We start from the raw sequence: 57,671 nt of genomic DNA, 5'->3' as shown, positions 1-57,671 counted from the left end.
CCTGAACTCCCCGCTGGTGATTGGCGTGGGCGAAGGCGAGATGTTCTTGGGCTCCGATGTATCCGGCTTTATTGATTACACCAAGCAAGCAGTGGAAATGGACAACGGCCAGATCGTGACCATCACCGCCGAGGGCTACGACATTGTCACCTTCGATGGCGAGCCTGCGCAGGGCAAGGAATTCACCATCGAGTGGGATGCCGCCGCCGCCAAGAAGGATGGCTTTAACTCCTTCATGGAAAAAGAGATCCACGATCAGCCTGCGGCCATTCGCGATACGCTCATGGGGCGTTTTGACGAAAACGGCAAACTCACCCTCGATGAGCTGCACATTGATGAATCGATTTTGCGCAGCGTGGACAAGATCATCGTGATTGCCTGCGGCACCGCGGCCTACGCAGGCCAGGTGGCGCGCTACGCCATCGAGCACTGGTGCCGTATCCCCACCGAAGTGGAGCTGGCGCACGAATTCCGTTATCGCGACCCGATCGTGAATGAGAAAACCCTGGTGGTGGCTTTATCGCAATCAGGTGAAACGATGGACACTCTTATGGCCGTGCGCCATGCCCGCGAACAGGGCGCGAAGGTGATCGCCATCTGCAATACCTATGGCTCCTCCATCCCGCGCGAAGCCGATGCCTGCCTCTATACCCACGCAGGCCCGGAAATCTCGGTGGCCTCCACCAAGGCATTCTTGGCGCAGATCACGGCCACCTACCTGCTGGGGCTGTACCTGGCGCAATTGCGCGGCAATATGTTTGCCGATGAAATCCACAGCGTGATCGCTGAGCTGCAGAAGATTCCCGAAAAGGTCCAGACCGTCATCGACAATAAAGTGCAGGTAGAGCAGCTTTCCCGCGATATGGTGGATGCCAAGTCCGTGCTCTTCCTTGGTCGCCACGTTGGCTTCCCCGTCGCCCTTGAGGGCGCGCTGAAGCTGAAGGAGATCGCCTACCTGCACGCTGAGGGCTTTGCCGCAGGCGAGCTCAAGCACGGCCCCATCGCCCTGATCGAGGAAGGCCAGCCCGTCTTCGTGATCGTGCCCTCCCCGCGTGGCCGCGACTCACTGCATGCCAAGGTGGTGTCCAACATCCAGGAGATCCGTGCCCGCGGTGCCATCACCATCGTGATTGCCGAGGAAGGCGACGACGCCGTGGAGCAGTTTGCTAATCACATCATCCGCATCCCGCAGTCGCCCACGCTCATGCAGCCGCTGCTGGCAACCGTGCCCCTGCAGGTGTTCGCCTGTGGCGTGGCTACCGAGAAAGGCTACGACGTGGATCAGCCACGCAACCTGGCGAAGTCTGTGACCGTGGAGTAAGAACACCTAAGCTGCACAAAGCCTCCCCGAATCTGCTCGGATCAGGGAGGCTTCCTATTGCCGCTAGTACTTATACCGACTCAGTAGCGCCCTGCCACTGATTAATGCCGCGATCAGTCGCCCACTGATCGATCTTGTTCAGCTCCTCCTCGCTAAACGGCGCCGCATCCAGGGCTGCGATATTTTGGTGCAGTTGTTCCACCGAAGACGCACCGATGAGCGCCGAGGTCACCTCCGGGCGACGCAGCACCCAAGCAATCGCCATTTGCGCCAAGGTCTGGCCACGTTGCTCGGCAATGCTGTGCAGCTCGCGAATAGCCTTCAGCGTGTCTTCGTTGAGGAAGTCCTCGCTCATTTTGTGCTCGCCCAAACGAGAATGCTCAGGCACACCGTCGAGGTATCGGTTGCTAAGCAGGCCTTGGGCCAAGGCAGAAAAGGCGATCACGCCCATGCCTTCTTCGGCGCAGGTTTCCAAGAGTGAATCTTCAATCCAGCGGTTAAACATGGAGTAGCTGGGCTGGTGAATCGTCAGCGGGGTGCCCAGCTCACGGGCGATCTTCTGGGCGCGCCTTGTCAGCTCGGGGGAGTAGGAGCTAACGCCCACATAGAGCGCGCGGCCGGAACGCACCAGGAAGTCCAGGGCCGATATCGTTTCTTCAATCGGTGTTTCCGGGTCCGGGCGGTGGTGGTAGAAGATATCCACATAATCCAAGCCCATTCGCTTGAGCGAAGCATCGCAGCTTCCCACAATGTATTTGCGCGAACCACCAAAACCATAGGGCCCATCCTGCATGCGCCAACCGGCTTTGGAGCTAATCAAAAGCTCCTCGCGGTGAGGCTTGAAGTCTTGGGCGAAGATCCGCCCAAAGTTTTCCTCGGCAGAGCCAGGTGGCGGGCCGTAGTTGTTGGCTAGGTCAAAGTGCGTGACGCCTGCATCAAAAGCAGCACGAAGGATCTCGCGCTGTGTGTTCAGGGGGCGGTCGTTGCCAAAGTTATGCCACAGGCCCAGGGTGATCTCGGGTAGTTTCAGGCCCGTTTGGCCGCTGCGCCGAAACTTCGCGTTTTCATAGCGATCTTCGGCGGCTTTGTACACATCTGGATAGGTCATGTGCGCCAGCCTAGGCGCGAAGGTGGTGATCTACCACCATGCTCATCTAGGGGTAAAAGCCTGCGCTAATTGCCCCTCCGTTGTGCATTTGCACCACCTTCTTCAAGTCGAAGATATACGGTTTTGTCTATGGCAAGACGCTTCCACAACGAACGAGTCAATTTCGAAGCCCAAAATGACTTACCCGCATTTGATGATGCACTGGGCTACCTCAATCAGGCCAAGGGTTTGGCGCAGTTCATCCAAACCTGCCCCACACCAATGACCTTGGCTATTCAAGGTGGGTGGGGAAGCGGAAAATCGACCATGCTGAATCTGATTAGCAATCAGCTTGCCCAGGATACAGTCAAGATTGTCACGATCGAGACGTGGAAATTTGCCCACTTGGTCGATGCCTCGGATATTCCCGCGGCCTTCGTTGCCGAGGTGTACTCCAACCTTTTGGATAAGAAGTCTTCGCTTGAGCTAAAAAATAAAGCCAAAGAAATGGTTCGAGCGATCATGCCTTCGGCGCGCAAAGCAGCAGGCATTGTCGGCTCAATGCTTGGTGGGGCCGTCGGAAGCGGTGCTGCGGATTCCGTGTTCACGCTGTTCGAAGGCATCGCCAACGCCAATCGGGGTGCCAGCGAGGATGCTTTTGACGAGGCGGCGTCGCTGCGCGCAGTGTTTGATGAAACGCTTGAAGCAGCCTTGGGCAAAGATGCTTCTCGCCGCCTCGTGGTCTTTGTGGATGACCTCGACAGGCTCCCTCCCGAGCGGGCGGTGCAGATCATGGAAGCACTCAAGCTTTTCCTTGAAACCAAGCGCTGCGTCTACGTTTTGGCCATTGATTTCGAGGTGGTGCAAAAAGGCGTGAGCGTGATTTATCAGGATTCCATGACAGAGGAGAAGGCCCGGCTCTTCTTCGACAAAATCATTCAGGTGCCCTTCAATGTGCCCTCACCGGGTGAGGCCATCAGGAACCTGCTCAGCGAGATGCTCAAGCGTGATCCGAAGGAGCCAGAGCAGGATCATCAAGACCTCGTTTCCGCATGCACTTGGGTTTCGATGGTGTTGCTCGATTCCAACCCCCGCGCCATTAAGAGGGTGATGAATGCGCTGAGCTTGCTTGAGTTGATCAGCATGCATGCTTCCGAGGGCAAGCCCGAGACCCTTGGGGCCTATCGGAAATACGCACTGTACTGGATGCTCGCTGTGCAGATTGCAGACTATCGCCTAGCCGATGCCTTGGTTGCAGACTTACTCAGCGCCCACTCACAGCTAGAGAAGCTCTTAAGGGAAGGTGCGGGTGAACACACCGAACATGCAGAAGCTTCCTCGGATAGCGAGAACCAGCAGGAACTCAACCTGTGGCACCGCAGGCTCGGCGGAAGCAACGTCAGCCCTTTCCAGGTCGGATCGAAGTTGGAAATGGATTCGATGGGCTTAAGCTCCGATGCTTGGGAGGAAAGCCTAAAAGTGCTCAAGCAAGTGGCTCGGATGGTCAGAGCCACCTCCCTTGAAAGCGGCGCTACATCCAAGCCAAAGCCCGATGGGGCGGAAAGCTTTGAAGATCTGCAAGCGCGCCTGCGCGATTACTTCGGCAAAAACGAAGATGAGGTTTGCTACCGAACCATCGATCACCTCAAAGACGCCTTCGAGCAAAACCCAGCACTGCAACGCTATTTCCAGCCGATCGTTTCCTCTGATCGATTCAAGTTGCAGTTCACCCCACGAGCCATTGAGCGGCTGCGCGACGTCGACCGCGAGGCATTCGGCAAACTCAACGTCTTTGATCTTCGCTATACCCCACGTGGCAAACTGACCACCTACTTCAATCATCCAACGCTCAAGCGGCGCGCATTTTTTGAATCGAAGCAGCGCAAGCAACGCAATAATGCCGAGCTTCACACCGAGCTTAAGGGCCTGTTTGACAAGGATATGCAGGAGCGCTTTGACGAGCTCAAAAGCTTTGAAGGGTTGGAGGCCCAAGAGTTCGAAGGTGACATCGCTGACGAAATCAAGGTCATCGCTACCAAAAACGCCAGCATCGGAACGGACTTCCAACTTGAAACCATCGCCCAGGCCGAAGATGCCACCTTAGATGCGCAATTCGACTTCATCATCGGATACTTGGACTATCTGATCCGCTTCATCCACAACCTCGATCCGGAGTTCTCGGAACACCTTGGCCAAGAAGCAGGTGCCGTGTACTAATACCGCGCCGGGCGATGTTGGGCTGGGCCTAAAGCCAGGTGGTGGGGTAGAAGCAAAGCTCAAAGCCCTCGTCGTTTGCCACGCCCGCTACGATGTGAGCTATGGTCAAAGGACTGATTCCGCAAAGCGACATCCAAGCGATTCGTGAGCGCACCCCGATCGAGGAGATCGTGGGCGAATACGTGGAATTAAAGCCCGCCGGTGCCGATTCTCTGAAGGGCTTAAGTCCATTTAAAGACGAGAAGACGCCCTCGTTTCATGTGCGCCCAGCGCACGGCTACTACCACTGCTTTTCTACGGATAAAGGCGGTGATGTGTTCAACTTTCTCATGGAAATGGAGCACCTCACCTTCCCCGAGGCCGTGGAGGCGTGCGCGGAAAAGATCGGCTACCGCATCAATTACCAAGGTGGTTCCACCGGGGCGCGCCGCGAGGAACCAGGTACGCGCAAGAGGCTTATCGACGCAAACCGCGCCGCCCACAAGTTCTACCGAGAACAACTCGAAACCCCGGAGGCGAAAACCGCCCGCGACTTCCTGCTCAAGCGTGGTTTTTCCAAGGATCACATTTATACCTTCGAATGCGGTTATGCCCCGGATGGTTGGGACACGATGACCAAGCATTTGCTTCGTCAAGGGTTCAGCGTCAAGGAGCTAGAGGCGGCAGGTCTTTCCACGATCGGCAGGCGTGGCCCCATCGATCGTTTCCACCGCCGCTTGCTGTGGCCCATCAAGAATGTCTCCGGTGACGTGATCGGTTTCGGTGCGCGCAAGCTCTTCGACGATGACAATTTGGGCAAGTACATGAATACGCCCGAAACACTGCTGTATAAGAAGTCCAAGGTGCTGTTTGGGCTCGACCAAGCAAAGAAGGCCATCGCCACCAGCCATCAGGCCGTGGTGGTGGAGGGCTACACAGACGTCATGGCGATGCACGCCGCCGGGGTGAAAACGGCCGTGGCGTCGTGTGGCACGGCGTTCGGTGAGGAACACCTGCAGGTGCTGCGACGCTACTTGTTGGACGACTCCTACTTTGTTGGCTCCCTGGTGTACACCTTCGACGGCGATGAGGCCGGGCAGAAGGCGGCCATGCGAGCTTTCGAGGGCGGGCAGGAATTCACCGGCCAGTCTTACGTGGCCGTGGCACCCGAGGGCATGGATCCATGCGATCTGCGCCTGGAAAAAGGGGACGCTGCAGTGCGTGATCTGGTTGCGCGGCGGATCCCCATGTACGAATTCATCATCCAGGCGCTCATCGATGGCTTCGACCTCGACACCGCCGAGGGACGCGTGCAAGCGCTCAACCGTGCGGTTCCCGTGGTGGCAGGGATTCGCGACCAGGCCCTCAAATCCGAGTACGCCCGCAGGCTTGCCGGTTGGGTGGGCTGGCCGGACCCCTCTGAGGTGATGCAGAAGGTTCGCCAAGAAGAGCGACGCCCCAAAAAGCAGCAGCGTCCCAGGGCCAAACGCTTTGATACAACCGACGCTCCCGCGCGCTCGGAGTCCATGCTCGTGCTACCCAACCGCCGCGATCCACGTTTGTGGCCGCAGCGCGAAGCACTCAAAATTGCCTTGCAAGAACCGCAGATCGCCAGCGATTACTTCGACGGAATTCCTGAAGATGCGTTTGACAACGAGGCTTACGCTGCGGTGAACCAGGCCATCGCCAAGGCCGGCGGCGCCGCCGGCCAGCAGCCGGGCCCAACGTGGATCGGCAATGTGAATGATCAGATGCACGACATCATCGGCAAAGCACTCATTTCTGAACTGGCCGTTGAACCGCTTGAAGCGAGCACGGAAGAGTTGAATGAGCACGTCGATCGCACGCTCACCCGACTCCATGAGCAGCTCGTGGGCAATCAGATCGCGGTGCTGAAAAGCCAGTTGCAGCGCATGCGCCCTTCAGAAAAACCAGAGGAGTATCGCAGCATGTTTGCGGATCTGGTGGCGTTGGAGGAAGCGCGCCGGGAGCTCATCGACAGGGTGTTCCGCTAGGGCGGACACTAGGGAGGGGCGGGGGCGTCGAAAAGCGGGAAGCCGCCCACTAGAAAGGGCGGCGTGCGGGGTGGAATTCTACTGCTCGAAAGTTACGGGGATCTCGGCGAGGGGGAAGTAGCCATTTTCCTCGTCGGAGAACACCTTGACTACGCAATCGCGACTGGTGCAGTCCACGTTTTCGCCGGTCTCGGCAACCTTCAGGGGGACCACGGCGGTGCCGGAGGGGGAAATTTCAACGTCGGCGCCGTTCTTGACGTGGGGCTGCACGGCGCGGTCGCCCTTCTCGCCGGTGCAGGCGGGCTGCTGGCCGTCGGGGATGTTCTCGGAAGCGCAGATGGCGGTGTAGTAGCCCTGAGTGGGATTCAGTCCTGCGAGGTCAACGGTGATTTCCTCGCCCTTCTTCAAGCCGTTGAGCTTGGTGGCCTTCAGTGTCACGGAAGAGACCAGGGTGGTGGGCTCGGAGGAGGTGGATTCCTCGGAAGACTGGGTCTTGGTCAGCTTCACCTCGGAGGCGGTCTCAACCTTGAGGTCGGAATCATTCTCGTGAGGAGGGGTGCAGGCGGCAAGGCCAACGCCGGCGATGATCGCGGTGGCTGCGACGGCGGAACGCTTGGGAAGGCGCATAAGGCTTCAGTACCTTTCGGTTAAAAATCGCTAGGGATACATTGATCTAGTTTACGTCATGAACGATGTGCTCAAGGCACAACTGCACCCTTTGAATGACCCGATACGGGCACGATGGCGGGGGTTAATCGTGGTCGGGTTCGAGGATTTGGGAGCCGTCCTCGGTGCGCACATTCTTGACTTCTTTCATGCGCGGTTGCGGGTCGAGCTTGTTGGCGATGGTCTTGCGAGTCATGCTCACAGCCTTCTTGGTTACGGGCGAATTCACCGCCGCATTGGTGGCCTTCTTGATTTGCTCGTAGCGCTTGCGGCCGGCCTTGGTGCCAAACACATAGCCTGCGGTGGCGCCGACGACGAATTGAATCATGAGCTCTCCTCACTTGCACGTTGTTGCCCACACGATACCCAAACCCCGCCACCGTATGCACTTTCTTGCAAAAGCCAAGCTTTTCGACGCCCACGTCCCCGCACCTTCCGATTATTGAGAGGGGCTGGAACCTTCGAAGTTCGGTGTTGCCTCGGGGTCAGCGCGACAATGAAGCCCCCATCCGCTGTGACGTTGCACGCGGAAGGGGGCTGAATTCACATGTGGGGCCAGCGGGGCTCGAACCCGCGACCAGCGGATTATGAGTCCGCGGCTCTAACCGACTGAGCTATAGCCCCACAGGGCATTATAGGGTGGGATGCCCAGATTAAAGAATCCGTGAAAAATGTATTGTTGAGCAGCGGATTTGCCAGAAAAAGGTTGCAGCTATATAGTTCTATTCCGTTGCGCAAGCACATTCCGCCATAGCTCAGTTGGCAGAGCATTCGACTGTTAATCGAAGGGTCACTGGTTCGAGCCCAGTTGGCGGAGCAACTTCAACCCGATCCTCGCAAGAGGGTCGGGTTTCGCTTGTTTGCAGAGGCCAAGAATTGCATCTCGCTTATATGTAGCCGATCATCCCGGCTACACTTTGAAGCCATGAGTCTGAACGCGCGAAATGACAACGCGCACGCACCGATAGCGCTCGAAGGTGTCAACGACCTTATCGGCAACACCCCTCTACTACGATGCGAGCGCCTGGAGGCGCTCATGCCGGGGGCACGCCTGTGGGCAAAACTGGAACACTTCAACCCCGGAGGTTCAGCGAAGGATCGCACTGCTTTTGCGCTGGTCGAAGAGGCAATCGCCCAAGGCGTGATCGAGGAAGACGCGCCGGTGACGCTGGTCGAGTCGAGCTCCGGCAACCTCGGCATGGCGCTGGCCAGGCAGGCGCAGCTTCGCGGCTGGACGTTCCACTGCGTGGTGGATCAGCGCACCAACGCGGCCACGGTGGCGTCGATGCGCGCGCTTGGGGCGCGCATCGAGTTCGTCGAAAAGCCTGATCCGAAAACGGGCGATTGGCTCGTGGCGCGCAGAAAGCGCGTGGCCGATTTGCTCGACGCCATTCCTGGCGCGATCAACCTGGATCAGTATTCCAATCAGGCGGCGTTTCGGGCACACCAGCGGACGATGGAGGAGATCCTGCAGCAACTCGGTGGCGCGCCGGATTATTTCTTTGCGGCCATGAGCACAACCGGCACTATCGGTGGTTGCATCCGTCAATTGGACGCGTTGGGCGCAACAACACGCACGATTGGCGTGGATGCTGAAGGTTCGGTGCTCTTCGGCGGCGCCCGGGCCACTCGATTGCTCCCCGGCTACGGTGCGGGGGTGGAGCCGGAGCTCGCCAAGCATGTGAACCCAACGAAGGTGGAGCGCGTCCGCGACCTCGATGCGGTGATTGGCGCGCGGATCCTCGCCCGCACCGAGGGCGTGATTCCCGGCGCTTCCGGTGGGGCAGTGGTGGCTGCGGTGTTGCGCGAGGAGTTGCCCGCCGGCTGCGACGCTGTGTTTTTGCTTCACGACGCCGGCGGGAACTACATGGACACCATCTACAACGACGCTTGGGTGGCGGAGCACTTGCATGCTGACGCCGAGACGCTGGAGCAAAAGATTCAGGAGGCTTTGCAATGAAATTGGCCATCATCGGCGGCGGTCCACGCGCGCTATTCGCTGTAGAGGAACTGGTGAGCGCCACCGAGAAGCTCAACGGCCAGGCCCGAATCGATGTCACCGTATTCGAGCCCGAGACCCCGGGTGCTGGCTGGGTGTATCGCCAAGACCAACCCGCGTGTTGGCGGCTCAACGCGCCCGCCGCGATGGTGCGCACCTCGCTGGGCAGCGCTCAGGAGTTCCTGGGCAGCGCTGAGCCGTTCCCGCCTCGCCGCGAAGTGGGCCGATTTCTCGCCGCATCATGGGATGCGTTGGTCGCCGAGCTGCCCGAGCACCTCAGCGTGCAGGTGGAGTCCACGCGAGTAGCAGAACTGGCGCGAAGCGGCGATCAATGGGTGATCAACGGCCAATGTTTTGAAGAGGTGCTGCTCGCCACTGGGCATCAGCACGCTTGGGCGGGACAGCTTGACGCCAACCATCCCTATTTCGACGGCCTCGACGCTGTGGCACCGGGCGCCGAGATCTCGGTGCGTGGGGCAGCGCTGACGTTCATTGACGTGTGCCTCGCGTTAAGCGAGGGGCGCGGCGGGCGCTTTGAAGGCGAGGGACTGCTGCGTTACGTCGCTGGCGGCGAGGAGCCTGCCCGCATTCAACCTGTGAGCCGTTCCGGACGCTTCATGGAGGTCAAGCCCAATCCTGGTGCTGCGCTCGCCGGGGTGGTTTTGGACAATGCGGAGGAATTTGAGGCGCGGATCGCGTGGGCTCAAGATGTAGAGGATCTGCGTCGCGTTCTCATCGACGCCGCCCGATCACTTCTGCACACAGCAGAAGAGCAGACACTGCGCGCGGTGCTCGACGGCACCGACTTCTCTGGCGATGCCACCGCTGAGCTACGCACCTCCTGTGAGGTGGCGCTTGGTCTGCGCGAACCCGGGGCGCCCTGGGCCCTGGGGCACGCCTGGCGCACCCTGTACCAGGCGTTGATCCGGCGTGTGAGCTACGGGGCACCCATCCCCGGTTTTGCAGACCTGGCTCGCACGATGGAGCGCGTGGCGTTTGGGCCGCCTCCCGTGACCGCCACACGCCTGCTGGCGCTCATTGACGCAGGCATCGTCGCCGCGCCAATTCCTGAAGAGGCGAAGGGCGCGGACGTGGACGCGGTAATCGCCCCGGCAGGCGTGCTGCCCGGCAGCCTGGCGGCGCATTGCATCGAGCACGGCTGGCTCGGACGCCTGAAGGACGGTCGCCTTGACCTAGGACGCGCCGGGCAGTCGATGGAGCAACCAACTTTGGCGGTGATTGGCCGTGATGCTGAGGGCATGGTCTTAGGCCATGACACGCTGAATCGTGAGCTGCATCCGGAGCTTCGCAACTGGGCCAACGCCGTGGTGGCGCGGGCTTTTGATCGCAAGATGACAGCCACCGTGCCGCTTGAAGCGCGCCTTGAGCCGTGGATGCTCCAGCTCGCCGCCGATCCGCAGCGTTGCGCTGAGATCGTAGACACCTTTGGTTCGCCCACCAATGTGGTGCAGCCGGGTGTGCTCGATCGCAATGCCCAGGGATTGATCCGCGCGGGCCAGCAGCGCGGGGTGGAGGTGCGCGTCTTTTTTGCGCGCAAGGCGAATAAGGCGCTCGGTTTTGTGGACGCCGCACGCGATCATGGGCATGGCATCGATGTAGCCAGCGAGCGCGAGCTGCAGCAGGTGCTGGATCGTGGGGTGCCAGGTGAGCGCATCATCCTCTCGGCCGCGATCAAGCCGGATCGGCTGTTGCGCCTCGCTATCGCGAATAGCGTCTGTATTTCTGCGGATTCGCGTGCTGAGGCGCGCCGCATCGAACACCTTGCGCAGGGGCAGCCGGTGCGCATCGCGCCGCGTATCGCCCCGGACCCGAGCGTGCTCCCCGCTACCCGCTTCGGGGAATTGGCCTCGCAGTGGGTCGAAGAGATCGAGCGTGGTTTTGCGCCCAATGTGCATTTCGCCGGTGTGCATGTGCATTTGCATGGGTATGCGGAGCGGGATCGTCGAAAAGCGTTGGCGTTTGCATTCCAGGTGATCGACGCCGCGCCCGGGCAGCCGGAATTTATCGACATCGGCGGCGGCATCCCCATGAGCTACCTGGAGCGCCCCGAGCAGTGGCGCGTTTTCCACGAGCGCCTGCGCACCCCCGATTTCACCTGGAAAGGCGACCCGCTGGCGAATGTCTATCCCTTTTTCCAGCGCCCGGTGCGCGGGGAGTGGCTCGCCCAGCTTTTCGACGCCCCCGTGCCCGGCTTCGGGCGCACCAGCGATGAGTTCCGCGCCCGCAACCTACGCCTTCACGCCGAACCTGGCCGAAGTCTGCTCGACGGCGGAGGCATGATCCTGGCGCGCGTGGCGTTTGTGAAGCAGCGCAGCGACGGCCTGCCGCTTGTGGGGTTGGAAATGAACCGCACCCAATGCCGAACCACCAGCGACGATATCCTCCTGGACCCGCTGCTCGTCCCCGCTGCCGAAGGGCCCCGCGAGCACGAGGGGATCGAGGCATTCCTCGTGGGGGCCTACTGCATTGAAGATGAGGTCATCATTCGCCGCGCCATGCGTTTCCCGAAGGGGGTGGTGCCGGGCGACGTCATCGCGATCCCGAACACGGCAGGCTACTTCATGCACATACTGGAAAGCGCTTCGCACCAAATCCCGCTGGCAAAAAACGTGGTGTTTGAGCCGCGCACGGCCGCGGTGCACCTCGATGCCATCGACGAAGATTGAGTGCATTAGGGTGGGCTAAATGCACAATGTTGATCCCCACGTGCTCACGATGTACCAGACGCTCGACCTCATCGGCGTGGTGCTCAATGGCATCATCGGTGGCACCATTGCCCGCCAGCGTGACTATGACCTCGTGGGGTTCATCTTCCTCGCCCTCTTTTCTGCCCTCGGCGGAGGCATGCTTCGCGACGTCCTCATGCAGCGTGGCACCGCAGCCGCCATCGCGAACTCCAACTATTTGCTGCTCGCCATCGTCGGCGCGCTCCTGGCGCTCATCTTCCACTTTGAGGGCAGACGATGGGAACTGTTTAAAGTGCACGGCGACGCAGTGATCCTCGGCGTGTGGGCCGTAACGGGCGCGGTGAAAGCCATGACCTTTTCCATGCCGCTGACCTCAGCGGTGCTGCTCGGCGTGCTCACAGCCGTAGGCGGTGGCATGATCCGCGATGTGGTGACCGGTCAGGTGCCGGGCATCTTCGGGGGCGGGCCGCTCTACGCCGTACCAGCGCTCGTGTCCGCCGTGACGATGGTGGGCTTCGCCCAATACGACCTCTACACCCTCGGAATGATCGTGGCGGCGAGCATGGGGGCTGCGTTGGCAATTGTCGCGTATTGGAAGCAGTGGATCTTATTCCGCCCTTCAGAAATTTCAAAGATTTCTATGACACCCAAGCAGCTCAATGCGCTGATTCGGCGATCGGAGCGCAAGGGATTCCGCAAGGGGCGCGAAGATTCCTAGGATGAAGGGCATGAGTCTGCTTGCCCCATTTGTCGATTTCCCTGCCCCCAACGTCGCCGCTGCGCTCATCGCGGGGGATCGGAGCGAGACGCTTGGTGATACAAAGCGAGTGTTCGAGCTCGCCAGTGTGACCAAGCTACTTGCCGCCTATGGCTTCTTGATCGCCTGTGAGGAGGAAGTCTTTGAGCTTGATACGCCCTGCGGCCCTGCGACGGTGCGGCACTTGCTGGCACATGCCTCCGGTGTGGGCTTCAAGGAAGGCGATGCCACCAAGGAGCCCGAACAGCGCCGCATCTATTCCTCTTACGGTTTTGAATTGCTTGCCAGCGAGCTGGAGCGACTCAGTGGCATCCGTTTCGCGGACTATTTCCACGAGGCGGTGTGCGAGCCGCTGGGCATGAAAGATACTGAACTTTGGGGTTCGCCTGGCCACGAGGCACGCTCGACCGTGGATGACCTCGCAGCGTTTGCCCGTGAGCTCTTGGATCCAACCCTGTTGCACCCTGACACCTTGGCTGAGGCTTTCAGCGTCCAGTTCCCCGATTTGGACGGCGTAGTGCCGGGCTATGGAATGCAGAAGCCTTGCCCTTGGGGTTTGGGCTTTGAGATCAAAGGAGAGAAGCAGCCGCACTGGACTGGCGAGAACATGCCAGCGAGCACCGTGGGGCACTTCGGGCAATCGGGTACGTTCTTGTGGCTGGTGCCAGAGCAGGGTGTGGCGACGGTGATGCTCAGCGATAAGCCCTTCGGCGCTTGGGCAAAGCCGCTTTGGGCGGAGACCAACGCCGCGCTATGGCGTGAACTCTAGGCTTCGAGTTCTACTCGAACTTGAGCGAATGGGGGTGTGAAGTGTGTGTTGAGGGTTGTTGTTGTGGTTGGAGGTGCGTGAGAATCGTCGTGCACATCCAAGGTGCACGAGTGATCGTTGGGGAAGGCGAACTCTCGTCTTCTCGCCACGCAAGCACATATCACCACCGCGCTCACGTGGCGAGCCGAGCAACCTTTGGAGCAAACAGCAACCGTGCCCAACACCCAACAACAGGTCGCCATCCTGCACATCGACGACCTGCCAACTTATCTGCGCGCGGACGTCGAAAAGCAACTCGATGCCACGCTCAAAAGCGAACCCATGGCCGCGCTACCCGGCACCGATCCGCTCGACATCACCTGGTGCACCCGCTGGGAACGCGCAGGTCACCGGCTCGTGCGCTGCCGACAACCCCTCAACGGCCTTGAAGGGGAGTTCGCCGCGCTCGAAGCAGGCCTACGCACCATCGGCGCCACCTTCACCCTGGAACGCGTGCGCACCTAGGCGTAGGCGCCGTCGCCGAAGGGATCCAGAATGGTCTCCGCCAAATCCGCCACCGAATCGACCACACGCGTCGGCCTAAACGGATACTTTGCTATCTCCCGCTCATCAGAGATGCCCGAACGCACCAACACCGTGCGCATGCCAGCCTCCAAACCGCAGCGCACATCAGTATCCATGCGGTCGCCAATCATCACCGTCTGTTCCGAATGCGCCCCAATCGTATTCAGAGCCGAACGCATCATCACCGGATTCGGCTTGCCCACGTAATACGGCTTCTGGCCCGTCGCCGCCGTGATCAGCGCCGCCACCGAACCCGTCGCCGGGAGGACACCCTGCGGGGCGGGGCCGGTGACGTCCGGGTTCGTCCCAATGAACCTCGCCCCTTCAAGAATTAAATTGATTGCAGTGGTGATCGCCTCGAAGGAATAGGTGCGCGTTTCGCCCAACACCACAAAATCAGGGTTCGAATCCGTGAGCACCCAGCCCTCACGATGCAGCTCAGTGGTCAAACCGGGCTCGCCCACCACATACGCGGTGCCTTGCTTGCCCTGCTTCGTTAGAAAGTCCACCGTCGCCTTCGCCGACGTCCAAATCCGCTCCGGGGGAATATCCAAACCCGTGCGATGCAGCCGCGCCGACAAGTCGCGTTGGGTGTGGATCGAGTTGTTCGTCAGCACCATGAAATTGATGTCATGATCCTTCAGCCCCTTCAGGAATTTGTCGGCGCCCGGAATCATCTCGCCCTCTTTGATGAGGACACCATCCATGTCGGTCAGATAAGAAATCACTGCTGCTCCTTTAGCTTTTCGACGTCCACCGTCACCATCTCCAACGTCTCCCACGCCAGCGCCTGCTCCGCAGACGCCCGCACACCGAACTCCTGCTCCAGACGAACCACCAACGCAATCAGCCCGAGCGAATCCACGCCCAAGTCTGAAAGTCGCGCCTCGGCGGCGGCATCGGGGGCGTCGACAAGCTTGGCTATGCGCTGCAACGTGCTGGGATCGCCGGAATCCTCCTGCGACTGCGTAAGTGCGGCGAGTTGTTCTTGAAGGGAGGACAATGGATAACCTTTCTGGCCAAATACAGCTCAAAGGATACGCACGACTAGTATTTTTGGCATGTTCACGGCCTCCTCGAAGATCTCCAAGCGACGCAAGCAAGCGCTGCAAAGCGCGCAACGCAACCCAATCCGCCGCAACAACTTCTTCAAGGAACACCGCACCATCGACGGCGTGCACTACTACCTCGACGGGCCAGAAGACGCCGACGTCACCATCGTCTACATCCACGGCTTCACCCTCGCCGCCAAATCTTGGCACCTCCAAGTCGCCCACATCGGCGACCGCGCCCGCCACGTCCTCATCGACCTCCGAGGACACGGCGAAACCGGCGAATACCCCATCGAAGACTGCACCATCGACGGCGCCGCCGACGACGTCGCCCTTGTTTACAATCACCTCGGCATCAACGGCGACACCGTCGTCATCGGGCACAGCCTCGGCGGCATGGTCGCCCTCAACCTCCTCCGCCGCTTCAAGAAAATTCGGCACAACACCCGGGCCTGCATCCTCGTCGCCACCGCCGTTGAATCCTTCGCCAGCCAAGGATTCCCCCAAGTCCTCGCGCTACCCATCGTCGACAATATTCGAAACGCCGTCGAACTCGCCCCCAAACAAGTCCAACAATTCCGCGAAGACATCGCCGCACTCATCGCCCCCACCCTCGCCACCACCGTCTTCGTCCACCCCACCCCCGACAGCATCATCAACTTCCACGCCCACATGATCAACGACACCCCACTCAACACCCTCGTGGGATTCCTCGACGATCTCCAACAACACAACGAAACCTGCGCCCAACACCCACTTCAAGACATCCCCGGCGCAGTAATCGTGGGGGAGAAGGATCTCGTGACGCCGCTGAGCCAAGCGCAGCGCATCATCGACATGTGGCCCTCTTCCTCCCTTCAGGAAATTCCCGACGCCGGGCATATGATCATCCTTGAGCAGCCGTGGGTGATCAACAAGGCGCTCGATCATGCCCTCAACCTCGTCGAGCACCCAGATACGTCGGCTTGGTAGCGTCGGCAAGCTTTAGCGAAATAAAATCCTGCCTGTGGAAACCCGGCGCACTTGCGTCACTCCACCCACAGCATCCACAGCCCGAGATTGGCAGGCTTCCGTCGCCCACCGCCGCGGCCTAGCCTGCGAAGCATGAATCTCGAAAGCGCGCTTCGCTACCTCGCCACCGCTGGCATGCCGCTAGTGGATCTCGTCTACGAGCGCGTCAACAACCGCGAATCGCGCAAAAACATCGGCCAGGACTACGGGTTGCCCGCGCGCCGCATCGGCCAAATCCACCGCGTCGCCCGCGACCTCTTCGAAGGCGAAGGCGAGCAATTAGCTAATCGACGCCACTGTGCCCAAATCGCCCGCGACGCCCGGATGAGCATCGACACGCTCATCACCATGAACAAAACCGTCAACCGCGTCAACGACCACGCCGCCCGTGAACCACTGCGCCGCGAACTTTTCGAGTACGCCGTCAGCAAATCCTTCGAAGAAGTCGAAGCCCACGCCAAACTCCGCCTTCAAGAAATTAACGAACGCCACCCCCGAACCGCACACGACCAACGGTGGCTGCGGATCTCTGGCAATCCGGACACCAACGGCATGCGCTTCATGCTCGCCCGGCTCACCGATTCCGACGCAATGGCCCTCGCAAACGCCCTCGATCAGACCGCCCGAGAATTCCAGAAGGGGGATCCGAAGTTGTCGCGCCAACAAGCGATGGCGGACGCATTGGTTGCCCGGGTGTTGGGAGGAACGGGGGCGTCGAAAAGTAAAGTGTTTCGGGAGCCGGTGCTGCTGGTGCCTTCGGATGGGTGCACCTACATGGGCAACGGGCTGCTGGCCACCAGTGACGGTGCGATCGTGCCCGCGCGCGAACACATGGATTCGCTGCTCTCCGAGTTCGGCTACGCCACCATGTGGGCCCCAGATCTTGAAGGGAAGATGCAGCACGTCGACCTCTGGCGCACCCGTCGCACAGCCAACGACAAACAACGCATGATGATGGTCATCGACCAACTCATCTGCGCCGACCCCGAATGCACCCACACCGCCATTACCAGCGAAGCACACCACATCGAAGCGTGGAAAAACGGTGGGCACACCAACGTCGACAACATGGTCATCGCCTGCCGACCCCACCACGCCCGCAACGACGACGACCGCGAACTCCAACGCTACGGGCACCTCACCCGCGACCCCGTCACCGGCCAGGCCTGCCGTCAGCTTGTCGACGAACACCGCAGCCGCCGATACCACCAATTTCCCCTCGCCCAATACAACGGCCGAAACTGGGTCCTCAACCACGAGCTTCACACCAACAACCTCTACAAACCCGAAGAACCACCACCCGACTAAGCGACCTACAAAACGCGAACAGCCCGCCCGGAACACATCCGAGCGGGCCAGAAGCGCAGGGCTAAGCCTTGGTTGGGTCAGTGAGGTTGAACTTCGCAGCCGCCTGCTCAGCGACCTCGCGATCAATCTCCCCTTCAAGAACCAGAGCGTTCAGCGCTGCCACCGTCACCGACTCGGCGTCAATGTTGAAGTAACGACGAGCCGCCGGGCGAGTATCGGAGAAACCGAAGCCATCCGCACCCAAGGAGGTGTAGTGGCCAGGCACAAACCGACGAATCTGCTCCTGAAGATCCGTAGCGAAGTCCGAAACTGCAATGTATGGGCCGGAGGCCTGCCTGAGCTGCTTCGTAGCAAACGCCTCTTCAGGAGATTCGCCGTGACGCAGAGCCTCGTGCTCCTTTTCGCGGCCTTCGCGAGCCAGCTCGACCCAAGAGGTGACCGAGAAGATGTTGGCATCGACGTCGAATTCTGCCAGTAGCTCCTTAGCCTTGAGCGCCTGCTGCATTCCGATGCCCGAAGCCAGAAGGGAAACTTCGTGTTTGCGGTTGCCCTCAGCCTTTTCATAGAGGTAGATACCCTTGTGGAGGCCGTCAACATCGAGGTTTTCCGGCTCGGCGGGCTGGTGCACGGGCTCGTTGTAGATAGTGAGGTAGTACATCACGTTCTCACCACGGTCGGGACCGTACATGCGGTCGATGCCCTCGTGGATGAGGTGCGCCAGCTCGTAGGCAAAAGCGGGATCGTACGAAACCACAGCGGGGTTCGTAGAAGCCAGGATTTGTGAGTGCCCATCCATGTGCTGAAGACCTTCACCAGTCAGGGTGGTGCGGCCGGCGGTAGCGCCGAGGATGAAGCCTCGAGTCATTTGGTCGCCTGCAGCCCAGAAGGAGTCACCGGTGCGCTGGAAACCGAACATCGAATAGAAGATGTACAGGGGAATCATCGCCTCGCCGTGCGTGGCGTACGACGTGCCAGCAGCAATGAAGGAAGCCGTCGAGCCTGCCTCGTTGATACCTTCATGCAGGATTTGGCCATCCTTGGACTCGCGGTAGGACAACATGAGGTCATGATCCACCGGCACGTAGTTCTGGCCGTGCGGGTTATAGATACCCATGGTGGGGAACCAGGAATCCATACCGAAGGTACGAGCTTCGTCCGGGATGATCGGCACGATTCGCTTGCCGAGCTCCTTGTCGCGCATCAATTCCTTGAAGGTGCGGACGACGGCCATCGTCGTAGCTACCTGCTGCTTGCCAGAGCCTTTGCGGATACTGCGTAGCTTATCCAATGGCGGTACTTCAAGAGGCTTGTAGGTGGTGCGTCGCTCCGGTAGGTATCCGCCGAGATCCTTGCGCTTTTCCTGAAGGTACTTGATTTCGGGGGAGTCCTTGCCGGGGTGGTAGTACGGCGGCAGGTAGGGGTTTTCTTCCAGCTGCTCGTCGGTGATCGGCACGCCCTGCTTGTCCCTGAAGAGCTTCAGGTCGTCTAGGGTGAGCTTCTTCATCTGGTGGGTGGCGTTGCGACCTTCGAAGTTGTGGCCGAGTCCGTAGCCTTTGATGGTGTGGGCGAGGATGACGGTTGGTCGATCCTTGGTTTCGAGGGCGCGTTGGTATGCGGCGTAGATCTTGCGGTAGTCGTGGCCGCCGCGGCGTAGGTTCCAGATTTCCTCGTCGGTCATGTCTTCGACGAGTTTTGCGGTGCGTGGGTCGCGGCCGAAGAAGTGTTCGCGGACGTAGGCGCCGTCGTTGGCTTTGAAGGTTTGGAAGTCGCCGTCCTTGGTGTTGTTCATCAGGTCGACGAGGGCGCCTTCTTTGTCTGCTTCAAAGAGCTTGTCCCATTCGCGTCCCCAGATGACCTTGATGACGGACCAGCCGGCGCCGCGGAAGAAGGATTCGAGTTCCTGGATGATCTTGGTGTTGCCGCGGACGGGGCCGTCGAGACGCTGCAGGTTGCAGTTGATGACGAAGGTTAGGTTGTCCAGATTGTTCAGCGCAGCCATCTGGATGAGGCCACGAGATTCTGGTTCGTCCATCTCGCCGTCGCCGAGGAACGCCCAGACGTGCTGGTCGGAGGTGTCCTTGATTCCACGGTTATGCAGGTAGCGGTTGAAGCGTGCCTGGTAGATGGCATCCATGGGGCCAAGGCCCATCGACACGGTGGGGAATTCCCAGAACTCGGGCATGCCCTTCGGGTGCGGGTAGGAGGGAAGGCCGCCTTGTTCGCGGGAGACTTCCTGGCGGAACCCGTCGAGGTCATCTTCAGAAAGTCGGCCTTCCATGAAGGCGCGGGCGTACATGCCTGGGGAGGCGTGGCCCTGGAAGAAGACTTGGTCGCCGCCGCCTGGGTGATCTTTTCCTCTGAAGAAGTGGTTGAAGCCAACTTCGTACAGCGGGGCGGCGCCGGCATAGGTGGAGATGTGCCCGCCGACGCCAATTTCGGGACGCTGTGCGCGGTGCACCATGATCGCGGCGTTCCAGCGGATCCAGCGGCGGTAGCGCTTTTCAATTTCCTCGTCGCCGGGGAAGTCCGGTTCCATCGTGGTGGGAATGGTGTTGACGTAGTCGGTGGAGGTCAATGCCGGCAAGGCAACGCGCTTCGCGGATGCGCGTTCGAGGAGGCGCAGCATGAGGAAGCGAGCGCGGTCGCCGTTGGACTCTTCAAGTAGTCCATCGAGGGATTCGAGCCACTCGCGGGTTTCTTCAGGGTCTGAGTCGTTCAGGTACGAGGCGACTCCGTCGCGAATGAGGGCAAAGTTCGTGTCCTCTGTGTGCTTTTCCTTGTTCGGATCAGCCATTCCACACCTCCGTTGAGATTTTTCTTGAAGGGCGGCGACGGTGTTGGCCGTCGACGCGCATTTGCCACAAGAATACGTTGCTGAATGAACTTCGTGTTTCCTGAAGGGGCGGTTTTGGGAAGATTCTTGCGAGAAAGACGGTAAAAACCCGCCTGACCATGTATTGTTCTTTAGCGATGAACGTCAATGATTCCAAGGAGACAAATTTTGGGGCAGATGTTGCCCTGCTGCTCGGCCTTCGTGAGGGGCTGACGGTTCAAGAAATGGGTTGGGATGAGGACGCGGACTCGTCGATAAGCGAAGCGATAGAGGATGCGATCGATGCCGAACTTCTTGAAGAGGACACTGATGAGGTGTGCGACATGGTGTTGCTGTGGTGGCGCGCTGAAGATGGGGACCTCGGTGATGGGCTTGTCGACGCCCAACGTTCCCTCGCTGACAACGGCCGCATCTGGTTGCTGACGCCCGGCACGGGTAAGCCTGGTGCGCTGGAGCCCGGTGAAATTTCTGAAGCGGCGCAGCAGACTGGTTTTGTGCAGACGAAGGCTGAGCGCCTGGGTGATTGGCAGGGATCGTGCCTGGTACAGGCCGGTGTGAAGCAGTAGTTTTGCGTTTCGGGTTTTTTGGGCTACGCTTTTCCAAGTCGCCGCAGTGATGCGGATGGCGATTGCGCCTTTAGCTCAGCTGGGAGAGCAGCTGGTTTACACCCAGCAGGTCGGCGGTTCGAGCCCGTCAGGGCGCACATGTCGGATTGGCAGTCGGTTGGAAACACAGTATTCCGCCGGCTGCTTTTTTCGTGCGCGAATGTGTTGCCGGGTGTGGCGTTGGATCGTGCTGTGGGGGACCCTGGTGGCGCGTGGCATCCGGTGGCGGTGTTCGGGAGGTATGCGGGCGCGCTGGAGCAGCGTTTATGGGCTGATGACCGTGCGCGCGGGGCGGTGTTCTGTGCGTTGAGTGTCGCGCCGCCGGTGGCTGCTTCGTGGTGGGTGTGGCGTCGTTTTCCGCACTTGAGCAATGCGGCTGCTTTGGCGGTGGCGTTGGGCGGCACCACGTTGGAGCGCACGGGCGTGAAAGTGGCCCACGACCTTGAGCGCGGTGATGTGGAGGCGGCTCGCGCTTGGGTGCCGTGGTTGTGCTCTCGCGATCCGCACAGCCTTGACGCCGATGGCATTGCCCGCGCCACCGTCGAATCGCTTGCCGAAAACGTCTCAGATGCCGCCGTCGCCTCTCTCTTCTGGTCCGCGTTCGGCGCACCGTGGGTGGTGCTGCATCGCTGCGCCAACACGCTGGACGCCATGGTTGGCTACCGCAACGAGCGCTACCGCAACTTCGGGTGGGCTTGCGCCAAGCTTGACGACGCCCTCGCCTTCATCCCCGCCCGCCTTTGCGCAGCCCTGTTCGTGGCCGCCAGTTTTCCTGAAGGGAGGGGGCGTGAGGCGATCCGCGCGTGGCGTGAAGACGCTTCCGCGCACCCAAGCCCAAACGCCGGCCCGGTGGAGGCGACGGCTGCGGCGGCGCTCGGTGTCTGCCTGGGTGGCGCCACTCGCTATGCCCACGGCGTGGAGCAGCGTCCGGTGCTTGGTCGGGGGCGTGCACCTCGGGCGGGTGATGTGCGGGCGGCAGTGCGGTTGATTCGTCGGACGCAGTGGTGTGCGGTTGGGGTGAGCGTCGCGCTGGGCGCACTTGTGGCACGATCGGGTGCATGAAGGCTGTTGGATATACGCAGAACTTACCTATTTCGAGCGCTGAGGCTTTGGTGGCGGGGGACGTCAAAAAGCCTGATTGTGGGCCCAGGGATGTTTTGATCCGGGTTGAGGCCGTTGGGGTGAATCCGATCGACACGAAGCAGCGTTTGAATGCTGATCCGGGCGATTTCCGGGTGCTTGGTTACGACGCCGCTGGTGTGGTGGAGGCCGTGGGGGAGGAGGTGACCAGGTTTTCGCCGGGCGACGCGGCGATGGCGATTGGCACTCTTGCGCGGCAGGGCACGAACGCCGAATTCTTCGCCATCGACGAGCGCATGGCCGCCCCGATTGCCGTTAATAATTTTGCGCAGGCCGCGGCGCTGCCCTTGACGTTCGTGACGGCGTGGGAAAGCCTTTTTGAAAGGCTTGGGCTTGGCGAGGACTCCCGCGGCACCCTGCTGATGGTGGGCGCCACCGGCGGCGTGGGCGTGGCAGCGTTGCAACTACTCGCAGCAAAATGCCCGCAAGTGCACGTGGTGGCGACGGCTTCCGACGATCGTCGCGCGGCGCTCGTCCGCGAGCTCGGCGCCGCAACCGTGGTCAATCACCGCGAGGACTGGGTTTCGGCTCTGCTTGAGGAATTTCCTGAAGGGGTGGATTGGGTATTCACGGCTCACTCCGTCGGCCAAGAGCACGCCCTGGCGGCGGTATGCAAGCCTTTCGCGCACATTGTCGGCATTGACGTCGGCCCGGATTCGATCGCCCCGCTGAAAGCAAAATCCCTGACGTGGCATTGGGAATCGATGTTCACCAAATCGCTTTTCGACGCTCACCTCTCCACCCAAGGCGCCATCCTCGACGAGGTGGCGCGCCTGTGGACAGATGGGACGATCCGCCCCATCATCGCCGAGGAGCTCAGCCCCATCTGCGTGGATACGCTGCGCGTGGGCCACGAACGCATGGAAGCCGGCCACGAACTCGGCAAGATTGTCGTGACCGGCTGGAAGTAGCAAACGCAGCTAGAAATTATCGCGGCGTGCATCAAAGCCGCGGTTTTGGCCCGAAGTGGGGTGCTTCGTGCCGTAGCGGGATCTGCTCGGCGCCGCTTGTGGTGCCGGGGTCTCGGGGGCGTCTGTGGTGGGGTCGGACATTTCCGATTCTTCTTCGCGCACGCGGCGGCGTTCCCTTACTTCAGAAAAAATGAAGTAGCCCAAGCCAAGTGGTGCCATGAGGCCGAAGGCTATCCACTGGAATCCGTAGGAGAGGTGGTTGCCCCGGTCTTGTTTTGGAATTGGGATGGGCGTGAGGGCGCCGGGCTCGTCGCTTGAGATCTGCAGGTAGTCCTCACCCAATTGGGTACCGGTGAGTTCGCCTACTTGCTGCGTGTTGATCCCGTACACCTGCTGGTAACCATCGGCTTGCATTGGAGCCTTGTCTGGCTTTTTCTCATTGCTGCGGGCGTGCGCCACCAGCGTCACTTTTCCTGAAGGGGCGGTGGGGATGTTGGGAGCCTCCCCGGCGGCGGTCGCCTCGAAGCCCCGGTTGATAAGTACGACTGGTCCGCCATCGATGTGGAAGGGCACGAGGGATTGGTAGGAGGGGCCGGATTCGACGGGGCGCATGCGTAGGAGCACTTCTTTTTGGGGCAGGTATTGCCCGGTGATGCGGACGCGTTGCCATTCGCGGTCGCCTTTGATGGCGCCGTGTTCGTCGAAGACTTCCGTGTAGTTACTCGGGTCTTGGGCAAAGGCTTTGTCGACGTGTTCGTTTTGCACCACGATGGCGTGGTCTTTGCCGAGTTGCCAGGGCGAGAGCACGGTGAACGCTAGGTAGGAGAAGGCGATGACGAGCAGGGTGGTGATGACCCATCCTGGTGTGAGAAAGACTTTCCACCCGCTGCGTTTGCTCTTAGTGCTCACGCAGGTGCTCCTTGATCCATTGGATGATGCCTGGGGTGGCGTCGAGGATTTGGTCGCGGGCGGTGGCGAAGTCTTTGGCGTCGCCGTAGTAGGGGTCTTCTACGTCTTCGGTGTCGGCTTGGGGGTCGAAGCTGCGTAGGAGGCGGATGCGTTCCGGGTCGTAGCCGAGTTTCAGCAGGGCCTGTTGGTGCCCGCGGTCGAGGGCGATGAGGAGGTCTGCGTGTTCGGCTTCTTCGCCGATTTGGGCGGCTTTGTGGGCGCTGCCGTCGAAGCCTTTGTGGCGAAGTGCGCTGAGAGCGCGTCGGTCGGCGCCCTGGCCTATGTGCCATCCCCCGGTTCCACAGGAGCTCACGTGCACTTGCTGGCCGAGCCCTTCGCGTTCAACGGCGTCCCGCAGGATCACTTCGCCCATGGGGGAGCGGCAGATGTTGCCGGTGCAGACGAACACTACCCCGAGCGATTTATTTGAAGAAGGCATGAATTTTTTCCTCCAAGGTCGATATGTCGCCAGCGTAGTCGTAGGCGGCGTTCCATTCTGCTTCCTCACCATGTCCCCATTGCACGAGGATGGTGGGGATATCGAATTCGGCTGCGCCTTCGGTGTCGTGGGAGCGGTCGCCGATCATGAGCGCTCGTTGCTGTGTGGGATCGATGTTGAGGGTGCGCAGGACGTGGTCGATCACGGCTGCCTTGCCTTGGCGCCCAGCATCGACGTCGGCTCCGCCGATGAAGTCGAAGGCGTCGCCAACGCCGAGGTGTTCGAGGGTTTGCGCCGCGAGGTCCTGGTTTTTACTGGTGGCGGTGCACAAAGTAAACCCTTCCTCGCGCAGCGTCCGTAGCAGCTCGGGCCACCCCTCGAAGAGGGCGGCGTTGTGCCAGCCGTGCCGGCGATAGTGTTTCCGAAAAGCTTGAAGGCCGTGTTTGGCGTCTTCGGGCGGTAGGCCGAGGTCGATCAGGGTGTCGTAGATCTGCGGCCCGGGTACTTTGCGCAGGCGTTCTTCGCTTGGGATTGGGTAGCCGATGGTTTCCAGGGCATGGATGAAGCTGGCCCGGATTCCTGGATAGGAGTTGACGATGGTTCCGTCGACGTCGATAAGCAAAACAGACACGCCCACTAGTGTCCCATTGTTGCCTAGGGCAGCTACACTCAGCCCAGTGTTTGATCCTCGAATCCACGGAGACCTGGACGCCAAAGGTGCGCGCCTCGATTTTGCCGTCAATGTGGCCGATGAGACGCCGCGGTGGCTGCAGAAGGCGATTGTGCAGGCGGTGGGACGGCTGCGGGACTATCCCGATGCGGAGGAGGTTTCGCAGGTAGAGGCGCAGATCGCCGAGTACCATGGTGTGCCCTCGGAGCAGATCATGCTCACGTCCGGGGCTTCGGAGGCGTTTGCATTGCTGAAGAATTTGGCGCCAGTGCGCCCGTGCATCATCCACCCAGGGTTTTCTGAGCCTGACGCGATTTTCGGCTCCCAAGCGATACACCACGTCCTACACCCGCCTTTCGAGGACCTTGGCTCTCTTCCCGATTGCGACATGGCGATCCTCGGCAACCCCACCAATCCAACGGGCGTTCTCCACGATCCGCGTTCGCTGCGCGCCCCTGGCAGAACGGTGGTGGTTGATGAGGCATTTCTGGACGTGGTGGGCGAGGAACATTCGCTGATCCCTTCACAGCTTTTCGACGTCCTCTGCCTGCGAAGCCTAACCAAAACATGGGCGATTGCTGGTCTTCGAGTGGGCTATGTGGCAGGGCCGGCGGCGTTGCTCGATCAATTGAGGGCAACCCGCGCGCACTGGCCCGTCAATACCCTGGCGCTGGCGGCCGCCGCCGCAGTGTTCGAGCATGGCGTGCAGACGCTACCGGCAATCCGCGAGGCGCAGGAGCAGCAGCGAGGGGAGATGCTGGGCCTTTTGGAAGCCGCCGGTTTTGCACAAGCAAGCCGATCGGTGGCGCCCTTCGTGCTCATGCGCACGCCCTTCGAGCAGCCGGAGCGGATACGCCAGGAACTCTTGCGCCGAGGCATTGCGGTTCGACGCTGCGACACGTTCCCCGGACTAGACTTGAACCACTGGCGTTTGGCGTTACGACCCCAACGCGAAGTCCGCGAATTTTTGAACACCCTGCACCAGATTGGAGTGCTGTGAGCACCTTGGAATCATCCACACACGACCACCGAGCACCGGCAACCGTCGCCGACGTTGTGGAGGTGCTCGAAGCCGCCTACCCACCGCACCTGGCGGAATCCTGGGACGCAGTGGGGCTGGTCTGCGGTGATCCAGAAGCGGCAGTGAACACCGTCTGCTTTGCCTTAGACTGCACGCTCGAAGTGGCACAAGAGGCCGTGAACCAAGGCGCAGACATGCTCGTGGTTCACCACCCCCTGCTGTTGCGCGGCGTGAACTCAGTGGCTGCAAATACGCCGAAAGGCAAAGTGATCCACACGCTTATCCGTGCAGGCGTGGCCCTATTTGCGGCGCACACCAATGCGGACTCGGCGCGCCCCGGCGTCAATGACAAATTGGCTGAATTGTGCGGCATCACCCCAGGGCGCCCAATCGCGCCCAAGCAGCAGGGACTAGACAAGTGGGGCGTGCAAGTTCCCCCACAACACGCAGAAACCCTGAAGGAAGCCATCTTCGGTGCTGGCGCCGGACACATCGGTGAGTACAGCGAATGCGCCTTCAACATCAGCGGCGAAGGCGAGTTCCTGCCCGGCAGCCACGCCAACCCCACCATCGGTGAGGCAGGCAAGCGAGAAGTGCTCCAAGAGCTCAGGATCGAATGCGTGGCACCACGCCACCGCCGAGGCGCCATCCTCGAAGCACTCCGAAGCGCCCACCCCTACGAAGAACCCGCGTTTGACATCACCGCACTGGAAGCCAGCCAACCACTTGACGAAGCCTGCGGCCTCGGGCGCATCGGTGAGCTGGACACCCCCATGCGCTTTGAAGACTACGTGCAGTTCATTGCCGATCAGCTTCCCGAAACCACCTGGGGTGTACGCGCCGCCGGTGACCCCGAGCGCATGGTGCACACCATCGCGGTGAGCTCGGGGGCAGGCGACAGCTTCCTCGAAACCGCAGCCAACCTCGGCGTCGATGTCTTCCTCACCTCCGACCTTCGCCACCACCCCGTGGACGAAACGCTGCGAGCCCACGACATCTGCGTCATCGACACCGCACACTGGGCCAGCGAATTCCCCTGGACCGAACAAGCCTCCCGAATCGTGCAACAATCACTGCGCCACATCGACACCAAAGTGCTACACATCAGAACCGACCCTTGGACTCTTTCCAAGCACCCACAACGCTAGAAAAACTTAGGAGCAACCACATGCAACTCGAACTCCCCCTTCAGGAAAAATTGTTAGAAATTGCCACGTTGGAGCGCAATGGTGACGTTGGGCTGCAGCCGGAGGCTAGTGAAGAAGCGAAGGAATTAGCGAAGCTTCGCAAGAAGCTGGGACGTACGCGCGATGCCTCAGCCTCGGCGCAATTAGCCGTGGACGATATGGAGTTGGAGATCCGTCGCATTCAAGAAGACGAGCGCAAGCTTCGCCGCCGTCTTGACGATGACCGCCGCCAACTTGGCGCCGCCACGGATCCGACTACGCGTAAGGATCTGCAGCACGACCTGCACTCTTCGCAAGTGCGCCTGCAGAATCTCACCTCCGAAATGCAGGAGGCGCACAACGAGGTGCACGCGCTGCGTGCGAATCGCGATTTGTATCGCCAGCAGCTCGGTGAGTTAGAAGTAGAGGTAGAAAAGGCGCAACGAGCTGCAGACGCCGTGCCGCTAGATACCACCGTGGAGGATGCGCGCGGGCGCGTCGAAAAGCTTAAGGGCGAATTGCCCGCCGATATCCTCGCCGCCTACGAAGAGCGACGCAGCGAAAATGGCATCGGCGCAGCGAAGTTCAACGGGCGCTCCTGCGGTGGCTGCCACATCATGTTGCCCGTGGCCGAGGCCTCGCGTATCCGCCAAGCACCAGCCACCGAGGTTCCAGAATGCGGCGAATGCGGCAGCTACCTAATCCGAGGTCGCGCATGAGTTTGCACGTGGTGATTGAAGCCGACGGCGGTTCGCGCGGCAACCCGGGCCCCGCCGGCGCAGGCACTGTCGTGCTCAACGCCGATCGCACGAAGGTGCTGGCCAGGCTCGCGTATGTGGTGGGGAAGTCCACGAACAATGTCGCCGAATACCACGGGCTGCTCAACGGACTCAAAGCCGCGCAGCAACTTCGGGCAACGCACATCAGCGTGCGCATGGACTCCAAGCTCGTGGTGGAACAAATGTCTGGGCGCTGGAAAATTAAGCACCCTGACATGCGCGAACTCGCCATGCAATGCAAAACCATCGAACGTGAAATGCAGCAGGTGGAGTACCAGTGGGTGCCTCGCAAAGACAATTCGCGCGCCGATGAACTCGCCAACAAAGCAATGGATGCCCTCGGCCGTGGTGCTGCACCAGGATTCCTCGAAGGCTTTGGGCTTATCGACGCCCACGCGGAAAAATCAGAGCCGCCAGCACCAAAGGAACAATCGGATCCGAAGGTGTGGAACGGTGCGACCACCGAAGCTACCCGCTTGCTCCTGCTACGGCACGGGCAAACAGCCATGTCCGCGCAACGCCGCTACTCCGGCAGAGGCAACCCGCCGCTGACCGAACTCGGGCAGCAGCAAGCTGCAGCCGCAGCGCAACACCTCGGGGCGCGCGGAGGCATCGACGCAATTGTCGCCTCGCCGCTGGAGCGATGCCAGCAGACGGCGAAGGCCGTTGCCGATGTCCTCGGACTCACCGTGCACACCATCGACGCCCTTCAGGAAATGGACTTTGGTGATTGGGACGGCCTGAGCTTTGCCGAAGCGCGCGCAGCCGACCCTGAGCTGCATGAACAGTGGCTGCGCGACCCTAACGTTGCACCGCCAGGCGGGGAATCACTGTCCCAAGTGTTCCGGAGGGTGAAAAAGGCTCGCGCCCACATTGCTGAAACGTTCGGGCCGGGCACCATCCTGGTGGTCAGCCACGTCACACCGATCAAGTCGGTGCTTCGTGAAGCGCTCGGTGCACCAGGGACGATGTTCCACAAGATGCACCTCGATTTGGCCTCGCTTTCCATCGCTGAGTTCTATGCCGACGGCCCCACATGCGTTCGACTCGTGAACGACACCTCCTACCTTCAAGGTGTGCGTGTACAGTAAGGGACGCGAATGAGCCGGCTGGGCGATCGCGATTCTGCGCAACGGTACTTTAAGTGCGCTGGCGCAGGGTCGAGGAAAGTCCGGACCCCACAGAGCACGGTGGTTGCTAACAGCAACCCGGGGCAACCCGAGGGCAAGTGCAGCAGAAAGTAAACCGCCAGCTTGAGGCTGGTAAGGGTGAAAGGGTGCGGTAAGAGCGCACCGGCAGTTGCGGTGACGTAACTGGCCAGGTAAACCCCACCGGGGGCAAGGCAAGAGGGCGCACACAGATCCGGCATTGGATTTGCTGGCACGTGTGCCTGCGCGGATTGTGGCGGCTCGCCTCAACGTCCGTGGGTAGCTGCTTGAGGCCGCAGGCAACTGCGGCCCTAGATGGATGATCGCCGCCCGATTTCGGGCACAGAATCCGGCTTATAGGCCGGCTCATTCGCCTTCAATACTCAGTGCAACTCGGCGGTCTCGCCGGGAGCTACCGAAACAAGCTCGAGGCCCGCGTCGGCTATCTCCTGTGAAAAAGCTTCGGCGCGATCAATCGGCACGAGGCACACCACTCCCGACTCCACCGCCCTGGCAGCGTGCGCGCCATATTGGAGACACAACTGCGCTACCGCTGACAATTGCTCGTTGTCAAGCAGTTGGCTGAGGTACTCCTGGTGAGAATCATTCATGGCAGGCACGATGTCGCCACTTCGGCGCGAACGAATCGACGCGGCAGCGCGCAACGTCCTATCAATTTCGTGCTCCAAGTAGCGCAGCCATCGGCTCGCTTGATCAACGCTCGGAGCCTGGGACTTCGGGTGCACCTGATGAACGGCACGAAGCCATGCCAGTACTCGCTCCCGCGCATTTGGCAATTGCCGCAAGCTCGGGGCTGCAAAGGCGCCGGTAACGTCGTCGATAAAGCGCTGCATGGCGCTTAGATCCGGGCTGGACTGCACCTTCGGCGCCGTGACGATGCGGGTGGCAAATCCGAAACCATCAGGAGCGTTGATGTGCGTAATGGAGTGATCAGCGAAGTCAACCACGTTCACAACCTCACCCTTGCCCCTGAGCGCGGCAATGTAACGGGCCCGCCCGGGTGCATGTTTGCAGAACGTAGAGGACGCTTGGGCGCACACATCGGCGAGCTTGGTGCGCATGGGACCGAGTTGATGTTCTTCGGGCTCATCTGTGAGCGTCAGCGCAAAGGCAACATCGCAGGCTTCATGAAGGCCCAGTCCGGCGTCGGGGGTGATGGCACTCACTACCGTTACGTCCATGCCCGGGGTCTCACGGCTGATGAGCTGGCGGTGCATCAGTGTCAAAAGAACAACCGCGAGACGTTGTGCAGGGTTGTCCTGGTCGAAGGTGAGCTTCTGGTCGTTGTGGAGATCCCGAAACTCCGCAATTTGAGCGCTATATGTTTGCTCGCTTGTCTGCTCACCCTCGGCACCCAATTGCACAACCCGCACCTGCATTTGCTGATCGCTTCGCGGACTGCACGCAACCGCGAGGCGCTGCTGCGTGAGCCCGAGGAGCACCATGCCGCCTGCATGATCGCTAAGATCGCCCAAGTAAGGGCACGTGGCTGGGGCGCTGGCCACCACTGCATGATCTGTGGCCCAGGAGGCATGGAGGCTGCGTGCCATGGCCGCAACGTCAATGTGCTTGGCAGGCCACAAGGCCATATGGAACTCCTCAAAGTGTGGGGGAAGCAGCAGCGCAGGAGATCTGCAAGACTGCGGGGTAATACCTTCATTTTAAAGGCTGGGAAGGGCCTGCAAGGATCGAGGCGTGGACAAGCGAACATCTAGCTGCGTACCTTGATGGTTGAAGAACACGATTCGAGGCGCGCGGCTGATAACGCCAGCGTCAGTATTGAAGAAAAGGGAATCTGATGGCAGAGATCGATCAACAGTGGTTTTACAACCTGAAAACCGGGGAAGTGGCCCAAGGCAAGCAGTTCAGCTCCATGGATCGCATGGGCCCCTATGACACCGAGGAAGAAGCACGCCACGCCCTCGAAATCGCGCACGAGCGCAATGAGGAAGCAGATGAAGCTGAAGCGGAATGGGAGAACGAGGAGGACTAGCCCTCACCCATCCACTCAGCGTCAGGCCACTAGGCGCGCCCTAATGCTCGTTGCAATTTGGACGCCCTGGTGGCTTTTTCTACGCCTTGCATAGACCCCAGTACTTCAAGAGCACTCGCGAGAATTTCTGCTGCGATGCCCAAGTCTTGGGCCTGCTGGGTAGCCTCTACCTCCCACTCACGCCAGCGACGCGCGTGATGCTCATTCGAGTTTTGGGCTTCGACATGGTCGTCGCAAAATTCAGCGATGGCGGTGCCGTCGTGGGTGAGCAGGAGGGTCTCAGCTCGGCGGTTGCGAATCCTGGCAATTTCAACCAGGGGTTCTTCGCCCACGTGTTCAGCCACGAGCTGCCGGAGTGCATCTGGAACTTGGTTTTCTTCGCTAGAGTCCAAAGGCGCGTGAGTTTCTTGCCTGCCGTCGGAAGTGTTGGTTTTCAGGTGCCAGCCTGCGTCTTTACCTCCTGTTCTCCTGCGCAAGGTGATCTTTGCGTGTGACAAGGTGAGGTCGGGGGTGTCGAAATATCGAGCGTCAAGCTCCATTATTGAAGGCTTAGACGCTGTAGCGACGTGCTCAATGTCCTCGAAGGTGGGGTCGCCAACTGATCCCTCCACCTCGAACTTGATCTCTTGTTCTTTCTGCTGCTTCAGACTCATGAGTGCAGTTCTACCAGTTTGCGGGGCATACACACGTGAGTGGCATACCAGCGGGCGCCCACGGATTGCCAGGCTGGAATTTCCGGCGGTGGAGGCTCCACGATGTCGCTGAGGACAAGTGCTTCTACGATGGCGAGTTGCGAAGCGTAAGGGCCGCTGCGGATGCGGCACCCAAAGTTTGCCGGTTTCGTGGGCTCGGGAGGCTGGCGCCTGCAGTAATGCTGTGCTGCACCCAGAAGTAAGTTGCTGGCGATGACCGGGTCCAGGCGTTGCATCTTTGGCCACGGGCAACGTAACACCTCGTATAGCGATTCCCTGACCCGCTCTATGTCGTGTATCTCACCGATGAGCGACCAAATCCCACTGCTGTGCAGTTGTACGGCCACAGCGCCCGAAGCGTGCGCGAGTCGCCTGAGGAGCATGCCCCTAGCAAGTTGCTGGGGCCACGAAATGTGAATCCTAACTGCCTTAACCTGTTGCGGAGCGGGTGACGGACCGGGCAAGGAGCACACCACCGGAGGGAGATTGTGGCGCTTGCATAGGGCTTCGGCCTTGGCACGGAATGCCTGTGCTTCGGCGTTGTTGTATGTGTGGTCTGCGTGACGCATGAGCGCACGGATTCTTCGCAGCGCTGGCGGTTTCTCTGGGGTTTGGGGATGCAGCAGAGGGGCGTCGATAAGCGTGCCTGTGAGTGCTGGGACAATGGCGCCATGGGGGTGGGTAAGCCACGCATCGAGCACGCCGGGCGGCACATTGGGAGGTGCTGTGGTGCAGGGCGGTGGCCATTGGCCGGTGGCGTGTGCGATGTCTTGAGGCCGCCAGCCTCGTTGCATGAGATTTCGAATCTGTGTTTGTGTCATGTTGATGATGCTGGCACACTACCCCCGAGCGGGAAGTTTTCGCAGTTCAGCTGCGTTTTGTGGTTATAGTGTGGGCGTGACTCGGGGGTTGGTTACTACGCTGAGAAGCATGAATTCACAGCAAGAGTTTGTGTTGCGCAGCATTGAAGAACGCGGCATTCGATTTGTTCGTCTTTGGTTCACTGACATTCTCGGCTACCTGAAGTCGGTGGCCGTTGCACCCGCCGAGCTTGAATCAGCCTTTGAAGAAGGCATTGGCTTTGACGGTTCGGCGATTGAGGGCTTTTCGCGCGTTTCGGAGGCTGACACCATAGCGATGCCCGACCCATCGACATTCCAGCTCTTGCCTTTCGACGACGACGATTCGCCGCTGCAGTCGGCCCGGATGTTCTGCGACATCATGAACCCCGACGGGCACCCCTCCTACTCGGATCCCCGCCAGGTGCTGCGCCGCCAAATCAACCAAGCCGCGGACGAAGGCTTTAGCTGCAGCGTCTCCCCAGAAATTGAGTTTTACCTGGTGCAAAGCCTGTCCACCGATGGGCGCCCACCAATTCCCACCGACAATGGCGGTTATTTTGATCAGGCCAGCCGCAATGACGCCCCGCTGTTTCGCCGCGAGGCGATGCTCGCCCTAGAGCGCATGGGTATCCCGGTAGAGTTTTCTCACCACGAGACCGCACCGGGCCAGCAAGAAATCGACTTGCGCCACGCCGATGCACTGACCATGGCCGATTCCATCATGACCTTCCGATACGTGATGAAGCAGGTGGCGCTGCGCAATGGGGTAGCCGCAACGTTTATGCCCAAGCCCTTCCGGGACTTTGCAGGCTCGGCCATGCACACGCACATGTCCCTGTTTGAAGGGGACATGAATGCCTTCCACGACCCCGATGACGAGTTCAGCTTGAGCAAAACTGCCAAGCAGTTCATCGCGGGTATCTTGGAGCATGCCAACGAGATTTCTGCCATTACCAACCAGTGGACCAACTCCTATAAGCGCATCCTCTTTGGCAATGAGGCTCCCACCGCTGCTACCTGGGGCGTATCCAACCGCTCTGCGCTCGTGCGCGTGCCCACCTACCGCCTGACCAAGGAAGATTCACGCCGCGTAGAGGTGCGATCCCCGGACAGCGCTTGTAACCCCTACCTCGCGCTTGCCGTGCTGCTTGGCGCGGGCTTGAAGGGCATCAAGGAAGGCTACGAGCTGCCCGATCCTGCTGAAGACGACATTGCACAACTGACCCGCCGCGAGCGTCGCGCCATGGGTTACAGGGACCTGCCCATCAGCCTTGACCACGCGCTGCGTTCCATGGAACAGTCGGAATTCGTTGCCGACATCCTGGGGGAGCATGTCTTTGAATATTTCTTACGCAACAAATGGCGTGAATGGCACGAATACCAGGAGCAAATTACCCCCTGGGAGCTTTCCTCAAACTTGGACTACTAGCGCCGGGTCACCGTAGCCAAATGACGCAATAGCCAAGAGTCGCAGAAAAAAGGGAAGAGAAACTCAGCATGAACGAGCACCGAACCACCACCAAGAAGCCTGTGCGCGGGCCATTGCCTTCTGTGAGCGCACTTGGCTTCCACGGACAGCACGCGGCGAAGGATCTGGAATGGCTGGGGTGGTGGAATGAGGAATCTGTGCCGCTGCTGTGGGCTCTGGCTGGGACTGCTAATGAGGATCTGGCGCTCAATTCACTCATTCGATTCATGCAGGCCCTCGACGATGCAGAGCGCAAGGACGTAGACCTCGCCATCCGCGAAGATATTGTCTTTCGCGTCCGACTCTTCGCGCTGCTTGGCGGCTCCTCGGTGCTTGGTGATCACCTAGCGGCGCACCCGCAATTGTGGCGAGACCTAGCCAAACCGATGCCCAACCGAGCAGGCATGTTTGTGGAGATGCTGAGCTGCATCGACGCGAAGCCCGCAGTTTTCGCCACCCAGGAGGAGGCCGCAGGAACGGATCCACTGGAGTTGTCCTTTGGCATGAACTTCGATGCGCCAGATCCAGCAATTCCTGAGTGCTCCACCGCTGGCACCTATTGCGCAGGCATCGGTGGCGTCGAGGCAGAGGCCACCTTGAAACGTACCTACCGCAACTTGCTGCTGCGTATCGCTGCGGTGGATTTGGCGGGAACCTACCTGGAGGATCCTCGCCGCGAAGGCCAACCGGAGGTGGACTTCAGCGTTGTAACGAACACGCTGGCAGACCTCGCCGATGCCGCCCTGAGCGCTGCCTTGGCCGTAGCGGTGCGCAACACTTATGGCGATAAGCCGCTCGACACGCATTTGGCGGTGCTTGCCATGGGCAAATGTGGCGCCAGGGAACTGAATTACATCTCCGATGTGGACGTCATCTTTGTAGCGGAACCACCATCACCCGCAGCAACAAAGCTGGCTGGAGAGTTTATCCGCATCGGCTGCCGCGCTTTCTTTGAAGTGGACGCAGCCCTGCGTCCCGAAGGTAAACGCGGAGCGTTGGTGCGCACCCTTGATTCCCATGTGGCCTACTACAAGCGTTGGGCAGACACCTGGGAGTTCCAGGCGTTATTGAAGCATCGCCCAATGACCGGCTACGTGCCGCTCGCGCAGCAGTATTCGGAGGCTATTTCTCCGATGGTGTGGAACGCCAGCCAACGTGAATCCTTCGTTGACGATGTGCAGTCTATGCGGCGTCGAGTGCTCGAAAACGTCCCGCGAAACCTGAAATCGCGGGAGCTCAAATTGGGTGAAGGTGGGCTGCGCGATGTGGAATTTGCGGTGCAATTGCTCCAGCTCGTGCACGGTCGCACCGATGAGTCCCTACGCACCCTAGCCACCGTCGATGCCCTAGCCGCGCTGGTTGAAGGCGGTTATATTGGCCGCGAGGATGGAGCGGAGCTCACCCGAACTTATGAGTTCCTGCGATTGTTGGAACACCGTCTCCAGTTACACAAAGTGAAGCGTACCCACACGCTTCCAGCAGACGATGATCAAAAGAATCTCCGATGGCTCGCGCGTTCGGCTGGCTTCCGCAGCTCCAAACAGGGCAGTGCAATTGAGGCCATGCGGGAACAAATCCGCAAAGTTCGCTTGGACATCCAAAATCTGCACCGCAAGCTCTTCTATCGGCCGCTGCTGAATTCTGTGGCGCTCATGGACGCAGGCACCATCAAGCTGTCTCCAGAGTCGGCAAAGCTACAGCTTGGCGCCCTAGGCTACAAGTTCCCCGATCGCGCTTTTGAACACCTCCAAAAGCTTGCCGCTGGTTCCAGCCGCAAGGCGAAAATCCAGGGCATGTTGCTGCCCACCTTGATGGAGTGGTTGTCTCAAACCGCTGACCCCGACGCCGGGCTGCTGAATTATCGCAAGTTGTCCGAGGCTGTGGAGGACCAAACCTGGTTCTTGCGCATGCTTCGCGACGAAGGCGTGGTCGGGCAAAGGCTCATGCGTATCCTCGGCAACTCGCCCTATGCCTCTGACCTCATCCTTTCCACCCCAAATGTGATTAAGCAGTTTGGCGATGGTGCAGTTGGGCCAAAGCTGCTTGAAACCAGAATTGGTGCTGTGTCCAAATCACTCGTAGCAGCAGCCGGACGCCACGATAATCCCAAGAAGGCGATTGCGGTGGCGCGTTCCTTACGCCGCAAGGAGCTCGCCCGCATCGCCAGCGCCGATCTGCTGAACATGATGAACATTGAGGAAGTCTGTCGGGCATTGTCCTTTGTGTGGGACGCCGTGCTCGAAGCGGCCCTCAGTGCAGAGATTCGTGCTGCAGTGGCAGAAGGAGAGCTCGATGGCCCCCTCGCGCGGATCGCCGTCATCGGCATGGGGCGCCTTGGTGGTGCTGAGCTCGGCTATGGCTCCGATGCGGACGTCATGTTTGTCTGCGAGCCGGTTGATGGGGTAGAAGAAAACGAGGCGGTGAAGTGGGCCATTTCCGTATGTGATCGCATGCGGCAGCGTCTGTCAAAACCCAGCGGGGATCCGCCACTTGAGGTTGACCTCGGGCTGCGCCCTGAGGGGCGCTCGGGGGCAGTGGTACGCACCCTGGAGTCCTACCAGCGCTACTACGAACGTTGGGGTGAAGTTTGGGAAATCCAGGCACTCTTGCGTGCTACAGGTATTGCGGGCGATAGAGATCTGGCCGAGCGCTTCTTGCTCATGATCGATGAGTTCCGCTACCCAGATGCAGGTGTGACCAAAAAGGTCATCCGCGAGGTTCGCCGTATGAAAGCGCGCGTGGACAATGAACGCCTGCCGCGCGGAGCGGATCGCAATACACACACCAAACTGGGCCGAGGTTCGCTCACCGATATCGAATGGACTGTGCAATTGCTGACTCTGATGCATGCGCACGAAGTACCAGCATTGCGCAACACCTCAACACTTGAGGTACTCGACGTAATTGCCGAGAAACACCTGCTAGCGCAAGAAAAGGTGGACATCCTCAAAGAAGCGTGGCTAGCTGCCACACAGGCGCGCAATGCCATTGTGCTGGTGCGCGGCAAGCGCGTGGATCAATTGCCACAGCCCGGACCACAGCTCGCGGCGGTGGCCGGTGCCGCGGGCTGGAATCCAGAGGATTATCAAGCATTCTTGGAGCACTACCTCAAAGTCACTCGTCGTGCCCGCCAAGTGGTTGATGAGGTGTTCTGGGGTGAGGCTATGCCCACCGACGGTGAGCATTAGCGCTGCTGCACAGCAGGGGTTAGTAACGCTCGTTCACTCGGCGGTTTGCTGCGCGGCCAGGGTGTGCTGGGAATTCCGCTGGGTACCCCATGGCAATCACCAGGCCGACGCCGCGATCTTCGCGCCCACTCAACCCAATGGCTTCAAGCACCTCGGACTCATTCCAGCCGGTGGTGGGGGAAGTTGCCAAGCCCTCGCCCTGTGCAGCCACCAAGGCAAAACCTGCGAGCAACATGGCGTCCTTCATGGCTGTTTCGCGCAAACCGGCCTGGTCAAGTTTGCCTAGGTAGCCTCGGACGAATTCGGCGCGCTGTTGACCCAATACCTCGTCCAAATCTTCTGGAATATCGGCACGCGCCACGGTAATGAGCACCACTGGTGCATCACGAAGCTGGGCCTGACCCGAGGCGGCGAAGAGTGCATCTTTGATCGCTTGATCTCGTACCACCACCAAATCGGCGCGTTGGGCATTGAAGGCGGAAGGTGCTTCTAGGCTCAGCGAAACAACGCTATCCAGCACCTCCTGGCTCACAGGATCCTCAGTGAATTTGCGTGTGGCGCGGCGGCTAAGAATGGCTTCTTCAACGGTGGTCATGGGTCCTCCAGGAGTCGTGTTTTGGTGTATGGAACGAAACCCACCCCAGCGACGTTTACTAGACATGATCAACTTGAGTGTGAATCTTGAAGGTGCAACCGTCCAAGAGCTTCAAACATTCCTGAGGGCAGTCGAATCCACCGGCACCAAGGGCCGGACGCCTCTGCAACTCGACGGCACTGTGCTGAGCGTGAAAGCCGAGCATGGGGCCAAGGGGGCGTCGACAAGCTCGAGTGTGCCCAAGGTAGATGGGGATACGCCGCTGGGTGACCAAGCGCTGAAATCCGTCATCGATGCGCTGGTGAATCGCGCGACCGGCAACTAACACGGTTCAGGGTGCGCCCGCGTGAGGTAGACGGCTGAAACCCCGCTAGGGTAGAAGCCGTGAAATACATTTCTACGCGCGACGAATCAAAGACTCCGTACAGCTTCAGCGACATTTTGATCGCTGGCCTGAGCCCCGACGGTGGGCTTTACCTGCCCGAGGAATACCCGCAGCTCGATGGTGTGCTGCTGGATCAGTGGCGCACGCTGCTCAAAGAGCAGGGCTACGCGGCGCTGGCGGCTGAGGTGCTCAAGCTCTTCGTCGACGACATCCCGGCGGAGGATCTTGAGGGCATAGCCAAGCGCGCGTACACCACCGAGAAGTTCGCGCACGAGGACATCGTGCCGGTCACGCACTTGGAGGACAATATTTACCTGGGCCACCTTTCCGAAGGCCCAACGGCCGCCTTCAAGGATATGGCCATGCAGATGCTCGGCGAGCTCTTTGAATACGAGCTGGCCCGTCGCGGTGAGGCCCTGAACATTTTGGGCGCTACCTCGGGTGATACTGGTTCTTCTGCCGAGTACGCGATGCGCGGGCGCAAGGGCATCCGTGTGTTCATGCTGACGCCGAAGGGCCGCATGACTCCCTTCCAGCAGGCGCAGATGTTCGGCTTGGATGATCCGAACATTTTCAATATCGCCCTCGATGGAGTCTTTGATGATTGCCAGGATGCAGTCAAGGCGGTGTCCGCCGACGCCGATTTCAAACGCGTTCAGCGCATCGGTGCCGTGAATTCCATCAACTGGGCACGTCTCATGGCGCAGGTTGTCTACTACATCTCTACGTATCTGCGCATGACCGACAACAACGAGCAAAAGGTCAGCTTCGCGGTGCCCACCGGCAATTTCGGCGACATCTGCGCTGGTCACATCGCTCGCCAGATGGGGCTGCCCATTGATCGCCTGATCGTCGCTACCAACGAGAATGACGTCTTGGACGAGTTCTTCCGCACCGGCAATTATCGAGTCCGCAGCTCCGCCGACACTTTTGAAACATCTTCGCCTTCGATGGATATTTCGCGAGCCTCGAACTTCGAGCGCTTCATCTTCGATCTCCTTGGCCGCGATTCCGAGCGCACCTCAGAACTGTTTGGCACCAAAGTTGCACAGGGTGGTTTTTCGCTTGTCGACGATCCCGCGTTCCCCAAAGCCGCCCACGAGTACGGTTTCGCGTCTGCTACCTCCACTCACGCCGACCGCGTGGCGACGATCCGCGATTGCAACGAGCGCCTTGACACTCTGATTGATCCGCACACCGCCGATGGTGTGAAGGCTGCCCGGGACTGGAAGGATCAGGTGTCCACCCCAATCGTGGTGCTGGAAACAGCGCTGCCGGTGAAGTTCGCCGATACGATCCGCGAGGCCATCGGTGAAGAACCGGAGATCCCCGAGCGCTTTGCCGGGATTATGGAGGCGCCCCGCCACGTTGCTGATCTGCCCAACGACCCGGAGGCCGTAAAGCAGTACATTTTGGATTCCATTCAAGCATCGGAGGTTTAAGCACATGGCGCAAGAGCGAACCGCTCCGGCGGAATACCACAACGAGTTTGACCCGGCTGCCCTGGTTGAGCAGATCAAAAAGGGCGCGTTGAAGGACGATCCATTTAGTTCCGAAGAGGCCCAGGAGCAGGTGGAGGACTAGTGGCGACCCCGGACTATGTATTGAAACTGCGCGAGAAGATCGGCAACGACGAGCTGTTTATGCCCGGCGTCACCGCCGTGGTGATCCGTGATGTTCCTGAAGGGGCACCGATCACTGCGGTGCCTGAGGTGCTGTTGGTGAAGCGGGCCGATAACGAGCAGTGGACCCCGATCACCGGCATCGTCGATCCCGGTGAAGAACCTCATCTTGCTGCGGTGCGTGAGGTGAAGGAAGAAACCGGCCTCGACGTCCAGGTTGAAGCCTTGTTGGGCGTCGGTGCCGCCGGTCCAGTCACTTACCCCAACGGTGACCAAGCCCGCTACATGGACACCGCCATGCGCTGCTCGCTGGCGGGCGATGATACCCCGCGCGTGGCGGATGATGAAAATCTTGAAGTGGGCTGGTTCTCCATCATGCAGATGCCGCCAATGAGTCCACGCTTCCGTCTAGTCATCGGTGATGCGGTGGCGCAGCTTCGCCGCCCCGAGGGCTTCAAGCCGCGCATGGGTTTTCAAAAGCGCGATCGCCAGCGTTAGGGCAAGAATCGCAGTTTCTTGCCTAGCAGCAGGGCATAGGACATCACTTGGCCATAGAGCTTTGGTGGCATGCCTTTAGGGCCACGGATGGATAGCCCACGCTGTTCGGCGACGTTGCGTGCCTCGGTGTATTTCAGCAGGCCTTCCTCGCCGTGGCGTCGGCTCATTCCCGATTGCTTCATGCCACCTAGGGGTGAAGCGATTGAGGCCCACGTCGCGGCGTAACCGTCGTTGATCCCAACCCCGCCGGCGTTGATTTGCCCGGCAATCTGCCAGCCCGTCTCGGGGGCTGCGAAAATAGATGCGTTGAGGCCGTATTCGGTGTTGTTGGCAAGCGCGATCGCCTCTTGAAGAGTCTCCACTTTTTCCACGTACACCACAGGGCCGAAGACTTCTTCGGTGCGAAGTTTGGCGTCGCGGGGGACGTCGATAAGCACAGTCGGCTCAAAGAAGAAGGGGCCGAGGTCCGGGCGAGCACGGCCGCCAGCGAGCACGGTGGCCCCCTTGGCTACGGCGTCGTCAACGAAGCTTTGGACGCTGTCGAGCTGCTGTTGGTTGATGAGCGAGCCCATGTCTACATTCCAGTCGAATCCTGCACCAATGCGCATCTGCTGCACGGCCTTGGTGAAGCGGCTCAGAAAGTCCTCGTACACCGGCGCCTCGACGTAAATCCGCTCGATGGAGACGCACAGTTGGCCAGAGTTAGAAAAACAGGCGCTTGGCACCTCGCGCACGGCTTTGTCTAGATCGGCGTCGGCGGCGATGATCATGGGGTTCTTACCGCCGAGTTCAGCAGAATAACCGATGAGGCGTTCGCCAGCGGTCTTTCCTAAGATTCGTCCGGTGGCGGTGGAACCGGTGAACATTAAGTAATCGCTGCGCTGAGCGATGGCGGAGCCGACGGTTTTGCCAGCCCCAGTAACCACCTGGAAAAGTTCGCGCGGCAGGCCGGCCTGGTAGAGCAGATCAACCACGGCAAGCAGCGTAAAAGGAGTGTTCCAATCTGGTTTGGCCACCACCGCATTGCCTGCGAGGAGCGCGGGGATGGCATCGGAAATACCTAAGGCGAGCGGGTAATTCCACGGGCTGATTTGGCCCACCACACCCTTGGAAGCATGCTGCACTCGGTTCTTTGTCAGCAGAGGCAGCGCACCAGGGTTCGCGTTTTCCGCCAGCAGGCGGGGTGCCTTGTTGGCGTAATAACGTGCGTTGCCTGCGACATCGAGCACTTCGTCGAGGGCGGATAGTCGGTTCTTGCCGGTTTCGAGCTGCACGATGTCCATGAGGAATTCGCGCTCACGCAGTACGCGATCGTGGAAATCCTTGAAGATCTTTGCTCGCTGTTTCACCGGGGTGTGCGCCCACAGGCGTTGCGCCTCGCGCGCTTTGAAGAAAGCTGCTTCCACGACCTGCTCATCACCTGCAAGCGCATGCCCGATGACCTCGCCACTGAATGCTGAGTGCACCGGATATTCCTCTTGTTCCTGGTGATCTGCAATGGCGGTGTTGGCGCACAGTCGCAATAAGTTTTGGCGCAAGTGTTTCGGGAGAGGCCCTTGGGTGAGTCGTCGGCTCATGGTGCAAACTTTCATGTTCGTGGGGTGTGGTGGAAGTTGCGCCACGTTGTGGAGTGGCGTTCGCACCATGCTAACCCGGTGTTTGCTTGCTTTTCGACGCTCCCCGCACCCTCCTGCAACGTCGTCTCAGCGAACAGATGCGTTGTCACGGATTCGGCGTAGCCTTAAGCCGCAGTACACAATGCCTGCAGCGCCAACAGCCCACACGAAGATGATCCCGAGCCAAGCCACCCGGAAGTCTGCCCACTGAAACGTTGCGACCTGCGCGTGCCAATCCAGCAGCGCACCAATCAGTTGGGCACCGATCATGGTGGCCACGAATCCGCCCATGTTGGCCAGACCAGTGCCGGTGGCGAGCACTGAATATTTGAGGTGTTCTCGCACCGAATCGAAACCGTAGTTCGCGGCTGGGGCTAGCAGCGCCACCACAAAAATGAGCACCATGAGCCAGATCTGATTGCGTGGCTGCCCCGAGGCGAAAAACCAAGCAAACAGCCCAACATTGATTGCCGAAGTCGCCAGCGCCACGAGGTCGCGATTGTTGCCCGCTCGCGCGGAGATCATGCCGTGCAAAGGCCCTGCGCACACAGATCCGATAGTGGCGGTGCTTAGTACCGTTGCAATCTGCCCGGCATCAAGCCCCATGCCAAGCTTCATCATCGGCACACCCCACAGCAGCAGAAAGATGTTGATGGGGGAGAGGTTGCTCCAGTGGATAAATACGCCCTGCCAGGCGGTGGGGCTGCGTAGCACCGTGCGCAAACGTGCGCCGAGCGAAAGCTGCGGCCCGCATGACTTCGAGGCGGCCTCGCTACCATGCTGTTCCGGTGAATCGGCAATGCAGTACCACGCGGCGCAGGCGATGAGAATGCCTACCGCCCCCAAACTCACGAACGCCACGCTCCACCCGGCCACGCCGAGGAGGTGGAGGAACGGCACAGCGGAGATGAATTGCCCCGATTGACCCAGCGCCCCGGTGAGTTGGGAAAACAGGGGAGCTTTGCGCGCCGGGAACCACGCGGGAATTAGGCGCATCACCGATAAGAACGCTGTGGCGTCACCTGCACCAATGAGGACTCGCGCCAGAATCGCAACCCAATAAGCTGGAGCGAAACCGAGGATGATCTGCCCGAGGCCCATGAGAATGGCCCCGTAGAGCAACATGGAGCGCGGCCCGAGTTTATCCACCAGTACGCCGGTGGGAATCTGGGCGATGGCGTACACGCCCACTTGGACGGCGGTGAAAACGGCGAGCCTTGAGGCATCCACTTGGAAGCGCTCAATGGCTGCAACCCCTGAAACCCCAAAGGAGGTGCGCCCTGCAATGGCCAGCACGTACACGGCGACGGCCGCCAACCATACGGTAATGGCTCGCCGGGACAGCGTCTGTGGCATGTGGGGTGTCCTTCCGTGGCGCAGGGTGGGGCAGCTTCAACCCAACGATGCTAGCGCGCCGGCAGGGTGGCTACCCCAATACCCCGTTAAGCACCTCGGTATTGGCGGGGTGTGTGACGATCTGCCCGCCGAGCTCACTCGCAGTCATCCCTACCCGCATGGCAAGCGCAACGGTATTGATGATCTCCTGAGCATCGACGCACCACAGCGTGGCTCCCAGAATCTGATCGTCCTCGCTGATCAGGAACTTCGCCACGCCGGTTGTTTGTCCCACAATTTTCGGTCGCGGCATCACGGCGATATCGGCGATCTTGGCCTGCTTCACTTCAAAGCGCACGCCTTCGCGTTCAAGTTGCGCCTGGCTCTTGCCCACGGTTGCCAGCGGTGGGTCGATAAATGTGGCTGTAGGAATTACTCGATGCTCCGTGGTTCGCTCGCCATCGCCCCAGCGTGCGTTCAGCACCACGCGGTGATCGTCGTAGGAAATATAGGTGAACTGAGGCCCACCATTGACGTCACCCACCGCATATACGCCTTCGGCGCTGCTTCGCAGTTGCTTGTCGACGACCACCGCCGCCTTTTCATCAGTGTCCACACCGGCGTTCTCGAGCCCCATATCCTGAGTATTCGGCGCACGGCCGATTGCCACCAGCACGGCGTCGGCAGGAAAGTCTCTCGACTCCCCGCAGACGTTGGCATGCACCCTGAGGCGCTCGCCGCAGTCGATGCGCTCAACATCGGCGTTGGGCACAAAGCGCAGACCTTGAGCTTCCAGGTGCTCAAGCACGGCCGAGGCGACGTCGCGATCGAAGGCGCGGCCAAACTCCGGGCCGTGATCGAGCATGTGCACCTTCACACCGAGGGTGAGGAAGAGCGAGGCAAACTCCATGGCGATTGGGCCGCCGCCCACGATCACCAAATCTTCCGGCAACGCGTCAAGGAATTGGATGCCGGTGGAATCCACCACCCGGCGATCCTCCGCACCCGGTACATCCAAGGTGCGTGCAGTAGCACCGGTATTGATAATCACGGTGTCGGCGGTGAAACGCTCGCCGTTCGCCTCGATCTCGCGCTCGCCCACAAATTGCGCGCGGGCGGTGACCACTTCCACACCAGCATCCTGCGCCATGGTGAGGTTGGCACCATTCATCTTGCGCACAAGCTCATGGCGAGCTTGCTTGATGTTCTCCCAACGCTGTGCGGGTGTTTCGCCGGAGGTGCGGTGCGCCTCAAAGAGCAGTTTCTTGGTGGGCACGCAGCCGATATTGATGCAGGTGCCACCGTACATGGCTGCAGATTGTTCAAAAAGCACCACAGAATCACCTGCTTTGGCACGCTTCATCGCAATGGTCTTACCGGCTTTACCGAAGCCGATCACGGCGACGTCAAAATGCTTGCTCACACTGACTCCTTAGCTGCAGCAGCCGCCGCCACCGCAGCAGCTTGAGCCCTGTTCGGGATTGTTAAGGAGATTTTTCGAATCAGCCCACGCCTGATCCAAAGCTTGATCGAACACCTCCTTGGGCTGCGCGCCGGAGACGGCGAATTTGCCGTCGAAGACGAAGAAAGGCACACCCCGAATACCAATCTGGGCGCCCTGGGCCTCATCCTGGTGGACGGCCTCGCGGAAATCATCGCTATCCAGGACTGCCTGCGCCTCGGAAGCGTCCAGGCCTACCTTCTTGGCTGCCGCCAGCAGCGTGGGGTGTTCTGCGATGTTCTGGGAGTTTTCCAAATACGCGCGCATGAGAGCGTCCTGCAGCTCCGCGCCTTTGCCCTTAGTTTGGGCGAATTGTATTAGGCGATGCGCATCCAAGGTGTTGCCGAACTTTGCGTCCTCCCAATTGAACTCCACGCCATAGGTCTGTAAAAGCTGCGCCATCTGACGCTGACGAGCAGCCGACTCTTCCACGCTCGCGCCGTACTTCTTGGCGATTGCCTCCGCCAAGGTGCTGTCCGGCTGCGCAGGAAGGCTTGGGTCTAACTCAAACGCACGCCAGTGCACTTCAACGTCATCTGCGTGCTCAAAGGATTCGAGCGCCTGGTTCAAGTGCTCCTTACCAATGAAGCAGAAGGGGCACACCACATCGGTCCAAATATCAATTCGCATGCCCGGTGCAACCGATGGCGGGGTGGACGTATTCCACTGCGGTGAGGAACTCGGTCGCAAGCCGAGAATATGCATCGCGGAAGGTGGGAAACCATACCTCGCATTTGACATCCTTTAAGGGGGGGGCGGGGGCGTCGAAAAGCTTGGCGTAGCTAACGATGGGGGTACTTAGGGCGATTGTGTGGTCAGTGAGCCGTGCGATCGGGTGCAGCAACAACGATTTGCCTGACAAAAGTACTTCTGCTCGCTACAGTGGTTCCCAGACCCCTCGAAGAAAAGGTTAAAGGATATGACTCCACGTTCTAAGAAGGCCCTTGCTGTCACCCTCGGCAGCTCCATCGCTATCGCCGGCGCCATGGTGGCAAGCCCCAGCGCTGTGGCGCAGGAAAACCAGCCACCGGTGATCACCGCGAACGATGCGACCGTGCCCCTGAACGGTGACTATGGCATTTCTCTGTTGAACATCGATGCGCAGGATCCTGAGGACGGCAACGTCATCACCTCGGTGACTACTTCCGGGTCTGTAGACACCAGCGTTCCCGGCGAGTACCCCGTCACCATTACTGCCTCAGACGCAAACGGCCTGAAGACCTCCAAGACGGTCACCGTCACGGTGTTGGGGGCCAGCGAGCCTGCTCCAAAGAACACCGTGCCTGTGATTAGCGCCAAGGACGTCACTTTGAATGTGGGTGAGAAATTCGAGATCGCCCTGATCAACCCGAGTGCTACTGATACTGAGGACGGTAACGTTACCGATTCCATCGAGGTGCTGGAAAACAACGTAGACACCTCCAAGCCGGGCACCTACTACGTCACGCTGGCCGCCTACGATAGCTGGGGATTCCAGGCCAAGAAGATCGTCGAGGTCACCGTCGTGGACCCGGATGCGTCGAAGCCAGTTGATCCGAAGGATCCAGACAAGAAGGACGAGGACAGCAAGGACGGCGATAAGAAGGACGAGGACTCGGAAGAGAAGTCCGAGGCAGCAAAGTCAGAGGCAGCGAAGAAGTCCGAAGAAGCCAAGAAGTCCGAAGCCGCTCAAGCGCACAACAATAAGCGTTCCCTGGCGAACACCGGCGCCTCCGTGCTGGGCATCATTGTTCTCGGTGCGGCTCTCGTTGGCGGTGGCGTGTTCTTGATGCGTCGTCGTCGCGGATAAAACCCCATCCGGCTTGAACACCGAACCTGTTCACGTCCCCGGTTACTCAACAGAGGCCTGGGACGTGAACGTATCTCAGGTATGCAGCGCATCGCATATCAGTAGGGCATACTAAGGGACATGTGGTTTTCAGGCTTTGACCCGATCATCCGAATCCTGCTGGTAGGCAGCAGTTCCTACCTAGCGCTGCTGGTGATGCTGCGCATCGCCGGTGCCCGCTCACTGGCTAAGTTCAACGCCTTCGATTTCGCCGTCACCGTGGCCGTGGGCTCCATGCTCGCCACTGCGGTCACCTCCAAGGATCTCGCCTTCACCTCGGGCGCAGCTGCCATCGCGCTCATGCTCGGCTTGCAGTTCCTCGTCGCCCGCGTGATCCGCGATCGCCTTGGGCTGCGCAAGCTAGTCACGGCCTCGCCCGTGGTGCTGGTCCGCGCCGGTCAGCTACTCCCGGAAGGCCTCAAAGCCGCCAGGCTCGGGCAGGCCGACGTGCGTCAAGCCGCCCGCCAAGCGGGGCTGGGCAGCTTCGAGAACATCGCTGCGATGATCCTGGAAACGGACGGCACCATCTCCACCGTCACCTTTGACCAGTTGGGCGACGGCAGCACCCTAGATGACCTGCCCGACCTCAACGCCGTTGGCGCCCAGGGGATGCGCCATCGCGTGGGTGGCGCTGGGGCGTCGAAAAGCTAAGCGGCACTGTTAAGCGCGAACGCTCAAAGGCTGCTTCTGCGGGGTCACCGCCACAGGCAACGCCGTTTCGCCCATGAGGTCGGCATCCACCGCAGCGGCGCAGGCACGACCCTCGGCGATCGCCCAAACGATCAACGACTGCCCGCGCCCATTATCGCCCGCCACATACACCGGCGGCTTAAAACCCGGGAATAGCGGCTTGATCTGCGCGCGGTACTCGGAATCGCGCACCATGCGGCCGCGCTCATCAAAAGCCACGCCCAGCTCGTGGGTCACTCCGCCACGCTCCGCGCCGCTAAAGCCCAGGGCCAACAGCACCAGGTCAGCGTCCATTTCAAAGTCTGTGTCCTCGATGGCCTCGCGCCGGCCGTTTACCACCTGCACCTCATTGGCGCGCAACTGCTGCACGCGGCCGTCATCGCCGTGGAAGCTCACGGTATTGACGTTGTACACGCGATTACCCAGGGGCGTACCGGGCTGACGGGTAGCCAGACCAAGTGCTTCAATCTCGGCGGCGGACTCATCGCCGCTGATCACATACTCACCCTCCTCGTGCGCGGTGGCGGTGCGATACACCAGCGGATACATCGGCCACGGGGTAGAAGCTGCGCGGTGCTTCGGCGCCCGCGGGCGAATATCAAACTGCGTCACGCTCGCAGCGCCCTGGCGCAAGGCGGTACCAAAGCAGTCTGTACCAGTATCGCCGCCGCCGATAATCACAACCTTCTTGCCCTTGGCACTAATCGCCGGGGTATTCGTATCGCCTTCGCACACGCGGTTTTGGAGGTTGAGATACTCCATTGCCGGGTAAATACCTTCGAGCTCGCGCCCTACAACGGGAAGTTCGCGCGGGACTGGGGTGCCGGTGGCCAGCACCACGGCGTCGTAGGCGTTCAGATCGGCGGCGGTGGGGGACACACCGGTGCGGAATTCGGTGCCCTCGGCGCGCATTTGCTCCAGGCGACGATCGATCCAGCGGTTTTCCATCTTGTACTCGGGCACGCCGTAGCGCATCAGCCCGCCCAGGCGATCATCTCGCTCGTACACCGTCACCGCGTGCCCTGCGCGCTTCAGTTGCTGCGCTGCGGCCAAACCTGCTGGTCCAGATCCCACCACGGCCACGCGCATCCCGGTATCGAGGGTGGGCTTGATGGGTTGCACCCAGCCTTCCTCAAAGCCGCGCTCGGCGATGGCGAGCTCCACGTTCTTAATGGTCACCGGATCATCATTGATCCCAAGCACGCATGCACCCTCACAGGGAGCGGGACATAAGCGTCCGGTGAACTCGGGGAAGTTATTGGTGGCGTGCAAGCGATCGAAAGCCTCGCGCCAGCGGCCTTGGCGCACCAGGTCATTCCACTCAGGGATGATATTGCCCAGCGGGCAGCCCTCGTGACAGAAAGGCACGCCGCAGTCCATGCAACGGGTGGCTTGGCGTTCGATCTGCCCATCCGGGGCGGGCTCGTACACCTCGGAGTAGTCCATCAACCGCAGCGGCACGGGGCGGTGCGCTGGCTCTTCGCGGTTGAACTTCAGAAATCCTTGTGGATCAGCCATTATTTCACTGCCTCCATAATTGCTACGTTGACGTCCCGGCCCTCGGCCTTGGCCGCCTCGATGACGTCCAAAACCTTGCGATACGGCGGCGGCACAATCTTGATAAAGTCCTCCGGCCCAAGCCCCAGCTCACAACCGGTAGCGTCCTGGTGCGTGTTGAGCAGGCGGGTGATGGTGGCGCGGTCTTCGTCGAGAAGCTTTTCGACGCCCCCGGCAACCGAAGGGTTCAACTTCGCCTCCAGGCCATCCTGTTTGCGCAGGTAAGCGACACCGCCGGACATGCCAGCACCAAAGTTATCGCCCACTGCACCGGCAATGAGCACCATGCCGCCGGTCATGTATTCACAACCATGGTTGCCAATACCCTGCACCACCGCGGTGGCACCGGAATTACGCACGCAGAAGCGTTCGCCCACCGAGCCGCCGATGAACAACTCGCCGCTGGTAGCGCCATAGGCCACCACGTTGCCCGCGATGATGTCCGGATTGTGCTCAAGCTGCTGTGGCGCCTGCGCGTGCGGGCGAACGATAATCCGACCGCCCGAAAGGCCCTTGCCCACGAAGTCGTTGGCGTCGCCGGTGAGCGTGAGCGTCATGCCCTTTGGCACGAAGGCGCCAAAACTGTTGCCAGCAGAGCCCGTAAAGTTGAGCTGCAACGTGTTATCCGGGAGACCAGCGGCACCGGCGGCGCGGGTGACACGTGAACCAGTCATCGTGCCAACCGAGCGGTGCACATTGCTAATTGGGTAGTGCAGCTCAATCTGCGGATTTTCCCCGGCGGCCATCCAAGCCGGGGCGCTCGCTGAACTCTTCGCCGCCGCTGCATCAATGGTGAGCTGCGTATCGGCGATGATCTGATTGTCCAGCGCCTTCGCCAGCGAATGATCCTGACTCTTGGTGCAGCGCAGGTTCTGGTTGCGGAAGTGCGGGGACTCCACACGCTCAAAGATGGGGCTCAAATCCAACTTGGCGGCGCGCTCCGTAGCGGGTTCCTTGGTCATGCGCAGCACCTGCGCCTGACCCACTGCCTCGTCTATGGAGCGGAATCCAAGCTCAGCCAGGTACTCGCGCACCTCCTGAGCAATGAAGGTGAAGAAGTTCACCACGTGCTCCGCGCGCCCGGTGAACTTCTTGCGAAGATCCGGGTTTTGCGTGGCAATGCCCACCGGGCATGTATCCAGGTGGCATACGCGCATCATGATGCAGCCCTCAACCACCAGCGGGGCGGTGGCAAAGCCGAACTCCTCGGCGCCCAGCAGCGCAGCAATGACCACGTCGCGGCCAGTCTTGAGTTGGCCATCGCACTGCACACGAATACGATCGCGCAACCCATTGAGCAGCAGCGTTTGCTGTGTTTCCGCTAGCCCGAGCTCCCAAGGGCCACCGGCGTGCTTCAGGGAAGTCAGCGGCGATGCACCTGTGCCGCCATCGTGGCCAGACACCAGCACCACATCGGCGTGTGCCTTGGACACACCAGCGGCAACGGCACCGATACCCTGCTCCGCCACGAGCTTGACGTGGATGCGGGCGTCCGGATTCGCGTTCTTCAAATCGTGAATGAGCTGCGCTAAATCCTCGATGGAGTAAATATCGTGGTGCGGCGGGGGAGAGATCAGGCCCACGCCAGGGGTGGTGATACGCACCTCGGCCACCCAGGGATACACCTTGTGCGGGGGCAATTGTCCACCCTCGCCGGGCTTTGCGCCCTGCGCCATCTTGATCTGAATGTCGGTGCAATTGCTCAAATAGTGGCTGGTGACGCCGAAGCGCCCCGACGCCACCTGCTTAATCGCTGAACGCTTCCAGTCGCCGTTGGGCGCCACTGCAAAGCGCGCCGGATCCTCGCCGCCCTCACCGGAATTGGACATGCCGCCCAGACGGTTCATCGCAATGGCCAGCATCTCGTGCGCCTCGGCAGAGATGGAGCCGTAGCTCATCGCACCGGTGGAAAAACGCTTCACAATGTCTGCAACCGGCTCCACCTCGTCCACCGAAATCGGCTGACGATCAGAGTTGAATTCAAACAGCCCGCGAATAGTAGCGAGACGTTTTGACTGGTCATCGACCTTGCGGGTGTATTCCTTGAAGATGTTGTACTGGCCTGTCTTCGTGGCGTGCTGCAGCTTGAAGATGGTCTCCGGGTTAAACAGGTGGTATTCACCTTCGCGACGCCACTTGTATTCACCGCCTAGGTCGAGCTCGCGGTGGGCGTGCTCCTCGGGGCGTGGCAGGAAGGCGCCGCGGTGGCGGGCGCGAACGTCGTCGGCAATGTCTTCAAGATCTGCGCCCGAAATGGGGGAGTGTACGCCGCCGAAATATTCGTCCAGCAGCTCTTGGTGCAGGCCGGTGACGTCGGCAAGCTGAGCCCCGCGGTAGGAAGCCACAGTAGCGATGCCCATTTTCGACATCACTTTGAGCACGCCGGTGGTGGCGGCGGTGATGTAGTTGCGGCAGGCCTCGTCCAGGCTAAGCTCGCCCAGTTGGCCCTTCATGCGTAGCTCATCGATGGTCTCGAATGCCATGTAGGGGTTGATAGCGTCCGCACCAAAGCTGATGAGCATTGCCAAATGGTGCACCTCGCGGGCGTCGCCGGATTCGATCACCAGGGATGCGCGGGTGCGGGTGCGCTCGGCCACCAGGTGCTGGTGCACAGCGGAGGTGAGCAGCAGCGAGGGGATCGGGGCGAAGCGCTCGTCGGATTCGCGGTCGGAGAGCACGATGATGGACTTGCCCTCGGCTATCGCCTCGGAAACTTCTCGACGCACCCGCGCAATCGCTTCGCGCATGCCGGCGCCGTGGTGGGCCACGGGGTAAAGCCCCGATATCACAGCCGCGCCGAACGCAGGCCAATCGCCATTATCGTCGGCGTGGATCAAGGTCGCGAGCTCGTGGTTATCGATGACCGGGTGATCCATGTGGATTCGACGGGCGGCCTCGGCGTCTGGATTGAGCACATCTGACTGCGCGCCGAGCAACGTGAACATACTAGTGACCGGCTTTTCGCGGATGGAGTCCAACGGTGGATTCGTCACCTGCGCGAAACGTTGCGCGAAGAAATCGAAGATCATGCGGGGGCGCGCCGAAAGTGCAGCGATGGGCGTATCGGAGCCCATGGAACCAATCGCTTCGGCGGCGTCGAGCGCCATTGGGCGGATGATGAGATCCACGTCCTCTTCAGTAATGCCGAACACCCGCTGGCGCAGCACCGCGCGATTGTGCGGCATGTACTCATAGCGGGTCTGGGGCAGATCCTTGAGGTGGACGAAGTTCTGCTCAATCCACTGCCCATAAGGCTCGGCGGTGGCGAGCTCGCGCTTGATCTCTCCATCTTCGATGATGCGGCCCGCTGCGGTGTCCACCAAGAACATGCGGCCTGGTTGCACGCGGGTACGCTTGACGATCTTCTCCGCCGGGATGTCCAAAACGCCAGCCTCTGACGCCATCACTACCAGGCCGTCATCGGTGATCCAGATGCGTCCGGGGCGCAAACCGTTGCGGTCCAAAGTGGCGCCCACCAGCGTGCCGTCGGTGAATGCGACGGCCGCCGGGCCGTCCCAGGGTTCCATGAGGCAGGAGTGATACTCATAGAAATCCCGCAGCTCGGGGTCGATCTCTGCATGCTCCCATGCCTGGGGGATGGTCATCATCACCGCGTGGGGCAGGCTGCGCCCGCCCAAATGCAGCAGCTCCAGTGCCTCGTCAAAACGGGCGGTGTCGGAACCCGTGGGCGTGCAGATCGGCAGCACACGATCCAAGGACCCGAGCTGCTCGGAGCGGATCAGGGATTCACGCGCGCGCATCCAGTTTTCGTTGCCGCGCACGGTGTTGATCTCTCCGTTGTGCGCCACCAGGCGATACGGGTGTGCCAGAGGCCAGGCGGGGAAGGTGTTCGTCGAAAAGCGCGAGTGAACCAATGCGATGGCGCTGGTGAGGCGGGGATCGCGCAGGTCAGCGTAGAAGTGTGCCAACTGCGGGGTGGTGAGCATGCCTTTGTACACGATGGTGCGGGAGCTCAACGATGGGAAATAGACGGTCTCTTCGCCGTTTTTGGTGCCCAGTTCGCGTTCGCAGCGCTTGCGGATGAAGAACATAACGCGGTCAAGCTCAATGCCTGAAAGCGGGGTGCCTTCGCGCTCGGCACTGATGAAGACCTGCTCGAAACTCGGCATGGCATCAAGCGCCATCTCGCCTAAGCCCTCAGGGTTGGTGGGCACGGAGCGCCACCCTAGGACGTGTGCGCCTTCTTCTTGAGCAATGGCCTCGATCTCGCGCTTAGCGTCCAGCATTGCCATGCGTGCCTTTGGCAGGAAGGCGATGCCAGTGGCGTACTCGCCTTGCGACGGCAGTGTGAATTCGCATACCTGCCGGTAGAAAGCGTCGGGGATTTGTAAGAGGATACCGGCACCGTCACCGGTGTTCTTTTCAGCACCTGCTGCACCGCGGTGATCCAAATTGACGAGTGCCTGGATGGCGTGGTCGATGAGCTCGCGAGAGGCGTGGCCGTGCATGTTGGCCACGAAGGCCACACCGCAGGCGTCTGACTCGTGTTCGGGGTTATAGAGGCCGATTTTGTGCATGGGCACCTTCTGTGGAGATCTCGAATTTCTACCTATTACTCAACAGGTAATGTGCACTATATGACAAATTCCCTGAATGTTCAGCATTTTTAGCGATCGATGCGGGGGTTCTGGGGTAGAGGTGAGGGGGTATGCTTTCAGAAGTCTCCTCGGAGAACCTGGCGTCGCCTAGCGTCCAAGCAGCCAGGCCGAGGTACGTCGAAACTTTCAGCCTGAAGGAATGAACATGAAATCACGCCCCCGCCATGCCAAGCGCAACGCCACTTTGAGCCTGAGCGTCGCAGCGGCAGCGCTTGTCGTTGTCCCCGTTGCGCAAGCCGTCACCGTACCGCTGCAAGGAGTGCCCGATAGGACCCAAATCAGCGTCCAGACACCCGTTGGCATCAACGCCGCTACCCCAAATGCGAATGAATCGCGCCCGGCGTTGTCTCTATCCAAGCTCTACCTCGGCTACTGGGTTTTGCACCATGGTGCCCCGGAAGATCAGGCGAAGGTGGAGCAGATGATCCGCTTTTCCGATGACAACATCGCCACAGAGCTGGACCGGAAATACCCGCAGGCGATCCCGGAGGTGATCGCTCAATTCGGGCTCACTACCACGCACTACAACGGTTTCTGGGGCAACACCACCACTTCGACGAATGATATGACCACCTTCCTGCAGGCCATCGCAATGGATCCTGTTGCTTGGCCACTGATCAACGGTATGCGTACCGCCTCTCCCGTGGCAGCCGATGGTTATCACCAGGATTATGGCACCGCGACTCTGCCTGGCATCTGGGCCACAAAGTTTGGTTGGTCGGATGATCGCCAGAGTGTGCATGCCACCGCAAGCTATGGTCCGGGATTCGTGATTGCTGCGAATACCGACGGTCCGAGCGAGCAACTCACCCAGGATGTGCAGGCAGTGCGCGTTGTTCCAGATCTGGGCAGTGCTGCACTCGTGCCTTAAATATTTTCAGCGCAGCACCCGGGCGGACTTCCTCTCATTACGTGTGCCTTAGAATGCCGCGCAACAGCGTATTCAAAGCGGTACCCCAAGCGGGGTAGAAATGTGGAATATGCGCTTGGCTTGATTAAATTGATTGCCTATGAACGCAGTCCTCATTGCCGTGGTAGCCATGCTCGTCTTGGCGCTGCTACGGGTGCACGTTGTCATCTCGCTGTTCCTCGGCGCCCTCATCGGTGGCCTCATCGCCGGGCTCGGCATTGATCAGACCATGATCGCCTTCGAAGACGGTCTCGCCGGTGGTGCAAAGATCGCACTCAGCTACGCACTGCTGGGTGCTTTTGCCATGGCGGTGTCCTCCTCCGGGCTTCCGCAGATGCTTGCAGATTGGATCATGAACAAAGTTGGGGTGGAGTCTGATGTCGCCCGAGCCCGAGCTGTCGCGGTGACCAAGTGGCTGATGCTGCTGGGCATTTTGGCGATGAGCATCATGAGCCAAAACCTCATTCCAGTGCACATTGCATTCATCCCGCTCATCGTGCCGCCGCTGCTGGCCGTGATGAATAAGCTGCGCATCGACCGCAGGCTCGTGGCTTGTGTGATGACCTTCGGTCTGGTCACCACTTATATGTGGATTCCACTGGGCTTTGGCTCAATCTTTCTGAACGACATTCTGCTGGGAAATATTGAGCAGGCGGGGATGAGCACTCAAGGAATCAACGTGCTGCATGTGATGGCCATTCCCGCGCTTGGCATGTTGGTTGGCCTGCTCATCGCTGTGTTCTTCAGTTACCGTCGGCCCCGCGACTATCAAAACGTCGACATCACAGAGCACACGCACGCAGGTGCGATATCGCGCTACAAGGTGATCGTCTCCGTTATTGCCATCATCGCCACCTTCGCGGTGCAGGTGTGGATGCAGGCGGTGGGAACTGAGGCAGACTCGTTATTGATCGGCGCGCTGGTTGGTCTGGCCATTTTCATGGGCACAGGTGCGGTGCACTGGAAGCATGCCGATGACGTATTTAGCCAAGGTATGCGCATGATGGCGCTCATCGGCTTCATTATGATCACCGCGCAAGGCTTCGCCTCGGTCATGAAGGCTACGGGCGAGGTTGAGGGGCTGGTCACGGCCTCGGCAGAGCTCTTCGGTGATTCCAAAGGCATGGCGGCGTTCTCCATGCTCCTGGTTGGTCTGATCGTCACCATGGGCATCGGCTCCTCTTTCTCAACATTGCCGATCATCGCCACCATCTACGTTCCTTTGTGTGCAACGCTTGGCTTTTCTCCCGCGGCTACCGTTGCCATAATCGGTGCTGCAGGTGCGCTTGGCGACGCCGGCTCGCCCGCATCTGACTCGACCCTCGGCCCTACCTCTGGTCTCAATGCCGATGGTCAGCATGACCACATCCGGGACACGGTGATTCCAACGTTCCTGCACTACAACCTGCCGCTGCTGGCCTCCGGTTGGATTGCGGCGATGGTGTTGTAATCTATGCGCATGATTGCAACTTTGTAACAGTTCCCTTAAAAAACCCTTTGAGGGAACTGTTCGGCCAAAACTTTGGGCTATGGTTGGTGATCAACGGCGTGAGTGTGAAAGCGCCCACGTTGAAGTGAATATACAAACAACTTTTAGGAGGCTCTCATGAGCGATTTCGAGAACAAGGCAGAAGACCTCGGCGGCAAGGTGAAGGAAGGCTTCGGCGACGCTACCGGTAACGATGACCTCAAGAACGAGGGCAAGGCTGACCAGGTGAAGTCCGACGTTAAGGAAGCTGCCGAGAATGTTGGCGACAAGGTGAAGGAAGCTGCTGACAAGGTCATCGGCGCCTTCAAGGGTGACGACAAGTAAGTCGCACTCCACATAGCACCGAGTCTCTAATGCGCGAAGTTGCGTATTAGAGACTTTTGCTTTCCCAGGTCGAGCAGGACCCCTTCACAAAATGTGTGATCTGCACTACAATGGCAATGTCATTCACTAACACCTAGCAGTGAGACGCACTTGGAAAGGAAGGCTGCACCTTGAGCGAAACGCCAACGTATACCATCGCCCATTACCTCTTTGACCGTTTAGCGGAGCTCGGATGCGAGCACGTTTTCGGGGTGCCCGGCGACTACAACATGCCCTTCTTGGACGTAGCAGACGATCACCCACAGTTGCAGTGGGTGGGCAACGCCAATGAGCTCAATGCTGCCTATGCAGCCGACGCTTATGCTCGCGCCAAGGGCATCGGCGCGTTGGTCACCACCTATGGCGTGGGTGAGCTGTCTGCCATCAACGGCATCGCTGGCTCTTTCGCCGAGTACGCACCGGTGCTTCACATCGTGGGCGCGCCGAAGGCGTCCATGCAAAGCGAACACCAGCGCTTGCACCATTCGCTCGGTGACGGCGACTTTGACCACTTCCATCAGATGCATAAGCACGTCACCGTCGCCAGTGCCGTGATTACGCCGCAAAATGCGCCCGCCGAGATTGACCGCGTGCTGCGGGAGGTCGTCCAGCATTCCCGCCCCGGTTATCTCTTGTTGGCGCCTGACATTGCCGCGCAAGAGGTGTATCGCCCGGCGGACCCGCTTCAAGGGCTCGAAAGCCATTCATCTCCAGGAGCGGTTGCGGCATTCCGCGAAGCCGCTGCGGAAATGCTCGACGGCAAGCGTGTGAGCATTTTGGCGGATCTGTTGGTCCATCGCCTCAAGGCTCGCGATCATTTCGACCGCCTCGTGGCTGCCACCGAGGGCGTACCGTTGAGCACCCTGGCGTGGGGAAAATCGCTTGTAGACGAGTCCTCCGCCCGCTTCGCTGGTATCTACGCTGGTGCGGCATCTCAGCCCCATGTCCGGGAGTGCGTAGAGGACGCCGAGGTGGTGGTATGCGTTGGAGTGCTATTAAACGACACCACCTCAGCAGGCTTTACTCAAAACCTTGATCCGCAAAAGCTTATCGACGTCACCCCCGGCGTCAGCTTCGTCGGTGAGCGAGCGTTCTCTCCGCTGCGCATGGCAGATGCTATCGATGTGCTCACAGAGCTGGCCGAACAGCACCCGTGGAGGGGCCTAGACTCAAAAACGCTCCCGGAACGCGCATACAACGGTGCTGAAGACGAACCCATTCGACAAGATGATCTATGGGGCATCGTTGCTGAATACATCAAACCGGGTCAATCCGTGCTGGCAGATCAGGGCACAGCCTTTTTCGGCATCGCCACGGAACGTTTGCCCAAGGATGCTTTCTTCATC

At 60.1% G+C, this 57,671-nt stretch carries 49 protein-coding genes, 3 tRNA genes and 1 other RNA gene (2 of these 53 only partly in view); 33 read left to right on the top strand and 20 right to left on the bottom strand.

The annotated features are described in order from the left end of the window. On the top strand, positions 1-1,321 hold the 3' portion of the coding sequence (gene glmS / locus CGERO_RS07750) for a glutamine--fructose-6-phosphate transaminase (isomerizing) (protein WP_123934793.1). The gene continues 551 nt to the left of window position 1, outside the view; the window shows 1,321 of its 1,872 coding nt (coding positions 552-1,872); the start codon falls outside the window, past its left edge; the stop codon is at positions 1,319-1,321. A gap of 70 nt (positions 1,322-1,391) precedes the next feature. Here glmS and CGERO_RS07745 read toward each other — a convergent pair whose 3' ends face one another. Continuing rightward, the gene (locus tag CGERO_RS07745) at positions 1,392-2,429 is read right to left on the bottom strand and encodes an aldo/keto reductase (RefSeq protein ID WP_123934791.1); all 1,038 of its coding nucleotides are present in this window, start codon (positions 2,427-2,429) and stop codon (positions 1,392-1,394) included. 129 nt (positions 2,430-2,558) lie between these two features. On the opposite strand from CGERO_RS07745, the gene CGERO_RS07740 reads away from it, so the two are divergent. After that, positions 2,559-4,625, top strand: coding sequence for a KAP family P-loop NTPase fold protein (locus CGERO_RS07740; RefSeq protein WP_123934789.1), 2,067 nt, complete (start codon positions 2,559-2,561; stop codon positions 4,623-4,625). Between the two features lie 101 nt (positions 4,626-4,726). Further along, positions 4,727-6,619 carry a DNA primase gene (gene dnaG, locus CGERO_RS07735; protein WP_123934787.1) on the top strand — a complete coding sequence of 631 codons (1,893 nt, stop codon included), beginning with the start codon at positions 4,727-4,729 and terminating at the stop codon, positions 6,617-6,619. 78 nt (positions 6,620-6,697) lie between these two features. On the opposite strand, the gene CGERO_RS07730 is transcribed toward dnaG, so the two are convergent. From CGERO_RS07730 to CGERO_RS07720, 3 genes are all read right to left on the bottom strand, one after another. Beyond that, positions 6,698-7,246: a neocarzinostatin apoprotein domain-containing protein gene (locus CGERO_RS07730; protein ID WP_123934785.1), complete on the bottom strand. Its 549-nt coding sequence runs from the start codon at positions 7,244-7,246 to the stop codon at positions 6,698-6,700. A 124-nt stretch (positions 7,247-7,370) separates the two neighbouring features. Beyond that, positions 7,371-7,613, bottom strand: a complete 243-nt coding sequence (locus tag CGERO_RS07725) for a hypothetical protein (RefSeq protein WP_123934783.1) — start codon at positions 7,611-7,613, stop codon at positions 7,371-7,373. A 222-nt stretch (positions 7,614-7,835) separates the two neighbouring features. Beyond that, a tRNA-Ile gene (locus tag CGERO_RS07720) sits at positions 7,836-7,909 on the bottom strand. A 120-nt stretch (positions 7,910-8,029) separates the two neighbouring features. Here CGERO_RS07720 and CGERO_RS07715 point away from each other — a divergent pair. The 6 genes from CGERO_RS07715 (at position 8,030) to CGERO_RS07690 (ending at position 14,022) form a co-directional block, all read left to right on the top strand. Beyond that, positions 8,030-8,102 (top strand) — tRNA-Asn (locus CGERO_RS07715). Between the two features lie 108 nt (positions 8,103-8,210). Beyond that, a complete protein-coding gene (locus CGERO_RS07710) occupies positions 8,211-9,245 on the top strand; it encodes a pyridoxal-phosphate dependent enzyme (RefSeq protein WP_123934781.1) in 1,035 nt (344 codons plus the stop codon). Then, positions 9,242-11,971: an FAD/NAD(P)-binding protein gene (locus CGERO_RS07705; RefSeq protein ID WP_123934779.1), complete on the top strand. Its 2,730-nt coding sequence runs from the start codon at positions 9,242-9,244 to the stop codon at positions 11,969-11,971. Before CGERO_RS07710 ends, CGERO_RS07705 begins: the two co-directional genes overlap by 4 nt. Positions 11,972-11,990: 19 nt before the next feature. Beyond that, complete coding sequence (locus CGERO_RS07700) at positions 11,991-12,710, top strand: trimeric intracellular cation channel family protein (RefSeq protein ID WP_123934777.1); 720 nt, start codon at positions 11,991-11,993, stop codon at positions 12,708-12,710. 10 nt (positions 12,711-12,720) lie between these two features. Continuing rightward, entirely contained in the window at positions 12,721-13,518 is a 798-nt protein-coding gene (locus CGERO_RS07695; RefSeq protein WP_123934775.1) for a serine hydrolase domain-containing protein, read from the top strand. Positions 13,519-13,635: 117 nt separating this feature from the next. Beyond that, a complete protein-coding gene (locus CGERO_RS07690; RefSeq protein WP_123934773.1) occupies positions 13,636-14,022 on the top strand; it encodes a hypothetical protein in 387 nt (128 codons plus the stop codon). On the opposite strand, the gene CGERO_RS07685 is transcribed toward CGERO_RS07690, so the two are convergent. Then, entirely contained in the window at positions 14,019-14,789 is a 771-nt protein-coding gene (locus CGERO_RS07685) for an HAD-IIA family hydrolase (RefSeq protein ID WP_123936055.1), read from the bottom strand. The genes CGERO_RS07690 and CGERO_RS07685 overlap by 4 nt on opposite strands. Before the next feature lie 17 nt (positions 14,790-14,806). Next, positions 14,807-15,085 carry an acyl carrier protein gene (locus tag CGERO_RS07680; protein ID WP_123934771.1) on the bottom strand — a complete coding sequence of 93 codons (279 nt, stop codon included), beginning with the start codon at positions 15,083-15,085 and terminating at the stop codon, positions 14,807-14,809. A gap of 58 nt (positions 15,086-15,143) precedes the next feature. Between CGERO_RS07680 and CGERO_RS07675 the strand changes: the two genes are divergently transcribed. Both CGERO_RS07675 and CGERO_RS07670 read left to right on the top strand, forming a co-directional pair. Then, the gene (locus CGERO_RS07675) at positions 15,144-16,106 is read left to right on the top strand and encodes an alpha/beta fold hydrolase (protein ID WP_123934769.1); all 963 of its coding nucleotides are present in this window, start codon (positions 15,144-15,146) and stop codon (positions 16,104-16,106) included. 132 nt (positions 16,107-16,238) lie between these two features. Then, complete coding sequence (locus CGERO_RS07670; RefSeq protein ID WP_123934767.1) at positions 16,239-17,453, top strand: HNH endonuclease signature motif containing protein; 1,215 nt, start codon at positions 16,239-16,241, stop codon at positions 17,451-17,453. 61 nt (positions 17,454-17,514) lie between these two features. Here CGERO_RS07670 and aceE read toward each other — a convergent pair whose 3' ends face one another. Continuing rightward, entirely contained in the window at positions 17,515-20,247 is a 2,733-nt protein-coding gene (gene aceE / locus CGERO_RS07665) for a pyruvate dehydrogenase (acetyl-transferring), homodimeric type (protein ID WP_123934765.1), read from the bottom strand. 176 nt (positions 20,248-20,423) lie between these two features. Between aceE and CGERO_RS07660 the strand changes: the two genes are divergently transcribed. From CGERO_RS07660 to CGERO_RS07645, 4 genes are all read left to right on the top strand, one after another. Continuing rightward, positions 20,424-20,852 carry a DUF3052 domain-containing protein gene (locus tag CGERO_RS07660; protein ID WP_123936053.1) on the top strand — a complete coding sequence of 143 codons (429 nt, stop codon included), beginning with the start codon at positions 20,424-20,426 and terminating at the stop codon, positions 20,850-20,852. A 64-nt stretch (positions 20,853-20,916) separates the two neighbouring features. Further along, positions 20,917-20,989, top strand: a tRNA-Val gene (locus CGERO_RS07655). Position 20,990: 1 nt separating this feature from the next. Next, positions 20,991-21,953 (top strand): adenosylcobinamide-phosphate synthase CbiB, encoded by a 963-nt coding sequence (gene cbiB, locus CGERO_RS07650; RefSeq protein WP_123934763.1) that lies wholly within the window; start codon positions 20,991-20,993, stop codon positions 21,951-21,953. Then, positions 21,950-22,942, top strand: a complete 993-nt coding sequence (locus CGERO_RS07645; RefSeq protein WP_123934761.1) for a zinc-binding alcohol dehydrogenase family protein — start codon at positions 21,950-21,952, stop codon at positions 22,940-22,942. The genes cbiB and CGERO_RS07645 overlap by 4 nt, the downstream gene beginning before the upstream one ends. Before the next feature lie 9 nt (positions 22,943-22,951). Here CGERO_RS07645 and CGERO_RS07640 read toward each other — a convergent pair whose 3' ends face one another. Genes CGERO_RS07640 through CGERO_RS07630 form a run of 3 tightly spaced genes read right to left on the bottom strand, consistent with a single transcriptional unit; the run spans position 22,952 to position 24,960 of the window. Further along, positions 22,952-23,851 (bottom strand): SURF1 family cytochrome oxidase biogenesis protein, encoded by a 900-nt coding sequence (locus tag CGERO_RS07640; protein WP_123934759.1) that lies wholly within the window; start codon positions 23,849-23,851, stop codon positions 22,952-22,954. Next, a complete protein-coding gene (locus tag CGERO_RS07635; RefSeq protein ID WP_123934757.1) occupies positions 23,841-24,329 on the bottom strand; it encodes a low molecular weight protein-tyrosine-phosphatase in 489 nt (162 codons plus the stop codon). Before CGERO_RS07635 ends, CGERO_RS07640 begins: the two co-directional genes overlap by 11 nt. After that, entirely contained in the window at positions 24,313-24,960 is a 648-nt protein-coding gene (locus CGERO_RS07630; RefSeq protein ID WP_123934755.1) for an HAD hydrolase-like protein, read from the bottom strand. Before CGERO_RS07630 ends, CGERO_RS07635 begins: the two co-directional genes overlap by 17 nt. A gap of 46 nt (positions 24,961-25,006) precedes the next feature. Between CGERO_RS07630 and CGERO_RS07625 the strand changes: the two genes are divergently transcribed. The 5 genes from CGERO_RS07625 (at position 25,007) to rnpB (ending at position 29,486) form a co-directional block, all read left to right on the top strand. Next, positions 25,007-25,999, top strand: a complete 993-nt coding sequence (locus CGERO_RS07625; protein WP_206423891.1) for an aminotransferase class I/II-fold pyridoxal phosphate-dependent enzyme — start codon at positions 25,007-25,009, stop codon at positions 25,997-25,999. A 5-nt stretch (positions 26,000-26,004) separates the two neighbouring features. Next, positions 26,005-27,168 carry a Nif3-like dinuclear metal center hexameric protein gene (locus CGERO_RS07620; RefSeq protein WP_123936050.1) on the top strand — a complete coding sequence of 388 codons (1,164 nt, stop codon included), beginning with the start codon at positions 26,005-26,007 and terminating at the stop codon, positions 27,166-27,168. Between the two features lie 20 nt (positions 27,169-27,188). Next, positions 27,189-27,905 carry a zinc ribbon domain-containing protein gene (locus CGERO_RS07615; RefSeq protein ID WP_123934751.1) on the top strand — a complete coding sequence of 239 codons (717 nt, stop codon included), beginning with the start codon at positions 27,189-27,191 and terminating at the stop codon, positions 27,903-27,905. A gap of 2 nt (positions 27,906-27,907) precedes the next feature. After that, positions 27,908-29,056, top strand: coding sequence for a bifunctional RNase H/acid phosphatase (locus CGERO_RS07610; RefSeq protein WP_123936048.1), 1,149 nt, complete (start codon positions 27,908-27,910; stop codon positions 29,054-29,056). A 10-nt stretch (positions 29,057-29,066) separates the two neighbouring features. Beyond that, positions 29,067-29,486, top strand: an RNA gene (gene rnpB / locus CGERO_RS07605) — RNase P RNA component class A. 10 nt (positions 29,487-29,496) lie between these two features. Here rnpB and CGERO_RS07600 read toward each other — a convergent pair. Beyond that, entirely contained in the window at positions 29,497-30,723 is a 1,227-nt protein-coding gene (locus CGERO_RS07600; protein WP_123934749.1) for a hypothetical protein, read from the bottom strand. 209 nt (positions 30,724-30,932) lie between these two features. On the opposite strand from CGERO_RS07600, the gene CGERO_RS07595 reads away from it, so the two are divergent. Then, the gene (locus CGERO_RS07595; protein WP_123934747.1) at positions 30,933-31,127 is read left to right on the top strand and encodes a hypothetical protein; all 195 of its coding nucleotides are present in this window, start codon (positions 30,933-30,935) and stop codon (positions 31,125-31,127) included. Between the two features lie 29 nt (positions 31,128-31,156). Here CGERO_RS07595 and CGERO_RS07590 read toward each other — a convergent pair whose 3' ends face one another. Beyond that, positions 31,157-31,780: a CYTH domain-containing protein gene (locus CGERO_RS07590; RefSeq protein WP_123934745.1), complete on the bottom strand. Its 624-nt coding sequence runs from the start codon at positions 31,778-31,780 to the stop codon at positions 31,157-31,159. Then, complete coding sequence (locus tag CGERO_RS07585) at positions 31,777-32,640, bottom strand: DUF2786 domain-containing protein (protein ID WP_123934743.1); 864 nt, start codon at positions 32,638-32,640, stop codon at positions 31,777-31,779. The genes CGERO_RS07590 and CGERO_RS07585 overlap by 4 nt, the downstream gene beginning before the upstream one ends. A 109-nt stretch (positions 32,641-32,749) precedes the next feature. On the opposite strand from CGERO_RS07585, the gene glnA reads away from it, so the two are divergent. After that, positions 32,750-34,090, top strand: a complete 1,341-nt coding sequence (gene glnA, locus CGERO_RS07580; protein ID WP_123934741.1) for a type I glutamate--ammonia ligase — start codon at positions 32,750-32,752, stop codon at positions 34,088-34,090. Between the two features lie 68 nt (positions 34,091-34,158). Beyond that, complete coding sequence (locus tag CGERO_RS07575) at positions 34,159-37,317, top strand: bifunctional [glutamine synthetase] adenylyltransferase/[glutamine synthetase]-adenylyl-L-tyrosine phosphorylase (protein WP_123934739.1); 3,159 nt, start codon at positions 34,159-34,161, stop codon at positions 37,315-37,317. A 19-nt stretch (positions 37,318-37,336) separates the two neighbouring features. On the opposite strand, the gene CGERO_RS07570 is transcribed toward CGERO_RS07575, so the two are convergent. Continuing rightward, positions 37,337-37,912, bottom strand: a complete 576-nt coding sequence (locus CGERO_RS07570) for a nitroreductase family protein (RefSeq protein ID WP_123934737.1) — start codon at positions 37,910-37,912, stop codon at positions 37,337-37,339. 64 nt (positions 37,913-37,976) lie between these two features. Between CGERO_RS07570 and CGERO_RS07565 the strand changes: the two genes are divergently transcribed. Genes CGERO_RS07565 through CGERO_RS07555 form a run of 4 tightly spaced genes read left to right on the top strand, consistent with a single transcriptional unit; the run spans position 37,977 to position 40,417 of the window. Further along, positions 37,977-38,237: a hypothetical protein gene (locus CGERO_RS07565; protein ID WP_123934735.1), complete on the top strand. Its 261-nt coding sequence runs from the start codon at positions 37,977-37,979 to the stop codon at positions 38,235-38,237. 59 nt (positions 38,238-38,296) lie between these two features. Beyond that, entirely contained in the window at positions 38,297-39,739 is a 1,443-nt protein-coding gene (thrC, locus tag CGERO_RS07560; RefSeq protein ID WP_123934733.1) for a threonine synthase, read from the top strand. Positions 39,740-39,743: 4 nt separating this feature from the next. Then, positions 39,744-39,881, top strand: coding sequence for a hypothetical protein (locus tag CGERO_RS10680; protein WP_164470285.1), 138 nt, complete (start codon positions 39,744-39,746; stop codon positions 39,879-39,881). Continuing rightward, positions 39,881-40,417 carry an NUDIX hydrolase gene (locus tag CGERO_RS07555; RefSeq protein ID WP_123934731.1) on the top strand — a complete coding sequence of 179 codons (537 nt, stop codon included), beginning with the start codon at positions 39,881-39,883 and terminating at the stop codon, positions 40,415-40,417. Before CGERO_RS10680 ends, CGERO_RS07555 begins: the two co-directional genes overlap by 1 nt. On the opposite strand, the gene CGERO_RS07550 is transcribed toward CGERO_RS07555, so the two are convergent. From CGERO_RS07550 to CGERO_RS07535, 4 genes are all read right to left on the bottom strand, one after another. Continuing rightward, positions 40,414-41,994, bottom strand: coding sequence for a succinic semialdehyde dehydrogenase (locus tag CGERO_RS07550; RefSeq protein WP_123934729.1), 1,581 nt, complete (start codon positions 41,992-41,994; stop codon positions 40,414-40,416). The two genes, CGERO_RS07555 and CGERO_RS07550, sit on opposite strands and share 4 nt — an antisense overlap. Before the next feature lie 126 nt (positions 41,995-42,120). Next, positions 42,121-43,389 (bottom strand): MFS transporter, encoded by a 1,269-nt coding sequence (locus CGERO_RS07545; RefSeq protein ID WP_123934727.1) that lies wholly within the window; start codon positions 43,387-43,389, stop codon positions 42,121-42,123. 70 nt (positions 43,390-43,459) lie between these two features. Continuing rightward, positions 43,460-44,791, bottom strand: a complete 1,332-nt coding sequence (locus tag CGERO_RS07540; protein WP_123934725.1) for a dihydrolipoyl dehydrogenase family protein — start codon at positions 44,789-44,791, stop codon at positions 43,460-43,462. 9 nt (positions 44,792-44,800) lie between these two features. Further along, positions 44,801-45,499 (bottom strand): DsbA family oxidoreductase, encoded by a 699-nt coding sequence (locus tag CGERO_RS07535; RefSeq protein ID WP_164470284.1) that lies wholly within the window; start codon positions 45,497-45,499, stop codon positions 44,801-44,803. A 289-nt stretch (positions 45,500-45,788) separates the two neighbouring features. Here CGERO_RS07535 and CGERO_RS07530 point away from each other — a divergent pair, with 289 nt between their 5' ends. Beyond that, on the top strand, positions 45,789-46,658 hold the full coding sequence (locus CGERO_RS07530; protein ID WP_123934721.1) for an immunoglobulin-like domain-containing protein: 870 nt from the start codon (positions 45,789-45,791) through the stop codon (positions 46,656-46,658). Between the two features lie 120 nt (positions 46,659-46,778). Continuing rightward, positions 46,779-47,348, top strand: coding sequence for a DUF421 domain-containing protein (locus CGERO_RS07525; RefSeq protein ID WP_123934719.1), 570 nt, complete (start codon positions 46,779-46,781; stop codon positions 47,346-47,348). A gap of 9 nt (positions 47,349-47,357) precedes the next feature. On the opposite strand, the gene CGERO_RS07520 is transcribed toward CGERO_RS07525, so the two are convergent. Next, positions 47,358-48,905 (bottom strand): glutamate synthase subunit beta, encoded by a 1,548-nt coding sequence (locus tag CGERO_RS07520; protein WP_123934717.1) that lies wholly within the window; start codon positions 48,903-48,905, stop codon positions 47,358-47,360. Continuing rightward, positions 48,905-53,482 carry a glutamate synthase large subunit gene (gltB, locus tag CGERO_RS07515; RefSeq protein ID WP_123934715.1) on the bottom strand — a complete coding sequence of 1,526 codons (4,578 nt, stop codon included), beginning with the start codon at positions 53,480-53,482 and terminating at the stop codon, positions 48,905-48,907. Before gltB ends, CGERO_RS07520 begins: the two co-directional genes overlap by 1 nt. A 226-nt stretch (positions 53,483-53,708) precedes the next feature. On the opposite strand from gltB, the gene CGERO_RS07510 reads away from it, so the two are divergent. The 4 genes from CGERO_RS07510 to CGERO_RS07495 all read left to right on the top strand — a co-directional run. Beyond that, positions 53,709-54,434 (top strand): hypothetical protein, encoded by a 726-nt coding sequence (locus tag CGERO_RS07510; RefSeq protein ID WP_123934713.1) that lies wholly within the window; start codon positions 53,709-53,711, stop codon positions 54,432-54,434. A 139-nt stretch (positions 54,435-54,573) separates the two neighbouring features. Continuing rightward, on the top strand, positions 54,574-55,923 hold the full coding sequence (locus CGERO_RS07505; protein ID WP_123934711.1) for a Na+/H+ antiporter family protein: 1,350 nt from the start codon (positions 54,574-54,576) through the stop codon (positions 55,921-55,923). A gap of 156 nt (positions 55,924-56,079) precedes the next feature. Further along, entirely contained in the window at positions 56,080-56,286 is a 207-nt protein-coding gene (locus tag CGERO_RS07500) for a CsbD family protein (RefSeq protein WP_123934709.1), read from the top strand. Between the two features lie 170 nt (positions 56,287-56,456). Beyond that, positions 56,457-57,671 carry the 5' portion of an alpha-keto acid decarboxylase family protein gene (locus CGERO_RS07495; RefSeq protein WP_123934707.1) on the top strand. It continues 468 nt past the right edge of the window, so 1,215 of the gene's 1,683 nt are visible here — the first part of the coding sequence; it begins with the start codon at positions 56,457-56,459; the stop codon falls past the right edge of the window.

It is taken from the genome of Corynebacterium gerontici (assembly GCF_003813985.1).
In the GTDB taxonomy this organism is placed as follows: domain Bacteria; phylum Actinomycetota; class Actinomycetes; order Mycobacteriales; family Mycobacteriaceae; genus Corynebacterium; species Corynebacterium gerontici.
This window is presented reverse-complemented; position numbering and strand designations above follow the sequence as displayed.

Coding starts and splice junctions, on each gene's coding strand:
- CGERO_RS07745 (WP_123934791.1), bottom strand. CDS start 2,429: ATGACCTATCCAGATGTGTACAAAGCCGCCGAAGATCGCTATGAAAAC.
- CGERO_RS07740 (WP_123934789.1), top strand. CDS start 2,559: ATGGCAAGACGCTTCCACAACGAACGAGTCAATTTCGAAGCCCAAAAT.
- dnaG (WP_123934787.1), top strand. CDS start 4,727: ATGGTCAAAGGACTGATTCCGCAAAGCGACATCCAAGCGATTCGTGAG.
- CGERO_RS07730 (WP_123934785.1), bottom strand. CDS start 7,246: ATGCGCCTTCCCAAGCGTTCCGCCGTCGCAGCCACCGCGATCATCGCC.
- CGERO_RS07725 (WP_123934783.1), bottom strand. CDS start 7,613: ATGATTCAATTCGTCGTCGGCGCCACCGCAGGCTATGTGTTTGGCACC.
- CGERO_RS07710 (WP_123934781.1), top strand. CDS start 8,211: ATGAGTCTGAACGCGCGAAATGACAACGCGCACGCACCGATAGCGCTC.
- CGERO_RS07705 (WP_123934779.1), top strand. CDS start 9,242: ATGAAATTGGCCATCATCGGCGGCGGTCCACGCGCGCTATTCGCTGTA.
- CGERO_RS07700 (WP_123934777.1), top strand. CDS start 11,991: ATGCACAATGTTGATCCCCACGTGCTCACGATGTACCAGACGCTCGAC.
- CGERO_RS07695 (WP_123934775.1), top strand. CDS start 12,721: ATGAGTCTGCTTGCCCCATTTGTCGATTTCCCTGCCCCCAACGTCGCC.
- CGERO_RS07685 (WP_123936055.1), bottom strand. CDS start 14,789: ATGGATGGTGTCCTCATCAAAGAGGGCGAGATGATTCCGGGCGCCGAC.
- CGERO_RS07675 (WP_123934769.1), top strand. CDS start 15,144: ATGTTCACGGCCTCCTCGAAGATCTCCAAGCGACGCAAGCAAGCGCTG.
- CGERO_RS07670 (WP_123934767.1), top strand. CDS start 16,239: ATGAATCTCGAAAGCGCGCTTCGCTACCTCGCCACCGCTGGCATGCCG.
- aceE (WP_123934765.1), bottom strand. CDS start 20,247: ATGGCTGATCCGAACAAGGAAAAGCACACAGAGGACACGAACTTTGCC.
- CGERO_RS07660 (WP_123936053.1), top strand. CDS start 20,424: ATGAACGTCAATGATTCCAAGGAGACAAATTTTGGGGCAGATGTTGCC.
- cbiB (WP_123934763.1), top strand. CDS start 20,991: ATGTCGGATTGGCAGTCGGTTGGAAACACAGTATTCCGCCGGCTGCTT.
- CGERO_RS07645 (WP_123934761.1), top strand. CDS start 21,950: ATGAAGGCTGTTGGATATACGCAGAACTTACCTATTTCGAGCGCTGAG.
- CGERO_RS07635 (WP_123934757.1), bottom strand. CDS start 24,329: ATGCCTTCTTCAAATAAATCGCTCGGGGTAGTGTTCGTCTGCACCGGC.
- CGERO_RS07615 (WP_123934751.1), top strand. CDS start 27,189: ATGCAACTCGAACTCCCCCTTCAGGAAAAATTGTTAGAAATTGCCACG.
- CGERO_RS07600 (WP_123934749.1), bottom strand. CDS start 30,723: ATGGCCTTGTGGCCTGCCAAGCACATTGACGTTGCGGCCATGGCACGC.
- CGERO_RS07595 (WP_123934747.1), top strand. CDS start 30,933: ATGGCAGAGATCGATCAACAGTGGTTTTACAACCTGAAAACCGGGGAA.
- CGERO_RS07590 (WP_123934745.1), bottom strand. CDS start 31,780: ATGAGTCTGAAGCAGCAGAAAGAACAAGAGATCAAGTTCGAGGTGGAG.
- CGERO_RS07585 (WP_123934743.1), bottom strand. CDS start 32,640: ATGACACAAACACAGATTCGAAATCTCATGCAACGAGGCTGGCGGCCT.
- glnA (WP_123934741.1), top strand. CDS start 32,750: ATGAATTCACAGCAAGAGTTTGTGTTGCGCAGCATTGAAGAACGCGGC.
- CGERO_RS07575 (WP_123934739.1), top strand. CDS start 34,159: ATGAACGAGCACCGAACCACCACCAAGAAGCCTGTGCGCGGGCCATTG.
- CGERO_RS07570 (WP_123934737.1), bottom strand. CDS start 37,912: ATGACCACCGTTGAAGAAGCCATTCTTAGCCGCCGCGCCACACGCAAA.
- CGERO_RS07565 (WP_123934735.1), top strand. CDS start 37,977: ATGATCAACTTGAGTGTGAATCTTGAAGGTGCAACCGTCCAAGAGCTT.
- CGERO_RS10680 (WP_164470285.1), top strand. CDS start 39,744: ATGGCGCAAGAGCGAACCGCTCCGGCGGAATACCACAACGAGTTTGAC.
- CGERO_RS07550 (WP_123934729.1), bottom strand. CDS start 41,994: ATGAGCCGACGACTCACCCAAGGGCCTCTCCCGAAACACTTGCGCCAA.
- CGERO_RS07545 (WP_123934727.1), bottom strand. CDS start 43,389: ATGCCACAGACGCTGTCCCGGCGAGCCATTACCGTATGGTTGGCGGCC.
- CGERO_RS07535 (WP_164470284.1), bottom strand. CDS start 45,499: ATGCGAATTGATATTTGGACCGATGTGGTGTGCCCCTTCTGCTTCATT.
- CGERO_RS07530 (WP_123934721.1), top strand. CDS start 45,789: ATGACTCCACGTTCTAAGAAGGCCCTTGCTGTCACCCTCGGCAGCTCC.
- CGERO_RS07525 (WP_123934719.1), top strand. CDS start 46,779: ATGTGGTTTTCAGGCTTTGACCCGATCATCCGAATCCTGCTGGTAGGC.
- CGERO_RS07520 (WP_123934717.1), bottom strand. CDS start 48,905: ATGGCTGATCCACAAGGATTTCTGAAGTTCAACCGCGAAGAGCCAGCG.
- gltB (WP_123934715.1), bottom strand. CDS start 53,482: ATGCACAAAATCGGCCTCTATAACCCCGAACACGAGTCAGACGCCTGC.
- CGERO_RS07510 (WP_123934713.1), top strand. CDS start 53,709: ATGAAATCACGCCCCCGCCATGCCAAGCGCAACGCCACTTTGAGCCTG.
- CGERO_RS07505 (WP_123934711.1), top strand. CDS start 54,574: ATGAACGCAGTCCTCATTGCCGTGGTAGCCATGCTCGTCTTGGCGCTG.
- CGERO_RS07500 (WP_123934709.1), top strand. CDS start 56,080: ATGAGCGATTTCGAGAACAAGGCAGAAGACCTCGGCGGCAAGGTGAAG.